Origin of the sequence: Mesorhizobium sp. L48C026A00, from assembly GCF_000502375.1 — a bacterium.
Taxonomy (GTDB): Bacteria; Pseudomonadota; Alphaproteobacteria; order Rhizobiales; family Rhizobiaceae; genus Mesorhizobium; species Mesorhizobium muleiense.
Map to the genome: position 1 here is coordinate 1 of NZ_AYWU01000037.1, position 55,405 is coordinate 55,405.

At 61.8% G+C, this 55,405-nt stretch carries 44 protein-coding genes and 2 tRNA genes; 30 read left to right on the top strand and 16 right to left on the bottom strand.

Annotated features, from left to right (window positions below):
* Nucleotides 1-200 precede the first annotated feature (200 nt).
* The 9 genes from X738_RS76350 to X738_RS76390 all read left to right on the top strand — a co-directional run bounded on the left by X738_RS76350 (nucleotide 201) and on the right by X738_RS76390 (nucleotide 5,133).
* Complete coding sequence (locus X738_RS76350) at nucleotides 201-635, top strand: DUF2948 family protein (RefSeq protein WP_023803275.1); 435 nt, start codon at nucleotides 201-203, stop codon at nucleotides 633-635.
* Nucleotides 636-644: 9 nt separating this feature from the next.
* Nucleotides 645-1,937, top strand: coding sequence for a histidinol dehydrogenase (hisD, locus tag X738_RS76355; RefSeq protein WP_023803276.1), 1,293 nt, complete (start codon nucleotides 645-647; stop codon nucleotides 1,935-1,937).
* A 5-nt stretch (nucleotides 1,938-1,942) separates the two neighbouring features.
* Nucleotides 1,943-2,428 carry a UPF0262 family protein gene (locus X738_RS76360; RefSeq protein WP_023803277.1) on the top strand — a complete coding sequence of 162 codons (486 nt, stop codon included), beginning with the start codon at nucleotides 1,943-1,945 and terminating at the stop codon, nucleotides 2,426-2,428.
* 13 nt (nucleotides 2,429-2,441) lie between these two features.
* On the top strand, nucleotides 2,442-2,894 hold the full coding sequence (locus tag X738_RS76365; protein ID WP_084833935.1) for an arsenate-mycothiol transferase ArsC: 453 nt from the start codon (nucleotides 2,442-2,444) through the stop codon (nucleotides 2,892-2,894).
* A gap of 204 nt (nucleotides 2,895-3,098) precedes the next feature.
* The gene (gene infA / locus X738_RS76370; RefSeq protein WP_006200926.1) at nucleotides 3,099-3,317 is read left to right on the top strand and encodes a translation initiation factor IF-1; all 219 of its coding nucleotides are present in this window, start codon (nucleotides 3,099-3,101) and stop codon (nucleotides 3,315-3,317) included.
* 27 nt (nucleotides 3,318-3,344) lie between these two features.
* Nucleotides 3,345-3,971 (top strand): Maf-like protein, encoded by a 627-nt coding sequence (locus X738_RS76375; RefSeq protein WP_023803279.1) that lies wholly within the window; start codon nucleotides 3,345-3,347, stop codon nucleotides 3,969-3,971.
* A complete protein-coding gene (gene yacG, locus X738_RS76380) occupies nucleotides 3,968-4,171 on the top strand; it encodes a DNA gyrase inhibitor YacG (RefSeq protein WP_023803280.1) in 204 nt (67 codons plus the stop codon). Before X738_RS76375 ends, yacG begins: the two co-directional genes overlap by 4 nt.
* A gap of 197 nt (nucleotides 4,172-4,368) precedes the next feature.
* Nucleotides 4,369-4,444: transfer RNA gene (locus tag X738_RS76385), tRNA-Phe, on the top strand.
* Nucleotides 4,445-4,692: 248 nt separating this feature from the next.
* Complete coding sequence (locus X738_RS76390) at nucleotides 4,693-5,133, top strand: hypothetical protein (RefSeq protein WP_023803281.1); 441 nt, start codon at nucleotides 4,693-4,695, stop codon at nucleotides 5,131-5,133.
* Nucleotides 5,134-5,551: 418 nt separating this feature from the next.
* Here X738_RS76390 and X738_RS85470 read toward each other — a convergent pair whose 3' ends face one another.
* Entirely contained in the window at nucleotides 5,552-5,770 is a 219-nt protein-coding gene (locus tag X738_RS85470) for a hypothetical protein (protein ID WP_156942735.1), read from the bottom strand.
* Nucleotides 5,771-5,903: 133 nt separating this feature from the next.
* Between X738_RS85470 and X738_RS76395 the strand changes: the two genes are divergently transcribed.
* On the top strand, nucleotides 5,904-6,248 hold the full coding sequence (locus tag X738_RS76395; RefSeq protein WP_036263803.1) for a hypothetical protein: 345 nt from the start codon (nucleotides 5,904-5,906) through the stop codon (nucleotides 6,246-6,248).
* 10 nt (nucleotides 6,249-6,258) lie between these two features.
* Here the strand turns inward: X738_RS76395 and ggt are convergent, their stop codons facing one another.
* From ggt to X738_RS76410, 3 genes are all read right to left on the bottom strand, one after another.
* A complete protein-coding gene (gene ggt, locus X738_RS76400; RefSeq protein WP_023803283.1) occupies nucleotides 6,259-7,992 on the bottom strand; it encodes a gamma-glutamyltransferase in 1,734 nt (577 codons plus the stop codon).
* 364 nt (nucleotides 7,993-8,356) lie between these two features.
* Nucleotides 8,357-9,649 (bottom strand): L-rhamnose catabolism isomerase, encoded by a 1,293-nt coding sequence (gene rhaI / locus X738_RS76405; protein WP_023803284.1) that lies wholly within the window; start codon nucleotides 9,647-9,649, stop codon nucleotides 8,357-8,359.
* 178 nt (nucleotides 9,650-9,827) lie between these two features.
* Nucleotides 9,828-11,930 carry a bifunctional rhamnulose-1-phosphate aldolase/short-chain dehydrogenase gene (locus X738_RS76410; protein ID WP_023803285.1) on the bottom strand — a complete coding sequence of 701 codons (2,103 nt, stop codon included), beginning with the start codon at nucleotides 11,928-11,930 and terminating at the stop codon, nucleotides 9,828-9,830.
* Between the two features lie 191 nt (nucleotides 11,931-12,121).
* Between X738_RS76410 and X738_RS76415 the strand changes: the two genes are divergently transcribed.
* From X738_RS76415 to X738_RS76445, 7 genes are all read left to right on the top strand, one after another.
* Complete coding sequence (locus X738_RS76415; protein ID WP_023803286.1) at nucleotides 12,122-12,931, top strand: DeoR/GlpR family DNA-binding transcription regulator; 810 nt, start codon at nucleotides 12,122-12,124, stop codon at nucleotides 12,929-12,931.
* Nucleotides 12,932-12,977: 46 nt separating this feature from the next.
* Nucleotides 12,978-13,973 carry a rhamnose ABC transporter substrate-binding protein gene (gene rhaS, locus X738_RS76420; protein ID WP_023803287.1) on the top strand — a complete coding sequence of 332 codons (996 nt, stop codon included), beginning with the start codon at nucleotides 12,978-12,980 and terminating at the stop codon, nucleotides 13,971-13,973.
* 83 nt (nucleotides 13,974-14,056) lie between these two features.
* Nucleotides 14,057-15,598, top strand: a complete 1,542-nt coding sequence (locus tag X738_RS76425) for a sugar ABC transporter ATP-binding protein (RefSeq protein ID WP_023803288.1) — start codon at nucleotides 14,057-14,059, stop codon at nucleotides 15,596-15,598.
* The gene (locus X738_RS76430) at nucleotides 15,595-16,572 is read left to right on the top strand and encodes an ABC transporter permease (RefSeq protein WP_023803289.1); all 978 of its coding nucleotides are present in this window, start codon (nucleotides 15,595-15,597) and stop codon (nucleotides 16,570-16,572) included. Before X738_RS76425 ends, X738_RS76430 begins: the two co-directional genes overlap by 4 nt.
* Nucleotides 16,569-17,570: an ABC transporter permease gene (locus X738_RS76435; RefSeq protein WP_023803290.1), complete on the top strand. Its 1,002-nt coding sequence runs from the start codon at nucleotides 16,569-16,571 to the stop codon at nucleotides 17,568-17,570. The genes X738_RS76430 and X738_RS76435 overlap by 4 nt, the downstream gene beginning before the upstream one ends.
* Nucleotides 17,570-17,887 carry an L-rhamnose mutarotase gene (gene rhaM / locus X738_RS76440; protein WP_023803291.1) on the top strand — a complete coding sequence of 106 codons (318 nt, stop codon included), beginning with the start codon at nucleotides 17,570-17,572 and terminating at the stop codon, nucleotides 17,885-17,887. Before X738_RS76435 ends, rhaM begins: the two co-directional genes overlap by 1 nt.
* The gene (locus tag X738_RS76445; protein WP_023803292.1) at nucleotides 17,884-19,254 is read left to right on the top strand and encodes an FGGY-family carbohydrate kinase; all 1,371 of its coding nucleotides are present in this window, start codon (nucleotides 17,884-17,886) and stop codon (nucleotides 19,252-19,254) included. The genes rhaM and X738_RS76445 overlap by 4 nt, the downstream gene beginning before the upstream one ends.
* Here the strand turns inward: X738_RS76445 and X738_RS76450 are convergent, their stop codons facing one another.
* From X738_RS76450 to galE, 3 genes are all read right to left on the bottom strand, one after another.
* Nucleotides 19,255-21,081: an alanine racemase gene (locus tag X738_RS76450; protein ID WP_023803293.1), complete on the bottom strand. Its 1,827-nt coding sequence runs from the start codon at nucleotides 21,079-21,081 to the stop codon at nucleotides 19,255-19,257.
* A gap of 74 nt (nucleotides 21,082-21,155) precedes the next feature.
* Nucleotides 21,156-22,406 carry a D-amino acid dehydrogenase gene (locus tag X738_RS76455; protein WP_023803294.1) on the bottom strand — a complete coding sequence of 417 codons (1,251 nt, stop codon included), beginning with the start codon at nucleotides 22,404-22,406 and terminating at the stop codon, nucleotides 21,156-21,158.
* Nucleotides 22,407-22,519: 113 nt separating this feature from the next.
* On the bottom strand, nucleotides 22,520-23,515 hold the full coding sequence (galE, locus tag X738_RS76460) for a UDP-glucose 4-epimerase GalE (RefSeq protein ID WP_023803295.1): 996 nt from the start codon (nucleotides 23,513-23,515) through the stop codon (nucleotides 22,520-22,522).
* A gap of 280 nt (nucleotides 23,516-23,795) precedes the next feature.
* On the opposite strand from galE, the gene hemA reads away from it, so the two are divergent.
* On the top strand, nucleotides 23,796-25,073 hold the full coding sequence (hemA, locus tag X738_RS76465) for a 5-aminolevulinate synthase (protein ID WP_023803296.1): 1,278 nt from the start codon (nucleotides 23,796-23,798) through the stop codon (nucleotides 25,071-25,073).
* A 134-nt stretch (nucleotides 25,074-25,207) separates the two neighbouring features.
* Here hemA and X738_RS76470 read toward each other — a convergent pair whose 3' ends face one another.
* A complete protein-coding gene (locus tag X738_RS76470; RefSeq protein WP_023803297.1) occupies nucleotides 25,208-26,374 on the bottom strand; it encodes a pyridoxal phosphate-dependent aminotransferase in 1,167 nt (388 codons plus the stop codon).
* A gap of 112 nt (nucleotides 26,375-26,486) precedes the next feature.
* The gene (gene mscL / locus X738_RS76475; RefSeq protein ID WP_023803298.1) at nucleotides 26,487-26,909 is read right to left on the bottom strand and encodes a large conductance mechanosensitive channel protein MscL; all 423 of its coding nucleotides are present in this window, start codon (nucleotides 26,907-26,909) and stop codon (nucleotides 26,487-26,489) included.
* A 247-nt stretch (nucleotides 26,910-27,156) separates the two neighbouring features.
* Between mscL and X738_RS76480 the strand changes: the two genes are divergently transcribed.
* Entirely contained in the window at nucleotides 27,157-30,645 is a 3,489-nt protein-coding gene (locus X738_RS76480) for a hybrid sensor histidine kinase/response regulator (protein WP_023803300.1), read from the top strand.
* A gap of 10 nt (nucleotides 30,646-30,655) precedes the next feature.
* Here X738_RS76480 and X738_RS76485 read toward each other — a convergent pair whose 3' ends face one another.
* Together X738_RS76485 and X738_RS76490 are read right to left on the bottom strand one after the other, a co-directional pair.
* Complete coding sequence (locus X738_RS76485; RefSeq protein WP_023803301.1) at nucleotides 30,656-31,315, bottom strand: response regulator transcription factor; 660 nt, start codon at nucleotides 31,313-31,315, stop codon at nucleotides 30,656-30,658.
* 125 nt (nucleotides 31,316-31,440) lie between these two features.
* Complete coding sequence (locus X738_RS76490; protein WP_023803302.1) at nucleotides 31,441-31,878, bottom strand: hypothetical protein; 438 nt, start codon at nucleotides 31,876-31,878, stop codon at nucleotides 31,441-31,443.
* 172 nt (nucleotides 31,879-32,050) lie between these two features.
* On the opposite strand from X738_RS76490, the gene X738_RS76495 reads away from it, so the two are divergent.
* From X738_RS76495 to X738_RS76505, 3 genes are read left to right on the top strand one after another with little or no spacing between them, the layout of a single operon-like run.
* On the top strand, nucleotides 32,051-32,401 hold the full coding sequence (locus tag X738_RS76495) for a DUF952 domain-containing protein (protein ID WP_023803303.1): 351 nt from the start codon (nucleotides 32,051-32,053) through the stop codon (nucleotides 32,399-32,401).
* The gene (locus tag X738_RS76500) at nucleotides 32,398-33,474 is read left to right on the top strand and encodes a quinone-dependent dihydroorotate dehydrogenase (RefSeq protein WP_023803304.1); all 1,077 of its coding nucleotides are present in this window, start codon (nucleotides 32,398-32,400) and stop codon (nucleotides 33,472-33,474) included. Before X738_RS76495 ends, X738_RS76500 begins: the two co-directional genes overlap by 4 nt.
* Before the next feature lie 32 nt (nucleotides 33,475-33,506).
* The gene (locus tag X738_RS76505) at nucleotides 33,507-34,409 is read left to right on the top strand and encodes a histone deacetylase family protein (RefSeq protein ID WP_023803305.1); all 903 of its coding nucleotides are present in this window, start codon (nucleotides 33,507-33,509) and stop codon (nucleotides 34,407-34,409) included.
* Nucleotides 34,410-34,439: 30 nt separating this feature from the next.
* On the opposite strand, the gene X738_RS76510 is transcribed toward X738_RS76505, so the two are convergent.
* Nucleotides 34,440-34,703, bottom strand: a complete 264-nt coding sequence (locus X738_RS76510) for a DUF6460 domain-containing protein (protein ID WP_023803306.1) — start codon at nucleotides 34,701-34,703, stop codon at nucleotides 34,440-34,442.
* Between the two features lie 253 nt (nucleotides 34,704-34,956).
* Here X738_RS76510 and X738_RS76515 point away from each other — a divergent pair, with 253 nt between their 5' ends.
* The 3 genes from X738_RS76515 (at nucleotide 34,957) to X738_RS76525 (ending at nucleotide 38,085) form a co-directional block, all read left to right on the top strand.
* Nucleotides 34,957-36,828: an acyltransferase family protein gene (locus X738_RS76515; protein ID WP_023803307.1), complete on the top strand. Its 1,872-nt coding sequence runs from the start codon at nucleotides 34,957-34,959 to the stop codon at nucleotides 36,826-36,828.
* An 89-nt stretch (nucleotides 36,829-36,917) separates the two neighbouring features.
* Nucleotides 36,918-36,991, top strand: a tRNA-Gly gene (locus tag X738_RS76520).
* A 152-nt stretch (nucleotides 36,992-37,143) separates the two neighbouring features.
* Nucleotides 37,144-38,085 (top strand): hypothetical protein, encoded by a 942-nt coding sequence (locus X738_RS76525; RefSeq protein WP_156942736.1) that lies wholly within the window; start codon nucleotides 37,144-37,146, stop codon nucleotides 38,083-38,085.
* A 1-nt stretch (nucleotide 38,086) separates the two neighbouring features.
* Here the strand turns inward: X738_RS76525 and X738_RS76530 are convergent, their stop codons facing one another.
* The 3 genes from X738_RS76530 to X738_RS76540 all read right to left on the bottom strand — a co-directional run bounded on the left by X738_RS76530 (nucleotide 38,087) and on the right by X738_RS76540 (nucleotide 44,758).
* Nucleotides 38,087-39,118, bottom strand: a complete 1,032-nt coding sequence (locus X738_RS76530; RefSeq protein ID WP_023803309.1) for a tyrosine-type recombinase/integrase — start codon at nucleotides 39,116-39,118, stop codon at nucleotides 38,087-38,089.
* The gene (locus tag X738_RS76535) at nucleotides 39,105-39,410 is read right to left on the bottom strand and encodes a helix-turn-helix transcriptional regulator (RefSeq protein WP_198032928.1); all 306 of its coding nucleotides are present in this window, start codon (nucleotides 39,408-39,410) and stop codon (nucleotides 39,105-39,107) included. The genes X738_RS76530 and X738_RS76535 overlap by 14 nt, the downstream gene beginning before the upstream one ends.
* 587 nt (nucleotides 39,411-39,997) lie before the next feature.
* Nucleotides 39,998-44,758, bottom strand: coding sequence for a DUF3320 domain-containing protein (locus tag X738_RS76540; protein WP_023803311.1), 4,761 nt, complete (start codon nucleotides 44,756-44,758; stop codon nucleotides 39,998-40,000).
* 463 nt (nucleotides 44,759-45,221) lie between these two features.
* On the opposite strand from X738_RS76540, the gene X738_RS76545 reads away from it, so the two are divergent.
* From X738_RS76545 to X738_RS76565, 5 genes are all read left to right on the top strand, one after another.
* Nucleotides 45,222-46,199: a helix-turn-helix transcriptional regulator gene (locus X738_RS76545; protein ID WP_023803312.1), complete on the top strand. Its 978-nt coding sequence runs from the start codon at nucleotides 45,222-45,224 to the stop codon at nucleotides 46,197-46,199.
* A gap of 160 nt (nucleotides 46,200-46,359) precedes the next feature.
* The gene (locus X738_RS76550; RefSeq protein WP_023803313.1) at nucleotides 46,360-47,487 is read left to right on the top strand and encodes a metallophosphoesterase family protein; all 1,128 of its coding nucleotides are present in this window, start codon (nucleotides 46,360-46,362) and stop codon (nucleotides 47,485-47,487) included.
* A complete protein-coding gene (locus X738_RS76555; RefSeq protein WP_023803314.1) occupies nucleotides 47,484-50,102 on the top strand; it encodes an AAA family ATPase in 2,619 nt (872 codons plus the stop codon). Before X738_RS76550 ends, X738_RS76555 begins: the two co-directional genes overlap by 4 nt.
* A complete protein-coding gene (locus X738_RS76560; RefSeq protein WP_023803315.1) occupies nucleotides 50,102-53,443 on the top strand; it encodes a TM0106 family RecB-like putative nuclease in 3,342 nt (1,113 codons plus the stop codon). Before X738_RS76555 ends, X738_RS76560 begins: the two co-directional genes overlap by 1 nt.
* Nucleotides 53,440-54,108, top strand: a complete 669-nt coding sequence (locus X738_RS76565; protein WP_023803316.1) for a HEPN domain-containing protein — start codon at nucleotides 53,440-53,442, stop codon at nucleotides 54,106-54,108. Before X738_RS76560 ends, X738_RS76565 begins: the two co-directional genes overlap by 4 nt.
* A gap of 174 nt (nucleotides 54,109-54,282) precedes the next feature.
* Here X738_RS76565 and X738_RS76570 read toward each other — a convergent pair whose 3' ends face one another.
* Nucleotides 54,283-54,792 carry a hypothetical protein gene (locus tag X738_RS76570; protein ID WP_023803317.1) on the bottom strand — a complete coding sequence of 170 codons (510 nt, stop codon included), beginning with the start codon at nucleotides 54,790-54,792 and terminating at the stop codon, nucleotides 54,283-54,285.
* Between the last annotated feature and the right edge of the window lie 613 nt (nucleotides 54,793-55,405).

Sequence of the window (55,405 nt, forward strand, 5' to 3'; positions counted from 1 at the left end):
GCGGCGGACACGACAGGGGGAAAACTGTAACCCATGTATCCGGTTCAAAGTGTTACCCATCTATCAACTGGACAGCGGCAGGCAGGTGAGGGGCGGCGCACACCTGACGCGATTGTGCTGGAATCCGTGGCGCGGTTGCACGGATCGCCAAGACCGCCTAACAGAAAACTGATGTAAACCTTCGCAGGTGCGAACTCCGCATGAACCTTCTCAAGCTTGTCGCGCTCGACGATCAGGATCTGAGCATCGTCTCGGCCCATGTCCAGGACGCCGTGCTCAAGGTCGGCGACCTCGAATACATGCCGGCGGTCAAGCGCTTCGTGATGACGATGAACCGTTTCGTCTGGGAGGCGAAATCGGGGCTGTTCCGCCAGCACAATGAACGGCGGCAAAGCGTGCTGCATTTCGACCGGGTGCTGGGCGCCAAGACCAGCGGCATTGCACGCGACAAGCCGGACGAGGTGCTGTCGCTGCTGGCGATCAGCTTCGTCGCGCTCGACAAGCCGGCCGGCATTGTCGAGCTGATCTTTTCAGGCGGCGGCGCAATCATGCTCGATGTCGAGTGCATCGAGGCGCGGCTGGCTGACACTGGCGGCGCCTGGGAAGCGACGTCGCGCCCCTTCCACAGAGCCTGAGCACACAAGATGGCCATCACGCTTCGTCTGTCCGATGCCGATTTCGAGCAGCGGTTTGCCGCGTTCCTTTTGACCAAGCGCGAGGTCTCGGAGGACGTCGACGCGGTGGTGCGCGCGATCATCGCGCGGGTCCGCGCCGAGGGCGACGCGGCGCTCATCGACTACACGCAGAAATTCGAGAAGGCCGACCTGAAAGGCCTCGGCATTGCCGTGTCGAAAGACGACATCGCCAAGGCCTACGATGCAGCCGACCCGCAGACGATCGAGGCGCTCAAATTCGCCCGTGACCGCATCCGTTCGCATCACGAGCGGCAGCGGCCGAACGACGACCGCTATACCGACGCTGCCGGCGTCGAGCTCGGCTCGCGCTGGACCGCGATCGAGGCGGTCGGGCTCTATGTGCCGGGCGGTACGGCGAGCTATCCAAGCTCGGTGCTGATGAGCGCCGTGCCGGCCAAGGTCGCCGGCGTCGAGCGCGTCGTCATGGCGGTGCCGGCGCCCGGCGGCATCATCAATCCGCTGGTGCTGGTGGCGGCGGACCTGACCGGCATAACCGAGATCTACCGCGTCGGCGGCGCGCAGGCGATCGCAGCGCTGGCCTATGGCACCGAAACGATAAAGCCGGTCGCCAAGATCGTCGGCCCCGGCAATGCCTATGTCGCGGCGGCCAAGCGCCAGGTGTTCGGCACGGTCGGCATCGACATGATCGCCGGGCCATCGGAAGTGCTTGTCGTGGCCGACGGCAATAACGATCCGGACTGGATCGCCGCCGACCTGCTTGCCCAGGCCGAGCATGACGTGTCGGCGCAGTCGATCCTGATCACCGACGATCCTGACTTCGGCGCGGCGGTCGAACGGGCGGTCGAACGCCAGTTGCAAAACCTGTCGCGCGCCGGGACGGCGGCGGCGAGTTGGCGCGATTTCGGCGCCGTCATCCACGTCCCCCGAATCGAGGCGGCGCTGCCGCTGGTCGACCGCATCGCGGCCGAGCATGTCGAGCTTGCCATCGACGAGCCGGAAGCCTTCCTGGCGCGGATGCGCAATGCCGGCGCCGTCTTCCTCGGCCGCCACACGCCGGAAGCCATTGGCGACTATGTCGGCGGCTCCAACCACGTGCTGCCGACGGCGCGCTCGGCGCGCTTCTCGTCCGGGCTTTCGGTGCTCGATTTCGTCAAGCGCACCTCAATCCTGAAGCTCGGGCCGGAGCAATTGCGGGCGCTGGCGCCGGCGGCCATCGCGCTGGCCACAGCGGAAGGCCTCGACGGGCATGGACGCTCCGTCGCCATCCGGCTGAATATGTAGCTGACATGGCGGACTACGATCGAACCCGTGCCAGGCTGATCGACGTCGAACTCGACGAATCGATCGGCCGTTCGACGCCCGACGTCGAGCATGAGCGGGCGGTGGCGATCTTCGACCTGATCGAGGAAAACAGCTTCCAGCCGGTCAATGACGACGGTGCCGGGCCCTACCGGCTAAAACTGTCGCTGGCCGAATCCCGCCTGGTCTTCGCGGTGGCGCGCGAGGATGGCGCGGCGGTCGTAACCCACATCCTGTCGCTGACGCCGCTCAGGCGCATCGTCAAGGACTATTACATGATCTGCGAAAGCTATTACGATGCCATCCGCAGCTCGACGCCCAGCCAGATCGAGGCGATCGACATGGGCCGGCGCGGCCTGCACAATGAGGGCTCGCAGACACTGATGGACCGGCTGGCCGGCAAGATCGACATCGATTTCGACACGGCGCGCCGGCTGTTCACGCTGGTCTGCGTACTGCACTGGCGAGGCTGAACTGTCAGTCCCAATGCCCCGCTCGATCCTGCCCCGCTCGATCCTGTTCGTCTGCGCCATGAACGCCGTGCGCTCGCCGATGGCCGAACTGCTGGCGCGCAAAGTGCTTCCGGCCGCGACCTTCGTCGCGTCGGCCGGGGTGCGCGGCGGCGAACGCGACCCGTTCGTCGACGCCGTGCTGGCCGAGGACGGGCTTTCGCTCGGCGACCGGCACCCGAGGACACTGGACGATCTCGAGGACGACTATTTCGACCTGATCATCACGCTGTCGCCGGAAGCCCATCACACCGCGCTCGAGCTTACCCGCTCGCTTTCCGTCGACGTCGAATATTGGCCGATGCCGGACCCGACTGGCGTCGGCGGCACGCGCGAGCAGATCATGGCCGCCTATCGCGAGGTGCGCGAACGGCTGAAGGCGCGGATCGGCCGCCGTTTTCTGGCGCCGGAAACAGAGAAACCGGGCTGATTTAAGCATGTTCACAAGCGCACGATTATCATATAGGTTCCGCCCAAATTCCGGCTAGAGTCGGATGATTTCAGGTCTGTTCGACCTGAAATCTGAATCCGCCTCTAAATCCAAGACGTAGAGCATGATGTCGTCCGAAAACCGTTTCACACTTTTCGGCATCATGCTCTAGGCGCTGGGAATCCATCCAAGCAAAGGTATCGAATGCCGAAGGAAGAAGTCCTCGAGTTTCCGGGTGTCGTCACGGAATTATTGCCCAATGCGATGTTCAGGGTGAAGCTTGAAAACGAACACGAAATCATCGCCCACACCGCCGGCCGCATGCGCAAGAACCGTATCCGCGTGCTGACCGGCGACAAGGTCCTTGTCGAGATGACACCCTACGACCTGACCAAGGGCCGCATCACCTACCGTTTCAAGTAAGATCGTCAGAGCTCGGCCGGGATCGCGATGAGCATTTTGCAGAAGCTCGTGCTTGCCTCGGGTTCGCCGCGCCGGATCGAACTGCTGCAGCAGGCGGGCATCGAGCCGGACCGCGTGCTGCCGGCCGGTGTCGACGAAACGCCGCTGCGCGCCGAGCATCCACGCTCGCTGGCCAAGCGCCTGTCGAAGGAAAAGGCCGAAAAGGCGCTGGCCTCGCTGCAGACGGAAGAGGATTATGCGCCGAGCTTCGTGCTGGCCGCCGACACGGTGGTCGCCGTCGGCCGGCGCATCCTGCCCAAGGCCGAAACGTTCGACGACGTCGTCAATTGCCTCGGACTGCTGTCAGGCCGTTCGCATCGGGTCTATTCCGGCATCTGCCTGGTTACGCCGAGCGGCAAGCTGCGCCAGCGGCTGGTCGAGACCAGGGTGCGTTTCAAGCGGCTGCCGCGCGCCGAGATCGACGCCTATGTGGCCTCGGGAGAATGGCGCGGCAAGGCCGGCGGCTACGCCGTCCAGGGTCTGGCCGGCGCCTTCGTCGTCAAGCTTGTCGGCTCCTACACCAACGTCGTCGGCCTGCCGCTCTATGAGACGGTGGCGCTGCTGGCCGGCGAGGGCTTCAAGGTGCATGCCAACTGGCAGTCAGTTCGGCCATGAACTCGGGTGCGGACGACAAGGTCACGCCGCTGCGCCCCAAGCGGCCCTGCCCCGAATGCGGCAAGCCGTCGGCGCGCGAGACCTACCCGTTCTGCTCCGTGCGCTGCAAGGACATCGACCTCAACCGCTGGCTCAAGGGCGCCTATGTCATTCCGGGCCGCGACGACGAGGACGAAACGGACAACGACCCTCCCAAATGAAGCTGTTCGGCACGGCTTGGTGACTTCGACCGCGTCCCATGAATCGAGCTGTCCAGTGATTGCTCGTTTGCCGCTTGAAATCAACGCTTAGGCGCTGGACAGGCCGGATTCCCGTGCTATAACCCACGCGCTTTCAAGGGGCGCCTGCGGCGCTTTCAAGAAATCCGGCGTGCAGAACTGCCCGCGTGCCGGAACAGGCCCAGATAGCTCAGTTGGTAGAGCAGCGGACTGAAAATCCGCGTGTCGGTGGTTCGAATCCGCCTCTGGGCACCATTTTTCCAAGGCAATTTCAGCAAGTTGCGCATGACGCCCGCTTGACTGAAATCGGTTGGGAAATTCAGGTCGCCGTGTTGCGGGAGGTTGCGTAGCGGTTCTCGGCGACCTCAAATCATTTTTTCCGGCGCCCGACAGGGCCGGCACTGGCGAAACTGTTTGCTCGCATTGGGCGAATGACGGATTTGATTTGCTTGGTGATCCCCTATCCTTAGGGCAAACTGCCCGTTGGGGCTCCAGGAGGCGAAATGAGAGCACGCGCAGCAACGGTTGGAGATCTGGAAAGTGTTTTCCGTGATCTGTCCAAGCGGATATCGGACGAGTACGTCGCGGCCGGCAAGGACAGCAAGATCGCCTACGACAATCTGATGATGAACTTGAAGGAAGGCCGTGCTCATGCGCTCGTGCAGGGCGAAAAAACCGTAGCGCTCATCGCCTGGCACGAGAATAGCGACGCTGCCGATACGCTGTTCGCCGCGCAGGAAGATTTCTTCAGCGCCGCGACCGTTCGCTTCTGCAAGCGGCACATTCGCCATATCCAGGCGCTTGCAGGCAACCTCCCCATTCACTCGCGCAGCTGGCTCCAGAGACCGGACGTCGCAAAATGGTTCCGGATAATCGGCTATGTCGAGCGGGGCCAGAAGAATGGCGCCCATCTGTTCGAACTGCCGCCGGCTCCCGCCGCCTGACAAATCTCGGCGGGCTGCGAAACGCTGCCGCAACCGGTAGCCACGTTCGGGGCCGATGCTCTAGCCAAAAAGACCCGCCGCTCCATTTGCGAAGCGGCGAGGCTCGATATTCGGGAACGACTTCCGGGCCGTTGCCCCGGCATTGCTTACTGTGCAATTCAGGTGCCAGACGGGTTGACCGATAATGGGACACCGCACCGGGAAAGCGCGAACCATCTTCCGCGATCACACCACTGCCATACCGCGCCATTCCTTGCTATGTTTGCTCGCGGCGGACCTGATTTCCGCTTGGCCGGCGCCCATCAGGCAATCTACCCCAACGCCCCCCCAAAGTGGCGCCGGCCACTCTTCACCACCAACCCAATCTTCGCCGCCGGCCCAATCTTGGCCACCGGCCCAATCTTCGCCACCGGCAACTTCACGCGCGGTCAGGCCGAAGCAGGACAGCGGTTCTTAATCCGCCTCCAGAGCGGCGGCCTTTCATTTCAAAACGCCCCGACTGGCCAGTGCGACAGATCGCCTGGAACGGCAGCACGATCCGACCTGAAGCGCGTCGCGTTTGACCGGCGACGCGCTTCAGGTTGTTGTTTTTTTGCATGTCGTTACCGCAAAACCGCTGCACACTTTTGCGCGACATGCATTAAATCCAAAAAGACGGTAGCAAGCCGCGGCCAGAAAGTGTTGAAGACCGTGCCGATGGCATTGAACGCGTCGCGATCCGGTTGCACTCGGCAAGGCTTGATGATTTGTTGCCGCTTCAAGGAGAATGAATGATGCACGAGCCTGCCGGTCAAGACGAATATGGGTCGGCCAGCCCCTTCGACCCGGACGACCTGACGACGTTGAACGTGATGGGTCCGGGTGTGGCCAGCAACGATTTCGAGAAATACGCGGTCGCCGTGATCATCGTGTTCGGCGCCCTCATCATTGGCGGCTTGATGGCCGCAAACCTTGCCCTGGGGCACCGTAACGGCTTCCTGTACGCGCTTGGCGGCGCCACCGCGGCGTGGATATCGGGAAATGCGCTGCTGCTCGATCGGCCGCGTATCTATGCCTTGTTCGTCGGCATCGCGGCGGTGATGCTGATTGCGTCCACCATCACGCTGGTCATCTGACCGAAAGAAATCAATATCCGATCGCCTCGCCGGACGCGGCGCGGCTGTCGATGGCGCCATTGTAGCGGGCGCCGCCGCCCTTTTCGATCTCGGCCAGGCTCTTGCCGCCGACCAGGATACCGGCCGCCTGACCCCAGGTCGCATCGGTGACGTCGAGGCGGTAGCCCATCCCGGCAAGCAGTTCTTCGGTATCGGGCGACAGGCCGAACGGTTCGACATAGACCGTGTCGGGCAGCCATTGGTGGTGGATGCGCGGCGCGTCGATCGCCTCCTGGATGTTCATGCCGTGATCGACGACATTGACGATCGCTGCCAGCGTGATGGTGATGATGCGCGAGCCGCCGGGGCTGCCGATGACCATGAACGGCTTGCCGTCCTTGGCGACGATGGTCGGGCTCATCGACGACAGCGGCGTCTTCCTCGGGGCGATCGCATTGGCCTCGCCCTGGACGAGGCCGTAGAGATTGGGCACGCCCGGTTTCTGGGTGAAATCGTCCATCTCGTTGTTGAGCAGGATGCCGGTGCCGTCGGCGACGACGGCGGCGCCGAACGAACCGTTCAGCGTGTAGGTCACCGCGACGGCGTTGCCGTCATTGTCGACGATCGAATAATGCGTCGTCTCCTGGCTCTCGCCAAAACCCTTCGGCATCAGATCCTGCGACACGCCGGCCCGGAACGGATCGATCTTTTCGCGGATTTCCTTCGCATAATTCTTGTCGAGCAGCTTTTCGACCGGATTGTCGACGAAGTCGGGATCGCCGAGTGCCGAATTGCGGTCGACATAGGCATGGCGCATCGCCTCGACCATGACTTTGACGGTTTCGGCAGAACCGGTGCCGAGATATGACAGCGGATAGAATTCCAGCACGTTGAGGATCTCGCAGATGATGACGCCGCCCGAGCTCGGCGGCGGCGACGAGGTGATCTCATAGCCGCGGTAGTTGCAGGTCACCGGCTCGAGTTCGCGAACCGCGTAGGTCTCGAAATCCGCCTTGGCCAGAATGCCGCCCTTCTGCGCGCTCGCCTTGACGATGCCGTCGGCGATCGGTCCTTTGTAGAAGGCATCGCGACCTCGTTCCGAAACCGCCGAAAGCGAGGCGGCGAGATCGGCCTGGACAAGGCGCTCGCCGACGGCATAGGGCTTGCCGCCAGGCTTCAGGAAGATGGCGGCCGCGGCAGGGTCCTTGGCCAGCCGCGCGGCGCCGGCTTCGAGCGAGGCGACATCCCCCTGCTCCAGCACAAAACCGTCCCTGGCATAGCGGATGGCCGGCGCCATCAAGTCCTGCCGCGTCAGCGTGCCGTATTTTTCCCGTGCGGTCTCGAAGCCGGCCACCGAGCCCGGCACGCCGACAGCGAGATAGCCGTCGAGGCTGGCGCCTTTCACCGGCTTGCCGTCCTTGTCGAGATACATCGTTTTCGTCGAGGCGAGCGGCGCGCGCTCGCGGAAATCGAGGAACGTCGAGCGGCCGTCCTTGAAGCGGATGGTCATGAAGCCGCCACCACCGATATTGCCGGCGTTTGGATAGACCACAGCCAGTGCGTAGCCGACGGCGACTGCGGCATCGACGGCGTTGCCGCCCTTCTTCAGCACCTCGACGCCGACTTCCGACGCCAGATGCTGGGCGGTCACCACCATGCCATGCTCGCCCTTCGCCGGCTGCGGCGAGGCGGCCAATGCGGCCGCCAGCGGCGCAAAGGTCAAGGTGAGGGAAAGACTGAGTGCGATTAGGGTGCGGCGGTGCATGGCCGTTCTCCGAGGCGTGGGATGCGCCTAGAAAAGCCGTTTGGAGCGGGCGAGTCTACTGACAATCAGGAAGATTTCGCCGGGCTTGCGCGCCTACGCCGGTTCGGTTCGTAACAACCGTTGCGATCTTCGGCTGATGTAACGGCATGGATCCTAGGGTCTCCGCGACGTCGCTTCGCTCCTGCTCCGCCCTAGGATGACGAAGGCGTGTTGGCTTGTAGCTAATCGCAGATGGCGGAGATTTGGCAGTTGCGTCGCAGCGTAGGTAGGCTGATGACAAGCGACGGCTTTCGAAATTAGCCGACGCCTCTCTCGCATCGCACCGCGACCCGCCTCAGGCGGGTTTTTTCGTTTCAGGCCGGTATCAAACAATCCCGCCGCTGCCACCCGCAATCGGCGGCCGTTCCGCCGCGATTTTGGCTCGGTAGCCGGCGGCGCGATAGGTGGCGACCGGATCGATGGCGCCGCCCGTGTTCAGCCGCGCCATGGCGAGGATCGGCTCGACATCGGTGCGATAGGCGGCTTTCAGCGTCTGCGTCGCCATCAGCGCGTCGTTGGCATCCTGATAGCCTTCCAGCGCCTGGCGATCGACCAGCAGCGCCTGCGCATAGGCGCGCTGCACCTCGACCGCCGACAACATCAGGCTTTCGATCGGGTCGGTGACATTGTGGCTCTGGTCGAGCATGTGAGCCGGATCAAAACCTTCGGCACCGGCAAGCTCGGCATCGACCAGCTCGTTAAAGACGAGGAACAGCCGGTAGGGATCGATCGAGCCGGCATCGAGATCGTCGTCGCCATATTTCGAATCGTTGAAATGGAAGCCGCCGAGTTTCTTGAACTGGATCAGCCGCGACACGATCATCTCGATGTTGACGTTGGGCGCATGATGGCCGAGGTCGACCAGGCAGAACGCCTTGTCGCCGAGCTCTTTGGCGATGATGTAGTTGGTGCCCCAATCCTGCACGACCGTCGAATAGAAGGTCGGCTCGTACATTTTGTGCTCGGTGAACAGCTTCCAGTCGTCCGGCAGCTTGGCGTAGATCTCCTTCATTGCGTCGAGATAGCGCTCGAACGCCTTTGCGAATTTGACCTGGCCGGGGAAATTCGAGCCGTCGCCGATCCACACCGTCAGTGCCTTGGAGCCCAGCGTCTTGCCGATCTCGATGCATTCGAGATTGTGCTCGACGGCCTGCCGGCGGGTGCCGGCGTCGGCATGCGACAGCGAGCCGAATTTATAGGACAGTTTTTGGTCCTTGGCGTCGGAGAAGGTGTTGGAGTTCATGGCGTCGAAGCCGAGGCCGAAGCGCGAGGCCGCCTGCTTCAGCCGGTCCGGGTCGGCCTTGTCCCACGGAATGTGCAGGGAGACGGTGGGTGTCGCCCGCGTCAACTGCCGGATCACGGCGCAATCCTCGATCTTGTCGAAGATATCGCGCGGCTCGCCGGCGCCGGGAAAGCGGGCAAAGCGGGTGCCACCGGTGCCGACGCCCCAGGACGGGATCGCCACGGCGAATTTTTCGACCTTGTCGCGGATGGCGTCGACGGCGATGCCGCGGCGGTCGAGGCGTTCGCCGAGCGCATCGTAATCGCGCTTGAGCTCGGCCGCGCGCGCGAGATTGTCCTTGTCGACGATGTCGGCTGAGATGATGGTTTCGGACATGGTGCTTCCTCCCAAATGCGTTCGGTTGGCGCTGCCCCTCATCCGCCTGCCGGCACCTTCTCCCCGTATAGCGACGGGGAGAAGGACAAGCGTGTCCGGCATTGGCGACCCCCTCTCCCCGTTGTTCGCGGGGAGAGGGTGAGGGTGAGGGGCAGCGCCACCCTCAAAAAATGATCGCCTAGCGCGTAAAACTCTGGGCGTTGCCGGCGTCGACATTGACGATATTGCCGGTCGACTTGGCCGACATGTCGGAGGCGAAGAAATAGATCGCCTCGGCGATGTCTTCGGGGAACACCGAACGCTTCAGCATCGAGCGTGAGCGGTAGTGTTCCTCAAGTTCGTCAGTCGACATCTTGTAGGCGGCGGCGCGCTGTTCCTTCCACTCGCCGGTCCAGATCTTCGAGCCGCGCAGCACGGCGTCGGGATTGACGACATTGACCCTGATCTGGGCCTCCGCGCCTTCCAGCGCCAGGCAGCGCGCCAGATGGATTTCGGCGGCCTTTGCCGTGCAATAGGCGGCGGCATTGGGCGATGCGGCAAGCCCGTTCTTGGAGGCGACGAAGACGACATTGCCACCGATCTTCTGCGCCCGAAACAGCCGGAATGCTTCGCGCGACGCGAGGAAATAGCCGGTCGACAAGATGTCCATGTTCTTGTTCCACAGCGCCAGCGTCGTCTCCTCGATCGGCGCCGAGGTTGCCAGGCCGGCATTCGACACCAGGATGTCGATGCCGCCGAACTCGACCGCCGTCTCGGCGAAACCGGAGATCACCTGGTCCTCTGACGTGACGTCGATCACCACCGGCCGCACGAAATCCTTGCCATGGGCCTTGGCCAACTCGTCATTGGCGCTGGCAAGGGCGGTCTCGTCGATGTCGGCCAGCACGACGCAGGCGCCCTCGCGCAGCAACCGGTTGGCCGTCGCCCGGCCGATGCCGCCGGCGCCGCCGGTGACCAGCGCGATCTGGCCGGCAAGCGATTTCGGCTTGGGCAGGCGCTGCAGCTTTGCCTCTTCGAGCAGCCAGTATTCGATGTCGAAGGCTTCCTGCTCGGGCAGGCCGACATAGGTCGACACTGTCGAGGCACCGCGCATGACATTGATGGCATTGACGTAGAATTCGCCCGAAATGCGCGCCGTCGCCTTGTCGCCGGCGAAGGTGAACATGCCGACGCCGGGCATCAGATAGACCACGGCGTTCGGATCACGCACCGGCGGCGAATCCGCATGCTTGCACCTGTCATAATAGGCCTGGTAGCCAACGCGATACTCCGCCAAATCGTCGGCGAGGCGGGCGATGACGGCGTCGACATCGGGATTTTTGGGATCGAATTCGATGACCAGCGGCCGGATCTTGGTGCGCAGGAAATGATCCGGGCAGGAGGTACCGAGCGCCGCCAGCGGGCGCAAATCCTTCGAATTGACGAATTCGAGCACGGCCGGCGAATCGTCGAAATGGCCGAGCTTGTGACTGTTCTCCGAAATCAGGCCGCGGATCCTCGGCATCAGCCTTGCGGCCACGGCGCGACGCGCCGGCGCGTCGAGCGATTTGACGACTTCGCCGCCGAAGATCGGCTTGCCTTCAGACTTGCGCTCGAACCAGTCGATCGCCTGGTTGATCACCGAGATCGTCGTCTCGTAGCATTCCTTTGGAGTGTCGCCCCAGGTGAACAGGCCATGGCTTGCCAGCACAACGCCCTTGGCCTCAGGGTTTTCGGAGCAGAATTTTTCCAGCCACAGGCCGAGCTCGAAGCCCGGACGCTTCCATGGCAGCCAGCCGATCGCGTCGCCGAAGATCTCCCTGGTCAGCGCCTGCGAATCCTTGGCGGCGGCAATCGCGATGATGGCGTCGGGATGCATGTGGTCGACATGCGGCTTCGGCACGAAGGCGTGCAGCGGCGTGTCGATCGAGGCCGCGCGTGGGTTAAGATTGAAGGTGCAATGGGGCAGATAGGCGACCATCTCGTCCTCATGCTCGAGGCCGCGATAGAGACCCTTAAGCGCGCCCAACTTGTCCATGTAGAGGGTGGCGAAACCGTCGAGCTTGATCGAGGCGCTGTCGCCGCCCGAGCCCTTCACCCACAGCACTTCCACGCTTTCGCCGGTGAGCGGATCCTTTTGCCATATCTTGGAAGAGGTGTTGCCACCGCCATAGTTGGTGACGCGCTTGTCGGAGCCAAGAACATTCGAGCGATAGACGAGACGTTCCGGCTCGCTCATTCCCAGGGCTGTCGCCTCATCCCAAAGATTGGTGAGGCGCGTGCCGGAGCGCTTGTCAAGCATAGGTAATCCTCCCGTGACGTGAGACGCGCAAACGGTGCGGTCCCTTTGGGCCGAATTTCTACGCAAGCGGCGGCGTTGTCAATCACAAACGATCAACATCGATCATATTGCACTGCACAATGAAATTATCTGATCGGAAATGATTGACACTGCGCGTTTTGAGTGCCTAGATGTGCTGGCAGGGAGGAACCATGCACGAAAAAGAGCGCCACAGGATCATTTTGTCCGCCGTCCAGGAAAAGCCTGTGGTGACGGTGCAGGAGATGGTCGACCTGACGGACTCGTCCGAGGCGACGATCCGGCGCGACATCGCTGCATTGCATGTGCAAAAGCGCCTGCGCCGCGTGCGTGGCGGCGCCGAGGCGATCACCCCGCCGCAATTCATCGGCCTTGCCGGCCGGCCTTTTTCCGTCAACGAGACGATCAACGCTGTGCAGAAGCGGGCGATCGCGCGGGACGCCGTGGAACTGTGCAAGGACGGCGAGCCGATCATCATCAATGGCGGCACCACCACCTTCCAGATGGTGCATTTCCTGACCGGCCGCCGCATGCCGATCTTCACCAATTCCTTTCCGATCGCCGAGCACCTGCTCAAGCACTCCAAGAACACGGTGATGCTGTCGGGCGGCACCATCTACCGCGAGCAGAACATCATCCTATCGCCCTTCGACAATGACGTGACGCGCAATTTCTATGCGCGCCGCATGTTCATGGGCGCGCAAGGGCTCGGGCCACTCGGCCTGATGGAAGGCGATCCGCTGCTGATCCAGGCCGAGCAGAAACTGATCGATCAGGCCGACGAACTGGTGGTGCTGGTCGACTCGTCAAAATTCCGCAAACGCTCGAGCCTGATCCTGTGCGGCCTGTCGCGCATTGCCACGGTCATCACCGACGACGGCATCGAGGATCGCGAGGCCAAGATGTTGGAGGCCGCCGGTGTGACGCTGGTCGTCGCCCGCACAACCACAGGCAATAGGGAAGAATCTTCGCTGCAGGCCTGAGGGTTCGCAGCGGCGATGGAATGCAACGCTCAAGGGAGGATATTCGATGAGCTTTCTGAAGAAATTGATGGTTACGGCGGCGTTCTCCGCCGCCATCTTCGTGAATGCGGCCTATGCCGAGAACGTCAAGATCGCGCTGGTGGTGAAGTCGCTCGGCAACGGCTTCTTCGATGCCGCCAACAAGGGCGCCGAAGAGGCGGCCAAGGAACTCGGCGACGTCGATATCATCTACACCGGCCCGACCAAGGCGACCGCCGAAGCGCAGATCGAGGTGATCAATTCGCTGATCGCCCAAAAGGTCAACGCGATCGCCATTTCGGCCAATGACGCCGACGCGCTGGTGCCGGCGCTGAAGAAGGCGATGGATCGGGGCATCACCGTCATCTCGTGGGATTCCGGCGTCGCTCCGGAAGGCCGCCAGCTCCACCTCAACCCCTCGGACACCAACCTGATCGGCGAGACCATCATCAAGCTTGCCGCCGACTATCTGCCGGAAGGCGGCGATGTCGCCATACTGTCGGCTTCGTCGACCGCGACCAACCAGAACGCCTGGATCGAAGCGGCCAAGAAGGTGCTGCCGGAGAAATTCCCCAAGATCAATCTCGTCGCCACCGTCTATGGCGACGACGACTCGGCCAAGAGCACGGACGAGGCCAAGGGCCTGCTGAAATCCTATCCGAACCTCAAGGCGATCATCGCACCGACCACCGTCGGCGTCGTGGCCGCCGCCCAGGTGGTGACCGACCAGGGCCTGATCGGCAAGGTCAATGTCACCGGCCTGGCGCTGCCGTCGGAGTTCAAGAAGTTCATCGACAACGGCGCCAGCCAGGCTGTCGCACTGTGGAACCCGATCGATCTCGGGTACTCGGCCGTCTACCTCGCCCATGATCTGGCGGTGAAGAAGGAAGAAGCCAAGCCGGGTGCGACGCTGTCGATCGGCCGTGTCGGCAAGGTCACCCTCGACGACACCAACTCGGCCGCGATGGCTCCGCCCTTCAAGTTCGACAAGTCGAACATCGAAGAGTTCTCCAAGATCTATTGATCCTGGAGCCCTTCAAGCCGGCGCGGCGGAGCTCAAGTTCCGCCGCGTCCTCAAACGGACCTGCTTAAGGGCTTGATACGACTATGGACACGACAGCCCAACTCGACCCGACCACTGAGCAGCCTTTGGCTGCGGCTCCGCGCCTGACCCTGGCCGGCATCTCGAAGAGTTTTCCCGGCGTGCGCGCGCTGCACGACGTCAGCCTGTCGCTCTACCCAGGCCAGGTGACCGCGCTGATCGGCGAGAACGGCGCCGGCAAGTCGACGCTGGTCAAGATCATGACAGGCATCTACCAGCCTGACACAGGCACGATCAGTATCGATGGCCAGGCCGTGATTTTGCCCAGCGCGCATGCCGCCTTCGGGCACGGCATCACCGCCATCCACCAGGAAACCGTGCTGTTCGACGACCTGACGGTGGCCGAGAACATCTTTCTCGGCCATGCGCCGCGATCGCCCCTCGGCACCATCGACTGGCGCACCATGCGCAAGAATGCCCGTGAAGTACTGAACACCATGGGCGCCGGCCACATCGACGCCGATGCGCGGCTGAAGGATCTCGGCATCGCCAACAAGCACCTCGTCGCAGTCGCCCGCGCCATGTCTATCGACGCCCAGATCGTCATTATGGACGAGCCGACCGCAGCGCTGTCGCTGAAGGAGATCGAGGAGCTGTTTTTGCTGGTCGAGTTCCTGAAGAGCGAAGGCAAGGCGATCCTGTTCATCAGCCACAAGTTCGACGAGATCTATCGCATCGCCGACCGTTACACGGTGTTCCGCGACGGCGAGATGGTCGGCGAAGGCCTGATCAGGGATGCCGGCCAGAGCCAGATCGTGCGCATGATGGTCGGCCGCGCCGTCGATCACATCTTTCCGCAACGCAAGGCCGAGATCGGCGCGCCGGTGCTTGCCGTCTCCGGCCTGTCGCACCCGACCGAGTTCGACGACATCGGCTTCGAGCTGCACAGAGGCGAGATCCTCGGCTTCTACGGCCTTGTCGGCGCCGGGCGCAGCGAGGTGATGCAGGCGATATCAGGCATCACCCGCACCAGCAGCGGCACCATCACGCTGGAAGGCAAGGCGATCATGCCGAAATCGGCGGCGGATTCGATCGACGCCGGCATCGTCTACGTGCCGGAAGAACGCGGCAAGCAAGGCGTGGTGATCGGCCTGCCGATCTTCCAGAATATCTCGCTGCCCTCGCTCAAGCGCACATCCAAGTCAGGTGTGTCGCAGCTGGCCGAAGAGTTCGCGCTAGCCCGTTCCTATACCGAGCGGCTCGATCTGCGCGCTGCCTCGCTCAGCCAGGACGTCGGCACTTTGTCGGGCGGCAACCAGCAGAAGATCGTCATCGCCAAATGGCTGGCGACCGCGCCCAAGGTGATCATCCTCGACGAGCCGACCAAAGGCATCGACATCGGCTCGAAAGCCGCCGTGCACGGCTTCATGGCCGAGTTGGTCGCTCAAGGGTTATCGGTGATCATGGTGTCGTCCGAACTGCCCGAGATCCTCGGCATGTCCGACCGGGTCATCGTCATGCGCGAGGGCCGCATCGCCTCGATCTATGACAACAAGGGGCTCGACGCCGAAACGCTGGTCAAGACGGCAGCAGGGATTGTGGCATGAAGGTTTTGCTCAAATATCGCGAAGTCTGGCTGCTCGCGGCAATCGTCGTGCTGATCGGGCTGATCTCGATGCGCTTTCCGGGCTTTGCTGCCTTCGGCAATCTGCGCCAGGTGTTCAACGACACCTCGATCCTGATGATCCTGGCGCTGGGGCAGATGGTGGTGATCCTGACCCGCTCGATCGACCTGTCGATGGCGTCGAACCTGTGCTTCACCGGCATGGTGGTGGCGATGCTGAACGCCGCGCATCCGGCAATCCCGATCCCGCTGCTGATCGTCATCGCACTTCTGGTCGGCCTGGTGCTCGGCGCGATCAACGGCCTGCTGGTATGGCGGCTGAACATTCCCTCGATCGTGGTGACGCTCGGCACGCTCACCATCTATCGCGGCGCCACCTTCGTCATTTCAGGCGGCGCCTGGGTCAATGCCGATCAGATGAGCCCTGATTTCATCGGCCTGCAGCGCGCGGCCTTTCTCGGCATTCCAGTGCTGTCGTGGATCGCCATACTGGTCATCGCCTTGTTCTTCCTGTTGATGACGCGCACCGCGCTCGGCCGCTCGATCTATGCCATCGGCGTCAATCCGACAGCATCGATCTACGCCGGCATCGATGTCGGCCGCACCAAGTTCATTGTCTTCTGCATCTCGGGGATGGCCGCCGGTCTGTGCGGCTATCTCTGGATCTCACGCTATGTCATCGCCTCGGTCGAGGTCGCCAATGGCTACGAGCTCAACATCATCGCCGCCTGCGTCATCGGCGGCATCTCGATCGCCGGCGGCATCGGCTCGGTCGGCGGCGCAGTGCTTGGTGCGCTGTTCCTCGGCATCATCTCCAACGCGCTGCCGGTCATCAATATCTCGCCGTTCTGGCAGATGGCGATTTCGGGCAGCGCCATCATCCTGGCCGTGGTGCTCAACGCGCGCGGCGAACGCCGGCAAGGCCGCATTATTCTCAAGAAGGCGGAAGCGGCATGACCGACACCCCAGCCCCACGCCACATTCCCGACCGGCTCGACACGCCGCTCAACTCGGCGATCTTCTCGTGGGAGGCGCTGCTGGTCGCGGTGGCGGTCGCCATCTTTGCCGTCAACAGCTTCGCCTCGCCCTATTTCCTCGACGCGTGGTCGCTGTCGGACCTGACCTTCAACTTCACCGAGAAGGCGCTGATCGCGCTCGCCATGGCGCTGCTGATCATTTCCGGAGAGATCGACCTGTCGGTCGCCGCCATCATTGCGCTGGCCTCGACGATGATGGGCATGGCGGTGCAGGCCGGCGCCGGCACGCCGGTGCTGGTGGCGATCGGCATCCTGGTCGGGCTCGGCTGTGGCGCCTTCAACGGGCTGCTCGTCACCAGGCTCGGCCTGCCGTCGATCGTCGTCACCATCGGCACGATGAGCCTGTTTCGCGGCATCGCCTTCATCGTCCTCGGCGACCAGGCCTACAAAGGCTATCCCTCCAGCTTCGCCTTCTTCGGCCAGGGCTATGTCTGGTGGGTGGTGTCGTTCGAGCTGACGCTGTTCCTCGTCGCGGCGGTCATCTACTGGTTCCTTCTGCACCGGACCAGCTTCGGCCGCCGCGTCTTCGCCATCGGCAACAACCCGGTCGCGGCACAGTTTTCCGGCGTGCGTGTCGGCCGCATCAAGTTCATCCTGTTCTGCCTGACCGGGCTGATGGCGGGCATCGCCTCGGTGCTGATCACCTCGCGGCTCGGCTCGACCCGGCCATCGATCGCGCAAGGCTATGAATTGGAAGTCATCACCATGGTGGTGCTGGGTGGCGTCAGCATCCTGGGCGGCGCCGGCAGCATTTTGGGCGTGGTGCTCGCCGCCTTCATCATGGGGCTGGTGACTTTCGGCCTGGGGCTGCTCAATGTGCCCGGCATAGTCATGTCGATCTTCATCGGCCTGCTGCTGATCATCGTCATCGCGCTGCCCATCGTCTGGCGGCGGGTGCGGCGGGAGCGTTTTACCTGATGGCCGAGAAATACGCGTTCAAGATGAAGCTCAATCCCGGCATGAAGGCCGAATACAAAAGGCGTCATGACGACATCTGGCCGTCGCTGGTCGCACTGCTGAAACAGGCCGGCGTTTCCGACTATTCGATCCATCTCGACGATGAGACCAACACCTTGTTCGGCGTGCTGTGGCGGCGCGACGGCCACGGCATGGACGAATTGCCGAAGCACAAGGTGATGCAGCGCTGGTGGGCTGAAATGGCCAACATCATGGAGACCAGGCCTGATAACGAGCCGGTGGCGGTGCCGCTGGAAACAATGTTCCATATGGAATGACCCGCCACGTCGCCGTCATCGATATCGGCAAGACCAATGCCAAGGTGGCGCTGGTCGATCTCGCCGATCTGCGCGAAGTTGCGCTGCGCCGCATGGCGAACGCGCCTGTCCTTGACGGTCCCTACCCGCACCACGATGTTGAGCTTCTGTGGTCGTTCATCCTCGACAGCCTCGCCGAGATCAATCGCGAACAGCGCATCGACGCGATATCGATCACCACCCACGGCGCGACGGGCGTGCTGGTGGACACTGCCGGCGAGTTGGCGCTGCCGGTGCTCGACTATGAATTTGCCGGGCCCGACACCCTTGCCGAGGACTATGACACGAACCGTCCGGCCTTCGCCGAGACGGGCACGCCGCGCCTGCCGGTCGGCCTCAATCTCGGCGCGCAGCTGTTCTGGCAGCAGAAGCGCTTCCCGGCGGAGTTCGCCAAGGCCGCCGCGATGCTGATGTACCCGCAATACTGGGCCTTGCGCCTGACCAGCGTCGCCGCCAACGAAGTGACTTCGCTTGGCTGCCACACCGATCTGTGGAACCCGTGGAAGGCCGATTTTTCGTCGCTGGTCGACAAGATGCAATGGCGTCATCTGATGGCGCCGGTGCGGCCGGCGAAAGATCGCCTTGGCCCGATCCTGCCCGCGCTTGCGATACGGACCGGGCTTGATCCGCAAACGCCGGTGTTTTGCGGCTTGCACGATTCCAACGCCTCGCTGCTGCCGCATCTCCTGTCCGATACGCCGCCGTTCTCGGTCGTCTCGACCGGCACCTGGGTGGTGTCGATGGCGGTTGGCGGCAACAAGATCGCGCTCGACCCGGCCCGCGACACGCTCGTCAACGTCAACGCGCTCGGTGATCCGGTGCCGTCGGCGCGTTTCATGGGCGGCCGTGAGTTTTCGCTGCTGACGGAAGGCCAATCGGAAGACTGGACCAAAGAGGATATCGCCACAGCGCTCGCGCGGAAGACGTCCCTGCTGCCTTCGACCCAACAGGGTTCGGGGCCGTTCCCGCATCACAGGGCAGCATGGCTCGACGCAGACGGCATCAACGGCGGCCAGCGCTTTGCCGCCATCTCTTTCTACCTGGCGCTGATGACCGCGACCTGCCTCGACCTGATCGACGCCGGCGGCCCGACGACCGTCGAGGGGCCGTTCGCCCGCAACCGGCTTTTCACGCGCATGCTCGCTGCAGCCACCGCACGTGCCGTCATCGCGTCGGAGGCCGCAACCGGCACCAGCATCGGCGCCGCCCTGTTGGCGTCGGACCAAGGAACGGTACAAGGCGCCGGCGAAAGGTTCGAACCGCCGGTCGACCCGGCCTGGGCGGATTACGCACGTTCATGGCGCGCGGCGGTCGACGCACAGGGCTGATCACAAAATCCGCTTGCCAAACGCCGACATGACGAAATTGACCGTTTCCGCCGCCAATCGCGGTTCCAGAGCTGATGTCAGGCCGGAAACGTCCATCGACAACAGCCCGCCGGACAACGCGATCGCCTCCATGGCCTGATGCGTTTCGCGCACCGTGATGCCGCCGGAGCCTGCCGCCCAGCCGGCGAATTCGGTCACCTCAGGCGTATAGCTGACATGAAAGCCTTGCGTGCCGGAGCTGGCGATGCGGATCGCCTCGTGCATCACGTCGCGCATGCCCATGGCGTCGATGTCGGTCATGGTGAAGGCGCAGACGCGCGAATCCTTCAGCACCCGGGCCTCGGCCGGATCTGCATGGCGCAAACCGACAATGACGACGTTTTCCGGCGACAGTTGTGGCTGCAGCGCGCCGGGCTTGTGATCGAGGCCGAGCGCCCGCGCCAGCACCGAAGCTTCCGGCAGGTCGATGCCGTCTTCGTCCTCGGGCATCAGCGCGGCGATGGAATCGATCCAGATCAGGCCAAACGAGTGCGTCGCCCGCGCGGTCGCCGTCAGCGCCGTGTGGGCGATGCGCCGGTCGCTGCCGGCGGTGAGCCGGACCAGGCCGGACGGCGGCCGCTCGATATCGGCCAGTTCGACGACATCGAAATTCATCGCCTCCAGCCGGGCGCCGGTCGCCTCCCTGGCCAGGATGCCGGCCGCCGCCGGTTCGGCAGATATCGACACCATCTTGCGGCCGGAGAAATCCTCGACATCGTGCATTGGCGCCTTTTCGACATATTCCGAGGTCATTGCCAGCAGCATGGCGCCATAGCTCATGCGGAAGGCGACACGATCGCCGACGGCGGGTGGCGGCTCGGCATCGGTCACGTCGAGAAGCAGATGGTCGCTGGAGGCGCCAAGCACCCGCACGCCCTTGGCAATCGGCGTCAAACCTTCGATCAAGACATCCTCGCGGCCGATATTGGCGATGGCGCGCAACCGGTCGCCATCGTCGGCAAACACCGGCTGGTTGCCGAAAGCGTCGTAGCCGGATTGGCCGATCGGCCGCGACGGCTTCAGCTTGACCTCGATGATGTCGCTGGTCAGCCGGCAGGCATCGGGTTCGAGTTCGGCCCACGGCGTCTCGCGGAAGGTTTCGACGCCACCCTGAAGGATCGCCTCGCCGACCCGCAGATTGTTGATGCCGGCGGGCAGCCTGCCTTCGAGCAGCAGCGTCAGCGACGATGACGCGCCGCCCGAGATCCAGTCGAGCCTTGCGCCGGACAGGCGCTCGGTCTTGTAGGCATGGGCGACGAGCTGTCCGAGATTTTCCTGCGTCGGCATGATGGCGCCGAAGCAGCCGAGATTGGTGCCGATGCCGGCGATGCGCACGCCGCTGAGCGCCAGTATCTGTTCGACCGTCGGAATGAGGTCGTTCGGCCAGATGCCTTCCCTGAGGTCGCCAAGATCGATCATCAGCATGATGTCGTGGACGCGGTCCATACGCTCGGCGATGCGCGATAGTTCGCGGATGGTGGCGAGTTCGGATTGCAGGCTGATGTCGACGGTGCGCACAACCTCCTCGATGCGTGCCATCGGCGGACTGCGCAGCAGCATGATCGGGGCGGTGATGCCGCTGTCGCGCAGCCGGCGGATGTTTTCGAAGCGCGATTCGGCGATGCCGGCGACGCCGCCGCGCAGCATGGCGCGCGCCACCTGCGGCATGCCGCAGGTGCCCTTGGTAACGCCGAATACCCTGATGCCGGACAGGGCGCAGCGGTCGACGATGGTGCGCGCATTGCGCTCGATGCGGCCAAGGTCGATGGCGACTTGCGGTCCCGACATTTTTCTACTCAGAATTTGTGCACGGTATTAGACGCATTTATCTTCCCGGTGCCGACACGACGATTAATTCTCCCTCAATTGACATAGACCAGCCCTTGCGGGTCGATCTCCGGCTTGCGGCCGGCGACCACATCGGCAAGGAATTTTCCCGAGCCGCAGGCCATGGTCCAGCCGACATGGCCGTGGCCGGTGTCGAGGTAGAGATTTCTGTAGCGCGCCCGGCCGATGACCGGCACCGAGTTCGGCATCATCGGCCGCAAGCCGGCCCAGAGCTTGGCCTTGTTCTCGTCGAAGGCGCCTGGGAAAAGCTCCTTGCCGGTCCTGAACATGGCGGCGAAATCGCTCGGCTTGTGGCTGCGATCGAAGCCGGTGAACTCGGCGGTCGAAGCAAGCCGCAGCCGGTTGCCGAGCCTGGAATAGCCGATAAGCTGATCCTCGTCGGCGCCGCCCATGGTCGGCCCTTTGCCCTCGTCCTCCAGCGGCACGGTCGCGGTGTAGCCCTTGACCGGATAGACAGGCAGGTCGATGCCGTAGCGGCGGCCGAGCAGGCCACTCTCCGGCCCCATCGAGATGACCACGGCGTCGGCTGTTATCGGGCCGGCCGAGGTCATCACCGCGCGCACCCGATCGCCTTCGATGTCGAGGCCTTCGACCGTCGTGCCGTAGAGGAACTGGACGCCGAGTTTCTCGGCGGCATAGGCAGCGAGGTTTCGGGTGAATTGGCTGGAGTCGCCGGTCTGGTCGATCGGCGAATAGACGCCGCCGGCTATTCTGTCCCTGGCCCCGGCAAGGCCGGGCTCGATCTCGACCAGCCGGTCGCGGCCGACGATCTCGATCGGCAGACCGTGCTCGGCGAGATAGCGGTAATTGTCGGTGCCGGTATCAAAACTCTGCTGCGAGCGGAAGAAATAGAGAATGCCCTTCTTGCGCTCGTCATAGTGAATGCCGGTGTCGGCCGAGATGGCGTTGATGCAGTCGCGCGAATAAAGCGCCAGGCGCAGCTTGATGTCGGTGTTGGCGCGCAGTCGCGCATGCGTGCATTGGCGCAGGAAGCGCAGACTCCAGGCGAAGAAATAAGGATCGAAGCGCAGCCTCACCTTGATGCCGAGATCGTGGTTGTAGAGCGCGCGCAAAAACGTCCTCAGCGCAGCGGGCGAGGCCCAGGCGGTGGCGTCGCCTGGCGACACCAGGCCCGCATTCGATTGGCTGGTGCCTCGCGCCGCCATCGGATGGCGTTCGATCACGGTCACCTCGTGGCCGTCGCTCGCCAGATAGTAGGCCGCCGCCGTGCCGACGACGCCAGCGCCAAGGACCAATATCTTCATGCCGCCCCCAAAGGATCAGACGCGGCCGAAACGCCTCCACGTTTCAGCCGCGCAGCTCCTTCAATAGCGCTTCCACGCTCGATCTACGAGCCCACGGAGGAAAAACCGGGACTTCAGCTCCGCGCCGAATTCTTGCCGGTCAGGATACGCTCCCAAGCCAGCGCGTCGGCGACGATCCGGTCGAGGTCATCGCGTTGCGGGATCCAACCGAGCTCGCGGCGCGCCAGCTCCGAATTGGCGACCACCGCCGCCGCGTCGCCCGCACGGCGCTCGCCGATCCGCACGTCGAAATCATGGCCAAAGACGCGGCGCACGCTGTCGATAACTTCGAGCACCGAATAGCCGTGGCTGTAGCCGCAATTGGCGACGAGGCTTGGTCCCCCGGCGCGCAGCCGTTCCAGCGCCAGCCGATGCGCCGCCGCCAGATCGCTGACATGGATGTAGTCGCGCATGCAAGTGCCGTCGGGCGTCGGATAGTCGGTGCCGAACACCTCCATGAAGGGCCGCTTGCCGAGCGCCGTCTCGCAGGCGACCTTGATCAGATGCGTGGCGCCCGGCGTCGACTGGCCGGTGCGGCCCCTCGGATCGGCGCCGGCGACGTTGAAGTAGCGCAACGCCGTATAGCGCAAGCCGTGGGCGATTGCGGCGTCGCGCAGCATCCATTCGCTCATCAGCTTGGACAGGCCATAGGGCGATTCCGGTGCAAGGCGCGCATCCTCGCGCACCGGCTCCAGCCCGGCGCCGCCATAGACGGCGGCGGTCGAGGAAAAGATGAAATTGGGCACGCCTTCGCGCACCGCGGTCTCGATCAGCGTGCGCGTCTTGCAGGTGTTGTTCTCGTAATAGCCGAGCGGGTCGGCGACCGATTCGGGAACCACGATGGAGCCGGCAAAATGGATGATCGCATCGACATGATTGTCGCGGATGACCCCGCCGACCAGCTCCTTGTCGGCGACATCGCCGACGACAAGCTTTGCCTCCGGCGCCACCGCCCATTCGAAGCCGGTCGAAAGCCGGTCGAGGACGACAACGCTCTCGCCCGCGTCCAGCAGTTCCCAGACCATATGGCTGCCGATATAGCCAGCGCCGCCTGTCACCAAAACCGTCATCCGTGTCCTCGCTGCTCAAGATTAATCGGAAGCTGTCTCCACACCCGCCTTACTGGAAAGCCTGCCACTGGGCCATTAGTCCATTTCCATCAGTGCCTGCGGTAACCAGTCTCATCGGCGCATGGCATCGTCCTGAAACAAAATTGATCCACATCAAGGAATAGGCCATGATCCGTGGCCGTTAGGAACAGGCTTGGGGCGTGGCATTTTGACCAAAAAGGCCAAGTAGACGGCGAATAGGGCAATGATTATGATCCCACGCAAAAATTGGGAAGCCGAAATGAACTATCAGCGGTTCTTCGAAGACGCGATCGACCAGCTCCACGCCGAGCGTCGCTATCGCATCTTCGCCGACCTCGAGCGCATCGTGGGGAACTTCCCAGGCGCCATCTGGCGCGCCAACGGCCGCGCCCAGGAAATCACCGTCTGGTGCTCCAACGACTATCTCGGCATGGGCCAGCATCCCGACGTCATCGCCGCGATGCAGAACGCCGCCGGCAAGATGGGATCCGGCGCCGGTGGCACCCGCAACATCTCCGGCACCAGCAATCCGCTGGTCGAGCTCGAACTGGAACTGGCCGACCTGCACGACAAGGAAGCTGCGCTCGTCTTTACCTCCGGCTTCGTCTCCAACGAAGCTTCGATCTCGACCATTGCGCGGCTGCTGCCCAACTGCCTGATCGTCTCGGACGAGTTGAACCACGCCTCGATGATCGAGGGCGTGCGGCGTTCGGGCGCCGAGAAGAAGATCTTCCGCCACAACGACGTTGCGCATCTCGAAAGCCTGCTGCAGGCGGCGGGCCGCGAGCGCGCCAAGTTGATCGTCTTCGAGAGCGTCTATTCGATGGATGGCGATATCGCGCCGATCAAACAGATCGTCGAACTTGCCGAGCGCTACAACGCCATGACCTATATCGACGAGGTGCATGCCGTCGGCATGTACGGACCGCGCGGCGGCGGCATCACCGAGCGCGAAGGGCTGGCCGACCGTATCGACATCATCGAAGGCACGCTGGCCAAGGCGTTCGGCACGCTCGGCGGCTATATCACCGGCACAAGTGCGGTGATCGATGCCGTGCGCTCCTATGCGCCGGGCTTCATCTTCACCACGGCGCTGCCGCCGGCCATTGCCGCCGCGGCGACCACGTCGATCCGCCATCTCAAGCGCTCACAGGCCGAACGCGCCGCGCAGCAGCGCCAGGCGACGCGGACGAAGCAGGTTCTTACCGCCGCGGGCCTGCCGGTGATGGACTCCGCTACCCACATCGTGCCGCTGCTCGTCGGCGATCCCGAACTGTGCAAGATGGCCAGCGACCGCCTGCTCGGCGTCCACGGCATCTACATCCAGCCGATCAACTACCCGACCGTGCCGCGCGGCACCGAACGGCTGCGCATCACCCCGACGCCATTCCATTCGGATCAGCTGATCGCGGCGCTTCAGGACGCGCTGGTCGAGACCTGGGATGCCTTGGGCATCTCTTACGGTTCTGCGGGCCGGCCGGCGGTGAGGGAAAGCGACCGCGTCATTCCGCTGCTGGTGCCGAAGTCCGGCGGCTGAGCTTCCGCTACCTTCGTCTTCCTAGGGCGTAGCAAGGAGCGAAGCGACGCGGCGCAGACCCTAGGATCCATGCCGTTACGTTGGCCAAGGAGTGCAACGGTTCGCAGCTGTCCGGCTTGGCGCGGACCTCAACCTCACACACTTTTCATCCACTTCGCCAGCCGGTGCGCGGCCTCCTCGAGCTGGTCGAGGCGGCGGTGGAAGCATAGCCTGAGGAAGGCTTCGCCGCCGGGACCGAATGCGGTTCCGGGCGCCAGGCCGACATTGGCGCGGTCGACGATGTCGAAGGCGGCGGCGCGTGAATCGGTGATGCCGTCGACTGCGAAGAACAGATAGAACGCGCCCTGCGGCACGGTAAAGCGTGCCCTGCCGGTCGCAGCTAGGATGCCGCAGACCAGGTCACGCGCCGCCCTCGCCCGCTCCACCTGCTCGACGATGAAGGCGTCGCCTTCGTCGAGCGCGACGACGGCGCCGCGCTGCATGAACTGGGCAACGCCGGAGGTCGAATACTGGACCAGGTTCTCGAACACCTGCTGCAGGCAGGGATGGACCTTGATCCAGCCGACCCGCCAGCCGGTCATCGACCAGTTCTTGGAAAAACTGTTGACGAACAGGATGCGATCCTCGTCGGCCATGATGTCGATGAAGGACGGCGCGCGGCTGTCGCCGTAGTGGAACAGCGAATAGATCTCGTCGGCGATGATCCACAGCCCCCGTTCGCGGGCAAGGTCGAGGATCGCCTGCAGCGTCTGCCTGTCGGCGGTCCAACCGGTCGGGTTGGACGGTGTGTTGACGAACAGCGCCTTTGCCCTTGGCGTGATCGCCGCCTCGATCTTGCCGATGTCACAGGACCAGCCATTGCCGGACTGGTCGAGCGTGACTGCGACCGGGACGGCGCCCGCCACGCCGGCGGCTGCGGCGAAGTTCGGCCAGGCCGGCGACAGATAGACGACCTCGTCGCCACTGCCGGCGACAGCGTCGAGCGCCAGCTGGATGGCATGCATGCCAGAGCCGGTGACGATGAATTCTTGCTCGGCGAAGCTCTTGCCGAAATGCCTGATGTAATAGCGGGCGAGCGCCTGCCGCAGTTCGGGGATGCCTTTCTGCCAGGTATAAAAGGTTTCGCCGCCGGCCAGCGCCCGGGCAGCGGCATCGGTGATGAAGGCGGGCGTCGGCAGGTCGCCCTCGCCGGCCCAGAGCGGGATCATGCCGTCGCGGTCGCGGCCGCGGTTCATGACGGCGACAATGCCGCTTTCGGGCGCGGCCCGGGCCTCGGCGCGCAAATTCTCGATCAGGGTCATGGATGGATCCGTTTTTCGCCTTCCGGACAGCTAGCGTGTTTTGCGACAGGCGAAAATAGAAAACCCCGGCCGAAATCGACCGGGGTTTTGGTCCAGAGATCTTGCCCCTGCGCTATTTCCTGGCGAGGAGATCGCGAATTTCGGTGAGCAGCGCGACATCGGCCGGCGGAGCGGCAGCAGGCGCAACGGGCTTCTCACGCTCCAGCCGCCTGCGCAGATCGTTCACCGCTTTGATCATCAGGAAGATGATGAAGGCGAGGATGATGAAGTTCAGCGCCACGGTGATGAAACTGCCATAGGCGAAGACTGCGCCCTGCCTCTTGGCTTCCGCCAGCGATGTGGCGTTGACCGCTGAGGACAAGGGCAGGAAATAATTGTTGAAGTCGAGTCCGCCGAAAATCGCCCCGATTATCGGCATGATGATGTCGTTGACTAGGGAATCGACGATCTTGCCGAAGGCGGCGCCGATGATGACGCCGACGGCCAGGTCCATGACATTGCCCCTGGAAATGAATTCCTGGAATTCTTTCAGCATCCGACCCTCCTTGTCCTGACGGGCCAGGCCGCCTCCTCTGCCCGCTTCGTTCGGCCCCGCTTCGTTCCCCCCACTGGCACAATAGCAAAAACCTACGGTTGCAGCATCGGCAAAAGACCGGTTCCGGCCAAAATTTCCCGAAGCCGCAGCCATCCTGCGCCGAAAGCCGCGATGGACTTGATCGCCAAGCTGTGATTGCGTCTCAGCAGGCCGGATGCAAAAACCGGCAAGGGAGGATTTTTGGGCCGTGCAGGGCTGGTTCATCGTCATCATCGCGATCGCCTATGTGACGTTGCTGTTCGTCATCGCCAGCCTCGGCGACCAACGCTCGACGACATCCGGGCCTGACCGAGCCCGGCCCTTCATCTATGCGCTCAGCCTGGCGATCTACTGCACCTCCTGGACCTTCTTCGGTTCGGTCGGCCTTTCCTCCGAGCGCGGCCTCGAATTCCTCGGCATCTATATCGGCCCGGTGCTGGTGTTCGTGTTCGGCTTTCCGCTGCTTCGGCGCATCGTCAGGCTGGCCAAGACAGAGAAGATCACTTCGATCGCCGACTTCCTCGGCGCCCGCTACGGCAAGAGTTTTGCCGTGGCAGCGATCGCCACGCTGATCGCGACGATCGGCGCGGTGCCTTACATGGCACTGCAGTTGAAGGCGATTTCCGGCTCGGTCAGCCTGATGGTCGAGCATTATACCGGCTCGCCGCCTTCGTTCGATCCATTCGTCAGCGACATCTCGCTGGTCGTCGCCATGCTGCTTGCGCTATTTGCGGTGCTGTTCGGCACGCGCCACGCCGACGCCACCGAACACCAGGACGGGCTGGTGCTGGCGGTAGCGGTCGAAACTGTGGTCAAGCTCGCCGCCTTCCTGGCGATCGGCCTGATGGTGACCTTCCTGATCTTCGGCGGCCCGGGCGATATGGTCGACAAGCTCGCCGAGAATTCGCAAGTTCAGCAAGCGATGAGCTACAGCACCTCGCTCGCAACCTGGCTGGTGCTGACGTGTTTGAGCGGTTTCGCCATCATCATGCTGCCGCGCCAGTTCTATGTCACCATCGTCGAGAACCGCAGCGAGGCCGAACTGCGCACCGCGACATGGGTGTTTCCGCTCTATCTGGTGGCGATCAACCTTTTCGTGCTGCCGATCGCGCTCGCCGGCCTGGCGCTGGTCGGCACCAGGACCAGCAGCGACCTCTATGTCCTGTCGCTGCCGCTGCTCAGCGGTCACGATGTGTTGGCTATGGCGGCGTTCATCGGCGGCCTGTCGGCGGCGACCGCGATGGTGATCGTCGAAAGCGTCGCGCTGTCGATCATGATCTCCAACGACCTCGTCATTCCACTGTTTGTGCGTCGCCTGCTCAAGACCACGACATCCGAGAACGAGGACTGGTCAGCGCTCATCCTCAACGTGCGACGGGCGGCGATCTTCATCATGCTGTTCGTCGCCTTCCTCTATTATCGCGAGAGCACCAACAGCGCGCGGCTCTCCTCGATTGGCCTGATGTCGTTCGCCGCGATCGCGCAGTTCGCGCCGGCCTTGATCGGCGGGCTGATCTGGCGCGGCGCCAACGGCAGGGGGGCGGCGCTCGGCATGGTCGCCGGCATCGTCGTCTGGAGCTATACGCTGCTGCTTCCTTCGCTCGCCGCGTCCGATACCGGCATCGTCGTCCACGGCCTGTTCGGTTTCGAAGCGTTGCGGCCGCAAGCGCTGTTCGGCACCGTCGCCGAGCCGCTGAACCACGGTGTCCTGTGGAGCCTGTCGGTCAACACGCTGTTCTTCGTGCTAGGCTCGCTGTCGCGCGCGTCGGTGCCGCTGGAGCGCATCCAGGCGTCGATTTTCGTGCCGCGCGAGGCGAGCCCGATGCCGAGCCTGCGCCGCTTCCGCACCACCGTCACCGTCAACGACCTCAAGGACACCATCGCGCGCTATCTCGGCGTCGAACGCACTGAACGGTCGTTTCAGTCGTTCGAAAAGAGCAACGGCGCTTCGCTGCACGGCAACGAGCAGGCCAGCATGGACGTCATCCGTTTCTCCGAGCAGCTTCTGGCAAGTGCCGTCGGCTCCTCTTCGGCGCGGCTCATCCTGTCGCTGCTGCTGCGCCGCAATGATCGAGAGGCGAAGGACGCCTTTCGCCTGCTCGACGACGCCACCGAAGCGCTGCAGCACAACCGCGACCTGCTGCAGATCGCGCTCGACCAGATGGAACAGGGCATCACCGTCTTCGACAGGGATTTCCGGCTGATCTGCTGGAACCGCCAATATCGGGCGCTGTTCGACCTGCCCGACGAGATGGGCCAGGTCGGCGTCTCGCTCGACCGCATCCTGCGCCACCTTGCCGAGCGCGGCGACATTCCGGCCGACCAGCGGGTGGTGATGCTCAACCGCCTCACCAGCTTCGTCAGCCCCTGGCAGATGGAGCTGAAGACCAGCGGCCGCATCCTGGAATTGCGCTCCAACCCGATGCCGGATGGCGGCATCGTTGCCACCTATGCCGACATTTCCGGGCGCGTCGAGCAGGACCTGGCGCTGAAGCGCGCCAATGAAACGCTCGAACAGCGCGTCAAGAACCGCACCGTCGAACTGACCCGCGTCAACGAGGAGCTGGCACAGGCGCAGATGCTGGCGGAGGAGGCCAATCTCGGCAAGACCCGCTTCCTCGCTGCCGCCGGCCATGACATCCTGCAACCGCTGAACGCTGCTCGTCTCTATTGCTCGTCGCTGATCGAAAAGGCCGGCAAGGGACCTGCGGGCAAGGCCGCGATCAACATCGAATCCTCGCTGGAATCGGTCGAGACCATTCTCGGCGCAGTCCTCGACATTTCCCGTCTCGACGCCGGCGCGATGAAACCGGACGACACGGCCTTCAGCCTGGACGGACTGCTGCGCCAGATCGGCAACGACTTTCAGCCGCTTGCCGCCGAGAAGAAACTCAGCCTGACGATCATGCCATCGTCGCTCAGCGTGACGACTGACCGCAATCTGTTGCGCCGCCTGATCCAGAACCTCGTATCCAATGCCATCAAATACACCCGCCATGGCCGCATCCTGGTCGGCGTGCGGCGGCGCGGCGAACTGGCCGAGATACAGGTGATCGACACCGGCATCGGCATTGCCGCCGACAAGCTGAACACGGTATTTCACGAATTCACCCGGCTCGATGAGGGCGCCCGCGAAGCCGAAGGCCTGGGGCTCGGCCTTTCGATCGTCGACCGCATCGCTCGCGTCTTGCGCCTCGAACTCCAGATATTTTCAAGCCCGAGCAAGGGCACACGCTTTTCCGTCGTCCTGCCGGTCGCGGCAGTGCAGGAGCCGCGGCGCGAGATCGAGGCCAAGGCGCCGGTCCGCACGGCTGCTTCGCTTGCCGGGCTCCGCGTGCTCTGCATCGACAACGACGCCCGCATCCTCGACGGCATGCGGCTGCTGCTCGAAGGCTGGGGCTGCAGCGTCGACACGTTTGCCGGCTCGGGGGACCTCGAGGGGGCCGGCATGCGTCGACCCGACATCGTGCTTGCCGACTATCATCTCGACGGCGAGACCGGCCTTGACGCGATCGCCAAACTGCGCGCTATCCATGGCCATGACATGCCGGCGGTGCTGGTCACCGCCGACCGCTCGAGCGAGGTGCGCGCCAGCGCCGGCAGGCTCGACGTGCCGGTGATCAACAAGCCGCTCAAACCAGCGGTGCTGCGCTCGATGATGGCGAGGGTCAGACCGCTGGCGTCGGCAGCCGAGTAAAGCCGGAGGGTCAGCCGGCCGCCGCCAGCGGGTCGCTGCCGATCTTGGACAGCAGGATCACCGCCTGGGTGCGGCTGTCGACGCCAAGCTTCTGCAGAATGGCCGAGACATGCGCCTTGATCGTCGCTTCGGAGACACCGAGCTCGTAGGCGATCTGCTTGTTGAGCAGACCTTCCGCCAGCATGCCGAGCACGCGCGTCTGCTGCGGCGTCAGCGTCTGCAGCCGCTTGATCAGATCGGATATCTCGGGATCGCGCTCGACGCCGAGATCGATGCCGGTGGGCGCAGCGATGTCGCCGGCAAGCACCGACTGCACAGCGCTGCGGATCTCCTCCATGCTGGCCGATTTGGAGATGAAACCCGAAGCGCCGAGGTCGAGCGCGCGCCGGATGGTCACCGGGTCGTCATGTGCCGACACCACCACCAGCGGCACCGTCGGATGGATGCCGCGCAGCGAGATCAGACCGGAAAGGCCGCTAGCGCCTGGCATCGACAGGTCGAGCAGCACCAGATCGACGTCCTCATTGGCCACGACCAGCGCCTTGGCGCTTTCGAAATCGCCGGCCTCGTGAATGCCGGCGACGTCGCCGATGCCGGCAAGCGCCTCTCTCAGCGCACCGCGAAAAAGCGGATGATCGTCAGCGATGACGAAAGTATAGCCTGACGGCACATGGCCCTCCCCGAATCCCATTGATGATTGTCTGCTTCTTGCGGGATCAGTCGAACGATTATGCGGCGATATCAGCCGTTTTCAAGCGGCAAGCCGGTGCGCCGGGCTTCCCCGGTGAACGGTGCTCAGGTTTTTTGCGAATTGGGCTTGAGGCCATCCTCGCCGCTGTCCTTTTCCATGTCCTTGACGATGCCCATGAAGCCGCGCAGGAAGCGCTCCATGTAGCTCATCGTCTTGTTGAAATCCTCCTCGCTGGGCAATGTCGACTCAAAGCGGGCGGCAAGCGAGTTCTCGAGCTTGACGACGCGCTGGTCGAGCGCCTTCACCGAACTTTGCAGCCGGTCGATCTCGTCCTGGAAGGCGGCGCGTTCATCGGCCGCCATCTTGCAGACGAGCTGGCCGGAACGCTCCTCGCAGATCGACATCGCACCGGTCTGCGTGTCCATGCGGACATAGCCGGTGGCCGACTTTTCCAACCGGTAGCGGTCGGCTTCCTCGGAAAAGGCTGATGCCGCGACGAGCGAGACGAGGGCTGCAGGGATCAAGACGTGCTGCGGACGCATATTGTTTGTCCTCCATAGCCAGTAAGCGCAATCTTATCGCATGTTTGCGCCAGAAATGGGGAAGAACCCTGGCCTTTACCTTGACGCAGGTTCCCGTCGGAAAACCGTGTGACACTTTTCCGGAACCTGCTTGCCTCTTCCCCGTACGATTGGTTCGGACTATAGCGCAACCATGTCTCAGCTTATCTACAAGATAGTGCCTGAACCGCTGTGGCGCGAGGCCGAAAGAAATCGCCGCTTCACCGGCGCGCCGATCGATGTCGCCGACGGCTTCATTCATTTTTCCACCGCCGGCCAGGCCAAGGAAACCGCGGCAAAACACTTTGCCGGCCAGACCGGGCTGCTGCTGGTCGCCGTCGATGACGCCAGACTGGGTGATGCGCTGAAATACGACGTCTCGCGCGGTGGTGCGCTGTTCCCGCATCTTTACGGCCCTCTCGACCTCAACGCCGTCGTCTGGGTGCAACCATTGCCGCTCGGCACCGATGGCCTGCACCAATTCCCGACGCTGGAGGCCGAATGAGCGTGCTCGACCGGCTCGGCCAGAGGTTCCTGTTCGCATTCGATCCGGAAGCCGCCCACGGCCTGTCGATCGCGACGCTGAAATGCGGGCTGCCGATAGGCGGGAGACCCGTGCGCGACGACAGGCTGAAAGTCAGCGTCTGCGGCATCGATTTCCCCAATCCGCTCGGCATGGCCGCCGGCTACGACAAGAACGCCGAGGTTCCCGATGCGCTGCTTGGCCTCGGCTTCGGCTTTGCCGAGGTCGGCACGATCACGCCGCTGCCGCAGGCCGGCAACCCGAAGCCGCGCATTTTCCGGCTGACATCCGACGAAGCGGTGATCAACCGGCTGGGCTTCAACAACGAGGGTCACGCGGCCGCCGAACAACGGCTTGCCGCCCGCAAGGGCCGCGCCGGCATCGTCGGCGTCAATATCGGCGCCAACAAGGACAGCACAGACCGCGTCGGTGACTATGAACGCGGCGTTGCCAGGTTTGCGCCCTACGCCAGCTATCTGACGGTCAACATCTCCTCGCCGAATACGCCGGGCCTGCGCAACATGCAGGCGCGTGAACAGCTTGGCGAGCTGCTGTCGCGCGTCATGGCCGCACGTGCGGCAGCGGCCGCGCAGCCGGCCATCTTTCTGAAGATCGCGCCGGACCTGGTCGAGGCCGAACTGGAGGATATCGCCGCCGAGGTCACCGAGAAAGCAATAGACGGCGTCATCGTCTCCAACACCACCATCGCGCGGCCGCGGCTGCGCAGCGCCGATCTTGCCGGCGAGACCGGCGGGCTTTCGGGAAAACCGCTATTCGAGCGCTCGACGATCGTGCTGGCAAAGATGCGCAAACTGCTTGGCCCGGACCCCGCCATCATCGGCGTCGGCGGCGTCGATTCCGCGGAGACGGCACTTGAAAAGATCCGCGCCGGCGCCGATCTCGTCCAACTCTACACCGGCATGATCTATGCCGGGCCGGCACTGCCGGGCCGCATTCTTGCCGGTATGGCCCGGTTCGCGGACATGCAAAGGCTCAAATCACTGCACGAGTTGCGCGATACCAGCCTCGATCAATGGGCATCCAAGCCGCTCTGACCCGAAGTCGCTCTAAAAAGCACCTGCCGCTCATGCCCCTGCAGATCGTTCATCATCCCGACTACGACGCCGGTTTTGCCGTCAATCATCGCTTCCCGATGAGCAAATACAAGCTGCTGATGGAAGCCTTGGGCGCGCGCGGACTGGCCGGCCCCGCCGCGCTCAACATGCCCGAGCCGGCCCCGGCATCATGGCTGAAGCTTGCCCATGCCGCCGGCTATGTCGACCAGGTGCTGGCCTGCGAAGTGCCAGAAAAAATCGAGCGCGAGATCGGCTTTCCGGTAGGCCCGCGCGTCTCGCTCAGGGCGCAGCTCGCAACGGGTGGCACCGTGCTGGCGGCGCGCCTGGCGTTGCTGAACGGCATCGCTTGCAATACCGCCGGCGGCAGCCATCATGCGCGGCGCGCGCAAGGCGCCGGCTTCTGCACCTTCAACGATGTTGCGGTGGCTTCACTGGTGCTGCTTGCCGAAGCCGTCGCCGGCAATATCCTGATCGTCGATCTCGACGTGCATCAGGGTGACGGCACGGCCGACATTTTGGGCGCTGAACGGCGCGTTTTCACCTTTTCCATGCATGGCGATCGTAACTATCCGACGCGCAAGATCGCTTCCGACCTCGATATCGCCCTGCCCGACGGCATCGGCGATGCGGCCTATCTCGAAAGGTTGGGCGGCATCCTGCCGGAACTCACCGCCAGGGCGCGCTGGGACATCGTTTTCTACAATGCCGGGGTCGACGTTCATTCCGAGGACCGGCTCGGCAGGTTGTCGCTGTCGAACGACGGGCTGCGTGCGCGCGACGACATGGTGATCCGTCATTTCCGCGCGCTCGGCATCCCGGTCTGCGGCGTTATCGGCGGCGGCTATTCGACTGACGTGGCGGCTCTGGCCGCGCGCCATTCCATCCTGTTCGAAACGGCCTCAGGCTTCGCCTGACGCACGCTGACCTTCGGTTCGGCGTCTGCTCTATTTCCGGTAGTTGGCGATCCTGAGCAGGATGAAGGCTGGAATGACGATCGCCGCGCCCAGCAGGATGTAGCCGAGGAAACGGTCAATAGCGCGGAAGCCCAGGTTCCAGAGATCGACGAAGAAATTGCGGATGCCGTAGAGCACATCCATCGGCGACCAGCCGAAAGCGTTCATGACAAGGCCAACGAGGAACGACAGCACCAGCAGCTTCAGGAGCACCCGGAGCGGCGTGTCGCCGAGAAAGCGCGTCAGTGCAGACAAGGCGTGTCTCCAGATTCGGTTGCCCCGATTCGGGCACAACTTCAGAAATACGCACTTGGCCGCCCGCCATCAAGGCGATCGCTCAGTTGCTGCGGTCGGCGCTTTGCCGAATTGGGCTCTTGACACTTATGTTGCAGTGCAGCAAAATTGGGTGACAGAGGGTAACCAGTTGATATCGAACTGCCAGACTCATCGCCCGGTGATGGACGGACTGCGCTGCCTCACCGTGACTTGCGAACACAGGGCTTCTTGAATGAAGTACAGGCGCGATATCGATGGTCTTCGGGCCGTTGCGGTACTGCCGGTCGTACTCTTCCATTTCGGCATCTCGGCAATTCCAGGCGGCTTTACCGGCGTTGATATCTTCTTCGTCATATCTGGCTATCTGATCACCGGAAGCCTTCTGGACGACCTTGAACGCGGCCAGTTTTCGATCGTCAGCTTCTACTGGCGCCGCGCCCGGCGCATCCTGCCGGCGCTGATCTTTGTCACGCTTCTCACCTGCGTTGCGGCCCTGGTCATTCTTCTGCCGTCGGATCTGCATGAATTCAGTCTCAGCGTCATAGCGGCTTCGACTTTCTGGTCGAACATATATTTCTGGAAAACGTCAAATTACTTCTCGATCGATGCCGAGCTCCGACCGCTGTTGCACACCTGGTCGCTTTCGGTCGAGGAGCAGTACTATATCTTTGCCCCGATCCTGATGTTCCTGATCTACCGCTTTTTTGCCAAACGCTGGCTGACGATACTCCTGCCGATCATCCTCGGCAGTTTCGTGCTGGCGGTCATGGCGACGTGGCTGGCGCCAAACGCGGGATTCTACCTGCTGCCGACACGGATCTGGGAACTCATGCTGGGCGCCGTGCTCATGCTGAAACGCCCCCCGCCCCTGAGCAGCCGGTTTCTTATGGAACTGCTCGGGTTGGCCGGATTTGGCCTTCTCGCCATCGGGTTCTTTGCGATCTCGGAGAGCGATCCGTTCCCGGGCTACAACGCCTTGTATCCCTGCGTCGGAACGGTCCTGCTTATCTATGTTGGCCAAAACAGCCCCTCGACGATCGCCAGCCGCATACTAGAAGTCCGGCCGCTGGTCTGGATCGGCCTCATCTCCTATTCGCTGTATCTTGTTCACTGGCCGATCAATGCGTTCGCGCACTATCTCTCACTAGAAGAATTCGACCCGTCGATGACCGTTGCGTTGACGGTAGCAAGCCTCGCGCTGGCTGCGTTTTCCTGGAAGTACGTCGAGCAGCCGTTTCGGCAGAAAAGGAGCTTCACCGCCCCGGCGCCCATCTTCGCCTTTTCAGCGGGCGCAATCGCTGTTCTTTGCCTTGGCGGGGCGGCCGGGGCGCTCGGCAACGGCTTTCCGCAACGCTTTCCAGACTATGTCCAACAGCGGATTCCTGTCGGGGACTGGGGCAATGGCACCTGTTTCAACGAGGGCTTCAGCCGGATCGAAAACTGGAATATCGAGGATTGCACCCGCACACGCGGCTTCCCTACAACCGTTTTGTTGTGGGGTGACTCGTTCGCCGCCCACTATGTTCCAGGCCTGGACGCCAACATAAATCAACTCCGGGCCAATATCGTGGAATACACCTACGCGGGCTGTCCCCCGATACTCTCCTACTTCTCCTATGGACGCCCGGATTGCATGCGGTTCAATCAGCAAGCCCTGAAGATTATCCAGGACGCTGGCATCAAGACGGTCGTGCTCAGCGGTCGGTGGACCGATTATGAGGCCAGAAGTTTCGACGGTCTCCAGCAAACGATCGATACCGTTCGTGGTCTGGGTGTGCGCGTGTTTGTCATCGGCCAGTCCCCGCAGTTCATAACCGATGTTCGGAAAATCGCGTTCTTCGCAAAGCGCGAAAATCTCGATGATACGTCCTGGCCAATGGCCATGGATCCAGACATCAACAACCGTGTGCGCGCATTTACCAAAGGCGCCACCTTTATCGATCCGCTGAATTTCCTCTGTAGCGCCGGACGTTGCTCTTACGCCGACGCAGGCCAGTTCCTCTATTTCGACTATGGCCATTTTTCTACCATCGGGGCCACTCTGGCAATTTCGAAATACTGGCCGGCCTTTGCCACAGACGATGCCGTTGCCACGACGGAGTAACAGTCGGCCCGCTGGCAAGGCACGAGTGCACACGAGTATACGCATAACGATTGCCCGAATGCCGGCTTGCGTGGTAACGAGGCTGCTGCGCGGGTATGATGTAATGGTAGCTTGTCAGCTTCCCAAGCTGAACGCGCGGGTTCGATTCCCGCTACCCGCTCCAGCTTCCTCCGCAAGGCTTTGCGCCTGATTTTCTGGATGGTGAAAAACCAGCAGTTTTACGGGCAGTTTTACAGGCTGCGTTCTCTGTCTGATCCCTAATCGGTCGAAATCTTAACCGCGATCGATGCAAGGATTGTGATTGTGAGGGCTGTCGTGAGCGACGGAATGCATCTTACTTTGGGGGGAGAGCCGCCGATGCCGCCAGAAAGCGACATTGAGATTAAGATCGATTTTTTGGAAGGCCAAGGCTCCGCAGCCCGTGTCTTTGATATCGCAGCCAATCTCATAAAAGCCTTTGAGGACTTGGACCGCGTTCTTATCACCGCTGTCGATTCGCGAATTTCAACCGCCCTCATTTTGGAGGACGTGCAGAAATCCAGCCTGAAAATCTGGCTCCGAAATTTCTTGGAAGCTGCTGATGATCAAGCGCTCAAAGATGTGGATTGGAAGCCACAGGTCGGCAAGTATCTGGTCAAGGCCAAATACGTTGCGTTGGAATGGCTCGACCGCGCAGTCGACGCTGATCACCCGGCGCAGATCGAAGACCTAACGGCAAAAATGCGCGACCTGGCTGAAGAAACTGATGTGCGACATTTTCCCGATTACCCACCTACCAACCCAACCAGGTTGGCGCAGCCGTTGGATGCGATTCAGCGGATCAAAGGGCAGTTCGAGGAGGGCGAAAAACTCACGATAACCCTCGACAAGACCGACTACACCGTAAATCTCAAGCAGCAATGGCTTCCTTCGGAGAACCTTCCCGAAATTCCAATCGAGCAGGAATTGTCCAATGAGATGGACATGGTCCTTATCATTCGAAAGCCTGATTTCTTAGCGAAATCACAATGGCAATTTAAGCACGGAAGAGTCTCGCTCTCGGCGACAATGGATGTCCCCGACTGGATTCGCGATTTCCATCACGGAAAATATCCCATCAAGCCGGGCGACGCCCTGCGCCTGCGAATGCGCTTCGAATACCGCTACGAGGCAAACGGTGATCTAATTGATCAAAAAATGACGGTGATCAAGGTTTACGGAGTTATCCAATCGGCTGGCCCAGCAAAGGACCTGTTTGATGAGGACGGCAGCCAATAAATTAGGGCTGGGATTTCTGCCTGGCCTCGTTGAGCCGCTTGATCCGGTCCTTGATAGCTGCCTGCTTGCCGACGTAACGCCGGATTATTCGCGCCACTTGCTCCTCCTCCCAGGCCATCAACTCGGCAATCTCACGCTCTGTTAGACCGTCGACGTAAAATTTGGTCGCAGCTGTGCCTCTGAGATCGTGGAAGTGCAGGTTATCGCCTTTCGGCCATGCGATCTTCTTCGCGTCGGAGAACGAACTGGCCAAGCCGTTGACAGTCCACGGACGCTTCCTGCTACTGGTCAGGATGACTGGCGAGCGCTTCGGTATTCGTGCGAGGACGTCGCGCAGTCCCTGGTAGAGGGGAATGATGGCCTCGCGCTGACGTCTGCTTTTGCCGCTTTTGATGATTATGGCGTTCTCGTCCACGTGCGACCAGGACAGGCGGACGAGGTCGCCGACGCGAAGGCCGGTATGTGCAGCCAGGTCGACCGCCTGCGCAATCTCGGCCGAGCACGTTTTCTTCAGATGCGCGATGTCGCCGTCCGTCCAGATGATTTCCGACCGATCGCCGCTGTAAAGCTGCTTGATTCCTTCACAAGGATTCGAGGCAATCTTGCCGAGTGGATCGACTGCGTATGAGAGCACGCGAGAGAGAACCTGCATGCCGTAGTCGGCTGACCTAGGCGTCTCGCCGTATGCCGCTCGCCACCGGCGGATCACCGGCCTGATCTTCTCTGGTCGATCGAACTGGGCGATGCGCAATTCCCCAAAATGCTCGGCGATCCGGTCGAGCCAGGGACCCCAGTTACGTCGTGTCGACTCGGCGAGTTTTTTGTAGTCGGTGCTGGCCCTGTAGAGCGCTACCAGCGAGCGGAACCGGCCGCTGTCCGGCGACTGGCGATTGGCGATTGCCTCATTGTAGGAGGCCAGAAATTCCGGAGATCCGGGCGTGCCGAGCAGCCGTGGACCACCCCGCCAAGCATACCAATAGATCCTGCCCTTGGCCTTGACCCGGTGCAGGCCTTTGAGTTCAAGCGTGACCATGCTTCGCCTCGAACGCGGCTAGCTCACGGTCGAGATGATCCTCGTCGCTGACCGGAGAACGTGCCACAAGCGTCTCGATGCCCGACAGGGCGTCAACGGCACGATCGAGTGTCTGGACGTCCCAAACCTTCCGACCGAGAAGTTCGAACGGCCTTGGAAAGATGCCGTCGCTGACGAGCTTGTCAAAATGGGTCGGGCTGACACCTACATAGGATGCGGCTTCCCTTCGGTTACAGCCACGGCGGGCTTCGAACGGTAAGGCGTGTATAAGCCCGCAGGTGATCATCATCATGGCAGAATGCTCCTTCTTCCTGACGTTATAGCGCTCTCGCCGCCGAGAAGCCGAAAGTTTGAGAAAAAGTCGTCCCGAAGAAGATGGCGGGATGCCACGGACGTCTCGGGTAGGAGTGGATCTGACAGAGAGACCAAAGTGAGCGCTCTCGCGAGATGGTTTGCATGCAATTTAATGGACCAGTCGCCACCACCGGTAATTTGAAAGGGTTCGGATGGTGCTGCGAGAGAGGATTGAACTCTAACCGATGACAAGAAAATCAATCACTTACGGAAACATTTGTAACGCTGTGACGGTCGACAAAATGGACCGGAAATCACCTCCAGCGTGCCGGCTTTGGTGGGGCGTTGGACCAAGCACGCCGCCAAGGCAGCCGGAACCGGCGGGCGTTTACGACGACCCATATACCCGTGATGATAACCCGGACAAGGCTCTCCGCTCACCACCTGCCGGACTCTTCCAAGGATCAGCGCGTGGCTATAGCGGACCAATGGTATCCTCAACCGTGCAGTCGACAGCGGCAAGTGCACTGTCGAGTGCCGGTGCGCCCTTTGCAAGGCTGGGCCAGCGAGCTCCCTCGTAATGTGTTACCGCGCTCCGTCGGTCGCCATGAGAGTATCGCTGATCACTTCTGCCAAATCGGTTCCGACTCGCTGAAACCCCAAGAGCCGCGCTACCGCCCGGGTTAAGTCCTGGGACGGCATGCCGCCACTTTCCGAACGAATTCGCTGAGCTGCGGCGGCTATTTCTATCGGTGGAAGATAGGCGGCCTTCAGCAGACTGCCGGTTTCAGCACTGCGGTCCCGGATCGGTGGTTTTTGGGCTTGCTCTTCTGTTAAGAGGAACGATCCCGTCCACCTCAGCGCGTGGTCCCTTTGCGTGGCAAGACGCGCTGCACGCCCTGCCGCTTCGGCAATACGGTTGCCGGCCCGGGATTTGCCGAAGGCCGAGGTTATGCGCCGCGCCACCTCGTCGATATGGATCGGCCCTTCGATCCCGACGATTCTCACAACGAGGTCAGCAAGCTGCGCGACGGGAGCCTCATGGGGCTCAAGGCTGGATCGCACAGAAAGCTCGGCGCGGACATAGGCCGGAGCCGTCAAGGTAAGATGGTCGATTTCGACCGATTCCTCCGCAATGTCCTGCTCCAGCGGAGCCGGCCGGAAAACCCCGTGATTTGCACCACGCACGCGAATGCCGTCCGCAACCGCCCGCCTCGCCTGGTCAAGTGCTGCGGCCAGCCGTTGAATCTCACGGGCACGATGATGGAACCAGTCGGTGCTCCAGATGCGATGGAACCCCCAGCCGAGGTTCTCGAGGACATCCTGACGCAACCGATCACGCTCACGCGCCCACAGGGCTGCATGGTAGGCGGCACCATCGCATTCCACCGCCAACAGATACTGCCCCGGACGATCGGGATGACGCACCCCAAGGTCGATCCGGAACCCAGCCGTCCCGACCTGCGGATCGGCCAGATAGCCGAGTGAGCGGATTGCTGCGGCTACATCTTCCTCGAATGGGCTGTCGGCATCGAGGGCGCTGGCCACGCGCTCCTCCATGATTCCGGTCTTAGCAAAGTCGAGGAAGCGTTTCAGAACCCGCGGACCTTCACGTTTGCTGCGCGTTGGGTCGATATAACCTGGATCGAAGGAAGCGAAGACCTCGCAGCGAACCCTCGCGCGGGAGAAGAGGACGTTCAACCGCCGTTCGCCACCTTCGCCATTCACTGGTCCGAAAGACATGGAAGCGAGCGGCCCGTTGGGCTCCTGCGGTCCATAGCCCACCGAAATCAGGATGACGTCACGCTCGTCACCCTGCACGTTCTCGATGTTCTTAACGAAAACATCCTCATGTCGTCCCTCGCGCAGGAAGCCGTCCAGCACAGGATCGTGACGGCGCTCGAGTTCGAGCAGCTCAGTCAACATGTCGGCCTGCGCCTTTGAGAAGGCGACGACTCCGAGAGAAAGGTCTGGCCATGCTCGAGCGTGTTCCGCCATCCCTCGCACGACGGCCTGTGCCTCGGTCCGGTTGGTTCCCTGGCGACCCAATCCGCTGCCGCCGCGTGCATATACGCCTGGAACGCGTCGGAACTTCAGCCCGTAGTCTTCATCGAGTTGCAGCGGTGACGGTGGCAGGACAAGGTTATCGCCGTAGAATTCGGCATTCGATACCCGGATCAACGATGGATCGCGCGACCGGTAGTGCCATTCCAACATTCGCGATCGGAGTCCGCGTGCCTCACACAGTGACAAGATGCTTTCCATGTCGGCTGCGGTGGCGCCGAGCGGGGCATCCTCATCCTCGTCTTCAATATCTTCAACATCGTCGACCAAACGGTCAAAGAACGAAGTCGGGGGTAGCTGCTTCTGGTCGCCCACCACCACGATCTGGCGAGCACGAGCAACAACACCCAAGGCATCTTCGGGGCGGATCTGGGATGCCTCATCAATCACCAGAAGATCGAAATCGACGCTGCCTGAAGGTAAGAACTGCGCGACCGAAATCGGGCTCATCAGCATCACGGGCTTGATGCGCTGCACCATGCTGCCTGCATTCTTCATCACCCAACGGATTGGCTTGTGGCCGCGCTTGCGTCCGATCTCGCCGCGGACGATCCCCATTTCACCCATTGTGCCACGCGGCATCTGCTCGAAATGGCGTGACAGGATCAAGGTCTTGGCCGTTTCTATACGGTCCTTCTCCAATTTGCGGAACAAATGCACAAGGTCGTGCCGATCAAGCTGAGGAAGCGCGTTCAACTCCGGCCGACCGGCGCGCGCCGCGTTCCAACGCGCTTCGGCACAAGCATAGACAAATTCACGTTCGGCCTCACTAGGAGCAAGGTATCCCCCATCCACTGCATCGATGACGCACCCGGCTCCATTGCTGATCGCGGTAGCAACGCTGCATGCAAGCGAGGCCCAATTACTATAGCAGCCGGTGTCAGCTGCCATTTGCGTGAAGGCGGCGACGACTTCGGACAACGGCGCCGTCTCGAGTGCATCGCCGACTTGCGCCTCGGCCAAGTCGAGTTGCAACCGAGCTATCGGCGCCGCCGCGCCGGCGCGGCAGACCTGAACGCGAGCTTCGAGGTCGCGAGCTGCGCCGCGCGGATCCGGAAATGCGATAAGCGCTTCCATGACGAGGGCTGCCTCGGCAAAGCCCCCGGAGCGCTTGACCTCTGTCAACCACTCGCTGGTGGCGAGCAGCGCCGAGAAAGGCGTGCGCTCGCCTCGCCATTCGACGCCGAGGACTGTTTGCAGCCAGCCTTCTTCCTCGGCCAGGCGCTTTCGCCGATTTTGGACTTCCGCCAGTTCGTCCAGCAGCGCCAGTCGTTCTGCGGGTGCCTTGGGCAGCGGGCCTGACAGAAGGCTCGCCAATTCGCCCGAAGCGCGGCGATAGGGGCCGAACATCCGTGCAAAGAAGGAGCTCTGGCCGCGCACGATTGCCTGCCGCATCGCGCCGAGACTGGCGTTCCAGGCCGGAGTTACAAACTTTCCTGCCGCGGCGATTTGAGCCGCCGCCCAGCCTGCCCCAGCCTGCAGGGCCTCGCGTTGCCGAGGCTGGTCCGCATTCGGAAACAGTGCAGCCACTGATGCCGCTGCTCCAGCAGGGGCCGACCCAAGCGCCTCTAGCCCTGCGCCAAGCGCTGAGATCTCGGCCAGGGTTCGCGGTTCAGCTTGATGGAGCATCTGCGCAAGGTGCGCCGCCGCGCTGCACAAGTGCGAGATCCCGTTCGTCGCCGCGGCCAATTCGTTCCCAAGGCGCACCAAATCGGTGGGTTGCAGATCGAGGGCCATGGTTCCGCGGAATGGATGCGCTTGAGGCGGTCCCGCCGTTTCGAGCGCCGCGACGAAACCGGATATCGCCGCCAGCGCCCGCTGGCGTGCCTCCCATGTCAGCGTCCCTAGACCTTCCTCGGAAATCGAGGGTGCCTTTGCCCCCTGGCCAATAAAGCCAACGATTTCCGAGATTGCGCGGAAGGGGCTTTCGTTGCTTGGCGGAAGAGGTGTGTGCAAAAGCGCCGTGATTCGGTTCAGCTCGTCGCGGGTGAGGCGAAGCTGAGCGGGATCGGCGGCTCCCGGCAAAGCACGCGCACTGGCCATGAGCGTGCGTCCGAGTTCCTGCGCAAGGGCTTTCTTGTTGGCCGTGCGCGAATGCAATTCCAAGCAGATGTCGCGCAGTCCTGCCTTTACCAGGCGGTCGTGCACAACCGAAAGCGCTGCCATCTTCTCGGCGACGAACAGCACTGACTTTCCGTCATGAGCCGCCGCTGCGATGATGTTGGTGATGGTCTGCGACTTGCCGGTTCCGGGCGGTCCTTGCACCACCAGGCTTGCACCTCTCCGAACCTCTTCGATCACCTTGGTCTGCGAGGCATCGGCGTCGATCACCTGGATGATTTGCGCCGGATCGAGGTGGTCGTCGAGCTTGTCCTCGGGTCCAAAGAGCGGTGTATCGGCCTCGAACCCTTCAGCCAGAAGCCCAGCAAGCAAATCGTTGTCGGCGAGCGTGCCATCCGGCCAATTCGCCTGGTCGAGATCACGGTGCATGAGTAGCTTGGCGAAGGAGAAGAAGCCGATCTGCATGCCGTCGGCATCGATTGACCAGCCCGATTGCGCTGAAACTGCCTCGGCCACGAGCGCGAAATACTGAGACGGGCTCCATCCTTCGGTCTCTTCGATTTCCGGCAGGACGATCCCGAAATCCTGCCGCAGCCGTTCCTGCAGGGGCAGGTTCGTGGTGATGTCGTCGTCGCGAGGCAAGATATCGAAGGTCGAGGTGCGCTCGTTTCTCACCAGTTGCACCGGCATGAGGATTAGCGGTGCCTCGCGTTGGATCTCCGAGTTCGGACTCTCACGCCAACGCAGAAAGCCCATGGCCAGATAGAGGATGTTGAGACCCTGTTCCTCTTCCGCTGTCTTCGCATCGTGAGCCAGACGTAAGAGGCGCCGCGCCAGTGCTTCCGGGCCAAGGGGCGTCTCAATAAAATTGTCGCCATACCGTTCCGAGCCGGCTTCGCGGTCATCGTCGGGCAAGGCGAGCAGCCCTGACGGCCCATCCTCAGCCTTGTCCTTACCCATCGCCTTAAAGCGCATGCGCTTACTTTGAACACTCAGGAGCGCGAAAATGTCGTCCGAGCGTTCATTGATCACGTTCAGGCAGTTGGCCCGCTGATTGGCCCTGTTGACGTGGATTAGCCGGTTTCGCGTTCCGGTTTCGAGGAGCTTGCGCCTGGCCGCTTCCAGAACCCGGGAAATCGCCTTTGTATTGACTTCAAGCATTAGTTTGATCGCGAAATTCAGGATTGCGGACCGAAAATATTCGGGCGCCGGCAACAGCACAGTTGCCGTCGTGCATCGCGCGCATCATTAAAGCGTTAGCCACCCCAAGCCCCTTTTTCTTTTTGCCTCATGTAGCCTAGGTCGTCCCCACTGTGGGAATCAAGAGTTTACGAGAATGATCACAGGTGAATTGCATTGAAACTCGATGCAGTCTGGAAATCCTTCTGGATTGGGCGGCATCGTGAATCGGCTCGATGTGATCAAGTAGATCGCTTACCGCTGTTCATGTGCAGGGTAGACGCCGCCGAGCAACACCAGCAAAATCGCTCAAGGCGCGCGACCCGGTGAAGTTGGGTGCCTAAAACCGCTAAAGACAGTGCAAGTGCTGTTAAGATATTATTGCGCGGTATTAAATGAGGTCGCGCTGCCCTGTGAGGAGCGAGCAATCTGTGTTTTGTAGAGCGACCTCTATTCCCGTCTCCCGACGGGCCATACGAGCATTCCACGGGTTATCGGAAAGATCATGTCCTATTCCAAGGCAAAAGAACTTCTCAGACTGGCCGATTTCGCTTGCTCGAGGTTCCGCGGTGTCAGGCTAACGGATATCTGTGAGCATTTCGAAGTAAGCCATCGAACTGCACAGCGCATGACCTCAGCGCTCTCCGAGGCGTTTCCACACGCTGTAGAGATCGCCGAAGATCAAACCAGAGAACGGCGCTGGATCGTTCGCGAGGTCCCACTTGCTAGATTGCGGCTTTCCGGGGATGAGGAGCTCGAGGGGCTCGAATTCGCGATTTCCCGACTTCGGGAAAGCGGTGACTCAAGGCAGGCCCGCGCTTTGGCTAGCCTTCGTGACCGTCTTCTGGCCGCGCTGCCGGTCAAAGAAGCACGGCGCGCGGAAGCTGATGCGGAAGCAATGCTTGAAGTTCATGGAGTTGCAGCAAGGCCCGGGCCATTCGTTGCCGTGGCACAGGCCGTAACCGACGCAGTGACCGCAGCGCTTCGCGGACCATACAGGCTTCGCTTCAGCTACAATGACAGTCTACGTCTTGTTGAACCTTACGGCGTTCTTCTCGGTGCGCGGCGCTACCTCGTCGGGAGGCAACCCGATAAAGGACTGAAGCTTCGGCATTTCCGCTTTGACCGAATCAGAGCAGTCGAAGTGACGGACGAATGGTTCGCGCGAGACTTCGATTTTGATCTTGCAGCCCACGCGGCGCGAGCGTTTAGCTCGTTCCAGGACGACAGCCAGTTCGGTGAGGTCGTGTGGCGCTTCGCTCCAGAAGCGGCCGATCGCGCCGCGGAATGGCGATTTCATCCCAACCAGCAGGTGCGCCGGACGGTCGATGGGGCACTTGAGGTGCGGTTTGAGGCCTCTGGCTGGCTTGAGATGGCGTGGCACCTTTACCAATGGGGAGATACTGTCGAAGTCATCAAACCCAAAGAGCTCGCTGATATCGTTTACATGGCCCGAAGGGCTGATTTTGATGCACTTCCCTGATTAATGTTCACAGTTTGTTCGATAGTTCAATCCCTTCAACGTTCGTCAACGTTCGTGACCATCCCCCTCCATGACAGCTTCTGACACCCTCGCGTGATATCTCATGTGAATTCGGATCGCTCTTTTGGCTCCGGCTCAATCTGGCTCAGGTGATCTTCGCATGTTTCGTTTCATTCATTCCTCCGATCTGCACCTCGGTCGCAGGTTCGGCAACTTTCCGGAAGACGCGCGCGGTCGCTTGGTAGAGGCTCGGCACGCGGCGATCGGACGTCTAGCCGCTTCCGCACAAGATCACGGTGCAAGCCACGTGCTGCTCGCAGGAGACGTTTTTGACACGGAAACGCCTTCTGACGCCGTCTGGCGTCACGCCTTGGCTGCGATGAGCTTCGCACAAGGCATTCAATGGTGGATTCTTCCCGGGAATCACGACAGCCTGGCCGCTGAGGCTCTCTGGGGTAGCGTGCGCACCCATGCGCCGACAAACGTCCATCTTCTTGGTGCGCCGGAACCAGTCGAAATAGCGCCGCGCGTGGTTCTCCTGCCCGCTCCTGTGCCTCGTCGCTTTCCCGGCCGCGATCTGACAGAGTGGATGCCCCTTTGCGCTACTCCTGAGGACCACTTCCGGATTGGGCTGGCACATGGCGGGGTTCTTTCATTTGGGTCCGAGGACGGCGGGGCCGAGATCATACCGCCCGATCGCGCCAAGTCTGCTCGACTCGACTATCTTGCGCTTGGTGATTGGCACGGACTGAAGCAGTTCGGCGATCGCACTTTCTACTCTGGCACGCCCGAGCGCGATCGATTCAAGCACGGCGGGCCCGGCTCTTGTCTCGCTGTCACCCTCATGGGTCCGGGCACAGTGCCCCAGGTCAACGCCATTCAGACCGGCCAGTTCGACTGGCGGGAAGCACCACTTGCTCTCACACCTGCACAAGATGCAGTGGCTGCGTTGGAGATGCTGCTGCCGGCCGAAGGCAGGGCGAGGCGCGACATGCTTCTCAGAATTCGAGCCGCGGGTTGGGTGAGGCTGCCAGCGCGCATGGCTCTCGCGCGTGCCGCAGAGCTCGCAACGCCCGAGTTCTGGCATTTCGAATTCGACGATGCAGATCTCGCTACCGAATGCAGCCTGGAGGATCTCGATGGAATTGCGTTGAGCGGCGCGCTGCGGCTGGCGGCCGAAGGTCTCCATCAGAGGTCTGAGGACGCGGCAACGAACCCCACGGATCGGGCGATCGCCGCGGCGGCACTTAGGCGCCTTTACAACTATGTGCAGGGAGAGGCGCAATGAAGCTCGTCGCGATACGTCTCGATAATGTCCGACGGTTCACCGACCCCGTTGAGATCACAGGTCTCGGCACCGGGCTGAACGTCCTCTCGGCCCCGAATGAGAGCGGCAAGTCGACCATTGTAGATGCGCTCCACGCGCTCTTTTTCAAAGGCTACAGGTCGTGGGACAAAGAGGTAGCGAGTCTTGCGCCGCATGCCGGTGGCGATCCTCAAGTGGCGGTCGAAATTGAAATCGGCAACAGCCGCTTCAAGGTGGAAAAACGTTGGAACAAGACGCGCAAGGGCGAGGCCAAGGTCTTCCGCAACGGGGTGCTTATTAAGCAGGCGGACGATGCCGAGTCATGGCTCGCCGAAGTGCTCAAAGCGCCAAAGGAAGGAGGGCCGGCCGGCCTCCTCTGGGTGCGGCAGGGCATGACTAGTCTCGACGAAGGCGAATCCGCCCATTCAGCACGGCGCGACTTGCTCTCTTCAGTCACCGGCGAGGTCGAAGCAATGACCGGCGGGCGTCGCATGGACGCGACGCGGGACCGTTGTCGGCGGGAACTCGACCGCTACGTGACCAGCAGCAGCGGAAAAACGAGAGTTGGCGGTCCACTAAAGCTCGCCGAAGACGAGGTCTCGGCTCTCGATCGCCGGCGCGATGGGCTCGTCATTAAGACGGCGTCTCTATCCGCGGAACTTGATCGCCGGCGCAATCTGAGGCGCGAACTCGCCAGCCTTGAAGACGGCGAGCAGGATTCCGGAAGGATGACGCGGCTCGCAGATGCGCAGGCCACCTATGACGAGGCATCCCGCCATGCAGAAGCGCTTGAGCGAGCGATCGAATCAGAAAGATCGAAACGCCTTGAATTGGAACGAGCCGAGGAGAGGCTTGCAACAATCGAGGCCGCGCTTGCTGAAGAAAGGAGTGCCGGAGCCGCCCTTGAATTGGCCAACGCTGACGCCGCCATCAAGGACGAGCGGCATCGTGAGGCTGAGGGTGCGCTCATCGAGGCGAGAAGGAGTTTCGACAAGGCGTTCTCATTGGCAGAAACTGCCTCTGACATCCTTCGAAGGGCACTACGTGCTCAGACATGCGCCGCGACAGCCGAGCGGCGGGAGGAGCTTGCGCTTCGACTGGCCCAGGCCGAAGGCTTGCGGACGGAGCTTGAGAAAGCCGTAGCGGACGCCAAGGTTGGCCTCGCAGACAAGGTGCTGCGTCAATTGGAGGACCGGGCTGGAGAGGTCCGGGTTCTACGAAAGGCGCGCGAGATCGAGGCCGTCGCACTCACGATGAGGTATGCCGTCGGACGAACAGACGGTGTCGCGCTCGACGGTCAGCCGTTGCCCGACGGAAATCGTGTGGCAATACCCGATGGCGCCACGCTCGAGATTGACGGCGTTGGATACCTAACTGTCCACCCCGGTGCACAGTCCGCCGCCGATACGCTTGCGGTAGCCGAGAAAGCCCTTGCCGACGCACTTGATGCGTCTGGCTACGAGACCATGGAGACCGCGCGAGCAGCAGCGCATCTCCGGCTTGAGGCCGAAGCGCGACGCCGGAATGCTGAACACGAGTTCAATGGAGCGGCGCCGAATGGAATCGAAGCTTTGCGGGAGAGTATTGCGCGCCTGCCTGAACCCGTCGAAGCGGAACCCGAACTTCCGAGCGCAAAGGAAGCTCAGGAGGCCGAAGTAGCAGCGAAACAAGCTCTTACAGACGCAACCGACACGCTTGAGAAAGCCCGTTCTGCGTTCGAAATTGCGCAGACTGCAGCCGCCCGCGTTGCCGCAGCTGCGGAAAGCGCAGCGGAGAGGGTCTCCAGGGCACACTCCGCGCTCTGCAGCTTCGAAGATGCCGAGGCCGAAAAAACGAGCCTCACAAACGAGCTTGTCGGCCATCGGACCACGTTGGCCGAAGCGATTCGACAGCGCCAGGCGATCTTGGCTGTGGCGCCTGATCTCGAAGCGGCGAAGGCTGGGCTACAACGTGCACAATCGGTCATCACACGCGTCGAACAGGACCGCCAACGCATTCGCGTTGATCTCGGAAGGTTGGATACGGCGATCGACATGCATGCTGCGGAGGCCGTCGAGGAAGACCTTGCCGACGTTGAAATCCGACTAAAAGCAGCGAGGAGGAGACTTAATGAGATCATGTTCGAGGTCTCGGTCCTGCAGACGGTGGACGAGGCGCTTGAATCCGCTCGAACAGCTGCACGTGACCGCTACGTTGAGCCGGTCCTGAGGGAACTCACGCCACTCATCCAACTGCTCTGGCCCGAGGCCGAGCTTCGCTTCGACGCCGAGAAAGTCCTGCCGACGGCTCTGGTTCGAGCCGGAACGGAGGAAGACTTTGACATCCTGTCGGGCGGCACTAAGGAGCAAATAGCGCTTCTCGTGCGGCTGGCCTTTGCTCGAATGCTGGCGAAGTCAGGTAGCCCCGCACCAGTGATCCTGGACGACGCGATCGTCTACACTGACGACGACCGCATCGAGCGCATCTTCGACGCCTTAACGCGGCAGGCACAAGATCTGCAGATCATCGTATTTTCATGCCGACAGAGAGCCTTCCGAGATCTCGGAGGCCGGAGCCTGGCAATCATTGGACTGGAACCTATGTTAGATGCCGCGTGATGAAACGCGACGGAAATGGGCTTCGCCTATCGGCCTCAGATTTGATGCGGTTCATGGCCTGCCCGCACGCTGCACGCCTAGACCTCGCACATCTCGCCGGCGAGGGGCCGCAGCCGGCGGATGACAGCGAAGACGCGGCCCTGCTTCAAAGATATGGCGATGCGCACGAAGCGGCCCATCTGGTGCGGCTCGAGACAAGCGGAAAGCGCGTCGCCAAAGTTGAAAAGGATGGGATCGCCTTCGATGATGCTGTCAAAGCGACCCTCGACGCCCTTCGAAGTGGCCCGGACATTGTTTTCCAGGGAGCACTAGAAGGAGGCATGTGGGGCGGATACTCCGATTTCCTCGAACGGGTTGATTTGCCCTCGAAACTCGGAGGATTTTCCTACGAAGTTACAGACACCAAGCTGAAGCGCAAACCTGCCCCGGCTCATGTCTTACAACTCGTGCTTTATTCCGACCTGTTGGCAACCACCCAGGGCCGTAGTCCAGAACGAGCACACGTGGAGCTTGGTGACGGCACGCGTTTCAGTTTCCGTCTCGCGGAATATGCTGCGTATGCTGGCGCTGCGCGAGAGAGGCTCGAGTCTTTCGTTGTCGAACCAACGAAGACCCGGCCTGTGCCTTGCGCAACTTGTAATCTCTGCCGCTGGCGCGAACATTGCGCTGGAGAGTGGGAGCAAGGGGACAGCCTTTTCCGCGTTGCGGGCATGACAAGGGCCCAGGTGGAAAAGCTTGAGGCAACCGGCATCACAACGATGGCCAATCTCGCCCAACAACGAGGCCGCGTGCCGAAGATGGCCGAGGCGACACTCGAAAAGCTCAGGACTCAGGCAGCGCTGCAGCAAGAGCGGAAGAGTGGCGAACCGACCTATGCCCTGCGGCCTCCGCTTCCCGGCAAGGGCTTCGACCTGATGCCCCGGCCCCATCCGGGCGATCTCTACTACGACATCGAAGGTGACCCGTTCTATGCTGAAACCAACACCGAAGGCCTCGAATACCTACACGGCATTTGGGATGGGAAGGCTTTCAAAGCGTTCTGGGCTCATGATTTTGCGGAGGAGAAGGAGGCGATTGTTGCCCTTTTTGACCTCTTCGAGCAGAGCATAGCGCAGAACCCGCAAGCTCATATCTACCACTACGCATCATATGAAATCAGCGCGCTTCGCAAGCTCACCACTCGGCATGGCGTCGGCGAAGCGCAACTCGACCAGTGGCTGAGGGAGCGCCGTTTCATCGACCTCTATGCCGTTGTTCGGGGAGGTGTCTACGCATCCGAACCATCCTATTCAATCAAGGATTTGGAGGCTTTCTACGATCTTTCCCGCACAGGCGAGGTGAAGACTGCAGGCGGCTCCGTTGTAGCTTACGAGAAGTGGCGTGAAAGCCGTGACGCCGCCATCTTGGAAGAGATCGAGGACTACAATCGAATTGACTGCGTCTCGACGGAACGGCTGCGCAATTGGCTGCTCGAAATCCGGCCGGACGGACACTGGCTGGAACTCGGCGAAGGCTTCACCGAGAAGTCCATAGAGGCCGAAGCCGAGGTCGACGATCTCGCCGAGTTGCTGCTCGAATCCAGCCTAGCCGAGGACCGTCGGCGACTCTTGTATAACCTCGGCGTTTTCCATTGGCGCGAGCGCAAACCTGCTGCATGGGCTGTCTTCGACGCCGCTGCGAAGGATTTCGAAGAGCTCTGCGATGATATGGAATGCCTTGGCGGCCTGGTCGCTGACGGGCCGCAACGGCCGGTGAAGAGGTCGAATGAGCGAGATTACCGATATCCGCCACAGGAGACAAAGCTACGGGCAGGCAAATCCTCGCAGTTAGCTCTCGAAGGCGGTTTCGGCCAGGTCGACATCACATCGCTTGACCGGGGTGCTCGCCGGGTAACGCTGAAAATAGGGCCGAGCTCCGGCGAGACGCTGCCGGACCGTCTTGATCTTCTTCCAACCTTCGCACGAGATGCCAAACCCATCCCTTCCGCGGTCCGCAAAGTTATCGAGGACCAGTGTAGAGGCCGTGTGAACACGGCGGCCGAGGATCTCCTCTCACGCAATCCGCCGCGCTTCAAAGGTGCATCACCGCTTCCCCTGGATGAGGGGGCAGATCCCCTCCGAGGAACAATAGCAGCCATTCGGGCGATGGATGCGACAGTCCTGCCAGTCCAGGGCCCGCCCGGCACAGGCAAAACGTATGTCGCCGCGCGTGCCATCCTGGCACTTGTCAAGGACGGCCATCGTGTCGCCGTCTCATCCAATAGCCACGAAGCCATTCGCAACGTCCTAATGGCCTGCGTAGATGCGCTTCGCGATGACGCCGACGTCGGCCTGACACTTGCGCAGGTCCAGCTCGCCCACAAGATTGGGTCCGACACTGGCGAGGCACCGATTGGTTACGAGGCCATCGCCAGTGTGCGGAACAACGACGATTCTGCACTTGAAACAGCACAGGTAGTCGGCGGGACAGCGTGGCTGTTTTCGAGAGGCCAACTTGAGGGCGCGTTCGAATACCTCTTCGTCGATGAGGCTGGGCAGGTTTCTCTCGCAAATGCGGTCGGAATGTCGAACGCGGCGAAGAATCTTGTCCTTGTAGGCGACCCACGCCAACTCCCTCAGGTAATCCAGGGTGCGCACCCTGATCCGGCAAATCTCTCTTGCCTCGACTGGGTTCTCGGCGAAGGGCAGAACGTTGCGCCGGACCGGGGGATTTTCCTTCCTGTCACTCGTCGCATGCATCCCGAAGTCTGCAGCTTCATTTCATCGCAGTTCTACGAAGGTCGGCTGCATCCACACGAATCGACGTCGCGGCAAGCAATCCATTCACCGGGCCTGCCCAATGCCGGCGCGTGGCGGATACCGGTGACCCATCGAGGGCGCGCACAGGAATGCCCTGAAGAGGTCAGTGCAATCCGTGAGAAGATTGACCTCCTGCTTGCCGGAGAATGGACCAACAGTGACGGTTTGGTGCGCCCGCTACGGAAGGACGATATCATCGTTGTCGCTCCTTACAACGCGCAGGTGAACGCCCTAGCCGAAGCTTTGCCGGACATGAGGGTAGGAACCGTCGACAAGTTTCAGGGACAGGAAGCGCCGGTTGCCATCGTGTCAATGACGGCCTCTTCAGCGGAAGAAACATCACGGGGCATCGAGTTCCTTTTTTCCCGCGAGCGGCTCAATGTCGCCGTGAGCCGCGGCAAAGCGCTGAGCCTCGTATTTTTTTCGCCTCGGTTTCTGCAGACGTCGTGTTCGACCGTCGAGCAAGTTCGTCTCGTGAACACGCTCTGTGCACTTCCCGATATGCCTGCAGCATACGATGAAACGGACGGAATGAATCGATGAAGGACAACGCTGCAGCTCGCCTTAAATTCGAGGCGCTCAAGGAAAAGCAGCGTCACCTCCGGGCAGGTTTCGCTGAGAATTTCGGGCTTCGCGTCCACCGGTCGATCAGTTGGATCGGACGGGCTGAAGACGAAGTCAACGATCCCGCTGCGGCGTTCCTCTTCCTCTGGATTGCATTTAACGCAGCCTATGCGGACGAGCGCGACGTGCGAGGTGAACGTGAGGCATTCGCATGGTTCTTCGGAATGCTCCGCGACCTCGACAAAGACCGCCGTATTTATGACGCGGTCTGGACGCGCTTTCCCGGCCCCATCCGGCTGTTTCTGGAGAATCGCTTCGTCTTCGGGCCATTTTGGTCTCGCCAGAATGGGATCGATGGCTACGAAGACTGGGAGCAACGATTCAATGCCGCCAGGCGCGCCTTCCACGGCGCGCTGATGACCCGCGATACGGCCAATATTCTCTCAATGCTATTCGACCGCCTCTATGTGCTCCGCAACCAGCTTGTTCACGGCGGCGCAACTTGGAACTCGAGCACCAACCGTAACCAACTTCGCGACGGCGCGGGCATCCTCGGGTTTCTCGTCCCCATCATAATCGACATCATGATGGACAACTCATCCGCGGATTGGGGACGACCATTCTACCCGGTTGTTGAGAACTAGACCCGTGTTACGCCGACAAAGGCCTAACGGCTCCAGCATCCTCACTCGGTATCATTGCGAACGGTCCAAATCGGAAAGGGCTGCCCTGAATTAGGGGGATACGCTCTCATCAAAATGACCTCGGCATCAGATCAAACGCTGAGCAGTGCGAACCCAAACCGAGCTCGGTATAAGCTATTTAGCGCGGGCGACGGCGCGGGCCAGGCGATCATCCAGGCTGGCCATCTGCTCCCGCTCCCGCTCCAGGCGCTCGAAGATGGGTAGGTAGGCGAGACCATGCTCGCCCTGCGCCCGCATCAGAAGAGCGAGCGTGGCAAGGGCGTCGTCTATCCGTTCAATGGTAATTTCGGTCATCGCTTTCGGCTTTGTCTTCATATGCCCTGCCGGAAGCCCTTCTAAATGCCCGTGACTTGCTAGGGTTTGGATGGCCTGCGTGAGCATTGCATCAAACTGCTGGCGAATATCTTTCCGATCATTGATGGGCATAGTCGTCCAGACGGCCCTGTCTGCATCGTGAACTTGGATGCCATATCCACTTGGAACCTTTCGCCTGACCACCGTCCCCGACGCTCTGTAGCCAAGTCTCCGTTCGCCGCTCGCATCTTTCGCCTTCAACTCAATCGACCACTCCAGCTCTGGTGTGATCTTGCAAAAGAACAAAGGCCCATCGTGTTTGTTCGACATCGTCTCATTACCTTCCTTTGGGAATAACTCTAGCGCCGCGGCTTACGGCGTCCTGCTTTGCGCGCAAATCCCAATAGCTCTCTCGGCCAACAAACATGCACGCAAGCTAATGTAACTGCAATATCATCTGCAGAATTAGTTTTGGGAAACGGGGCATCGGCGCTTGCTTGCATTGTTGCACTAGGCGATGTTGCCGCTGGGCAAGCAATAAACGGGGGATGGAAACCGTGAAGCGATTCGTTTTGTTGATGTCGATGTTCGCTGGCGTGGCAGGGTGTGCCACACCCCCTGACAAGATCGCAGGTGTTCCGAATGCCGGCCCTTGCACACAGGCGGACCGAGAGCGTTTGGCCATCGTATCAAATCAGCAAAACAAGGCTGTGTCCGGCGACGCCTTGGGCGTATTTCTTATAGGCGTGCCCGTCTCCTCTATGTCAGGAGGCGACCACGAAACCGAGATCGCAATTCTCAAAGGGCGTTGTGGCGCGCCAAAAACCTAGTCCGCCCTGTCATGGTCTGAGGGTTGAGTCCCGTTGGCTCATTTCGCGGGAAGATCTTCGGCCGTCGACGCTTCGATGCGTTCGGCTACCAGCTCCTGCAAACGCCACAATTG

Coding starts and splice junctions, on each gene's coding strand:
- X738_RS76410 (WP_023803285.1), bottom strand. CDS start 11,930: ATGCTTGACAAGCGCTCCGGCACGCGCCTCACCAATCTTTGGGATGAG.
- X738_RS76360 (WP_023803277.1), top strand. CDS start 1,943: ATGGCGGACTACGATCGAACCCGTGCCAGGCTGATCGACGTCGAACTC.
- X738_RS76535 (WP_198032928.1), bottom strand. CDS start 39,410: ATGATGATGATCACCTGCGGGCTTATACACGCCTTACCGTTCGAAGCC.
- infA (WP_006200926.1), top strand. CDS start 3,099: ATGCCGAAGGAAGAAGTCCTCGAGTTTCCGGGTGTCGTCACGGAATTA.
- X738_RS76445 (WP_023803292.1), top strand. CDS start 17,884: ATGACCCGCCACGTCGCCGTCATCGATATCGGCAAGACCAATGCCAAG.
- X738_RS76390 (WP_023803281.1), top strand. CDS start 4,693: ATGAGAGCACGCGCAGCAACGGTTGGAGATCTGGAAAGTGTTTTCCGT.
- X738_RS76365 (WP_084833935.1), top strand. CDS start 2,442: ATGCCCCGCTCGATCCTGCCCCGCTCGATCCTGTTCGTCTGCGCCATG.
- X738_RS76415 (WP_023803286.1), top strand. CDS start 12,122: ATGCACGAAAAAGAGCGCCACAGGATCATTTTGTCCGCCGTCCAGGAA.
- ggt (WP_023803283.1), bottom strand. CDS start 7,992: ATGCACCGCCGCACCCTAATCGCACTCAGTCTTTCCCTCACCTTGACC.
- hisD (WP_023803276.1), top strand. CDS start 645: ATGGCCATCACGCTTCGTCTGTCCGATGCCGATTTCGAGCAGCGGTTT.
- galE (WP_023803295.1), bottom strand. CDS start 23,515: ATGACGGTTTTGGTGACAGGCGGCGCTGGCTATATCGGCAGCCATATG.
- X738_RS76570 (WP_023803317.1), bottom strand. CDS start 54,792: ATGTCGAACAAACACGATGGGCCTTTGTTCTTTTGCAAGATCACACCA.
- X738_RS76490 (WP_023803302.1), bottom strand. CDS start 31,878: ATGCGTCCGCAGCACGTCTTGATCCCTGCAGCCCTCGTCTCGCTCGTC.
- X738_RS76565 (WP_023803316.1), top strand. CDS start 53,440: ATGAAGGACAACGCTGCAGCTCGCCTTAAATTCGAGGCGCTCAAGGAA.
- X738_RS76435 (WP_023803290.1), top strand. CDS start 16,569: ATGACCGACACCCCAGCCCCACGCCACATTCCCGACCGGCTCGACACG.
- X738_RS76500 (WP_023803304.1), top strand. CDS start 32,398: ATGAGCGTGCTCGACCGGCTCGGCCAGAGGTTCCTGTTCGCATTCGAT.
- rhaS (WP_023803287.1), top strand. CDS start 12,978: ATGAGCTTTCTGAAGAAATTGATGGTTACGGCGGCGTTCTCCGCCGCC.
- X738_RS76375 (WP_023803279.1), top strand. CDS start 3,345: ATGAGCATTTTGCAGAAGCTCGTGCTTGCCTCGGGTTCGCCGCGCCGG.
- yacG (WP_023803280.1), top strand. CDS start 3,968: ATGAACTCGGGTGCGGACGACAAGGTCACGCCGCTGCGCCCCAAGCGG.
- X738_RS76395 (WP_036263803.1), top strand. CDS start 5,904: ATGATGCACGAGCCTGCCGGTCAAGACGAATATGGGTCGGCCAGCCCC.
- X738_RS76560 (WP_023803315.1), top strand. CDS start 50,102: ATGAAACGCGACGGAAATGGGCTTCGCCTATCGGCCTCAGATTTGATG.
- mscL (WP_023803298.1), bottom strand. CDS start 26,909: ATGCTGAAAGAATTCCAGGAATTCATTTCCAGGGGCAATGTCATGGAC.
- X738_RS76545 (WP_023803312.1), top strand. CDS start 45,222: ATGTCCTATTCCAAGGCAAAAGAACTTCTCAGACTGGCCGATTTCGCT.
- X738_RS76470 (WP_023803297.1), bottom strand. CDS start 26,374: ATGACCCTGATCGAGAATTTGCGCGCCGAGGCCCGGGCCGCGCCCGAA.
- X738_RS76555 (WP_023803314.1), top strand. CDS start 47,484: ATGAAGCTCGTCGCGATACGTCTCGATAATGTCCGACGGTTCACCGAC.
- X738_RS76515 (WP_023803307.1), top strand. CDS start 34,957: ATGAAGTACAGGCGCGATATCGATGGTCTTCGGGCCGTTGCGGTACTG.
- rhaI (WP_023803284.1), bottom strand. CDS start 9,649: ATGTCCGAAACCATCATCTCAGCCGACATCGTCGACAAGGACAATCTC.
- X738_RS76430 (WP_023803289.1), top strand. CDS start 15,595: ATGAAGGTTTTGCTCAAATATCGCGAAGTCTGGCTGCTCGCGGCAATC.
- rhaM (WP_023803291.1), top strand. CDS start 17,570: ATGGCCGAGAAATACGCGTTCAAGATGAAGCTCAATCCCGGCATGAAG.
- X738_RS85470 (WP_156942735.1), bottom strand. CDS start 5,770: ATGTCGCGCAAAAGTGTGCAGCGGTTTTGCGGTAACGACATGCAAAAA.
- X738_RS76495 (WP_023803303.1), top strand. CDS start 32,051: ATGTCTCAGCTTATCTACAAGATAGTGCCTGAACCGCTGTGGCGCGAG.
- X738_RS76450 (WP_023803293.1), bottom strand. CDS start 21,081: ATGTCGGGACCGCAAGTCGCCATCGACCTTGGCCGCATCGAGCGCAAT.
- hemA (WP_023803296.1), top strand. CDS start 23,796: ATGAACTATCAGCGGTTCTTCGAAGACGCGATCGACCAGCTCCACGCC.
- X738_RS76505 (WP_023803305.1), top strand. CDS start 33,507: ATGCCCCTGCAGATCGTTCATCATCCCGACTACGACGCCGGTTTTGCC.
- X738_RS76350 (WP_023803275.1), top strand. CDS start 201: ATGAACCTTCTCAAGCTTGTCGCGCTCGACGATCAGGATCTGAGCATC.
- X738_RS76530 (WP_023803309.1), bottom strand. CDS start 39,118: ATGGTCACGCTTGAACTCAAAGGCCTGCACCGGGTCAAGGCCAAGGGC.
- X738_RS76550 (WP_023803313.1), top strand. CDS start 46,360: ATGTTTCGTTTCATTCATTCCTCCGATCTGCACCTCGGTCGCAGGTTC.
- X738_RS76455 (WP_023803294.1), bottom strand. CDS start 22,406: ATGAAGATATTGGTCCTTGGCGCTGGCGTCGTCGGCACGGCGGCGGCC.
- X738_RS76425 (WP_023803288.1), top strand. CDS start 14,057: ATGGACACGACAGCCCAACTCGACCCGACCACTGAGCAGCCTTTGGCT.